Raw genomic sequence first — 54,464 nt, forward strand, 5'->3', positions numbered from 1 at the left:
GCTGTGTTTGGGCACGTCAGAGGCGCTTTCGAGCTGCACGCTCCTGGTCCTTCCCGTGGTTGACGACCGTTGTGCGACGACGTAACGTCGCGGTCGTCCCACTGGTTCAGCTGCGGGACCTGGGCGTTGAACCGGCGCACGTGCTCGTCGAGCAGGTTGTAGGCGAACTGGCCCCGGTACTCCGCCAGGGTCTCGGCGACCTTGGTCTTCTCCGGCGTGACCAGGTTGCGCCAGGTGCGGCCGTCGGGCAGCAGCACGGTCTCGCTGAGCGGGCCGTCGGAGTAGACGGTGTCGCCGCTGCACAGGAAGAAGTCCGGGCGCAGCGCGGCCATCCGGGAGTAGATGGTCATGCCGCCCAGGTCGGGGTTGATGCCCCAGCCCTGGCCGACGATGTCGCCGGACCACAGGAAGTTGACGTCCTGGCGGCCGCGCGGGGCGGTGCGGAAGGAGCCGAGCACCGGCTCGCTGGCCGCGCGGCCGTCGAGCTCGCAGGCGGTCACCCGGACGTGGTAGTCGCGGCCCGCGGTGAGTCCGGCGACCCGGAGCTCGCCGGTGCCGTCGGTGGCCGGGGTGAGCGCCGGGCCCCAGAACTGGCGGGCGTGCCGGAAGCTCTCGTCCCTGGCGACCTCGACGCGCAGCCGGGACGGGCGGTCGGCGCGGGCCCAGACCACCGCGGAGTCCCCGTCGACCTCGCCGAACTGGATGCCGTGGCTGAGTCGGGGGCGGGCGCTGGGCACGAGCGGGGCAGCGGAGACGGTGGTGGGCAGCAGCAGGCCGGTGGCGATCGCCCCGGCGCCCGCCGCGCCGTAACGCAGCAGGGAGCGTCGGTTCAGTCCTGGGGTTTCGGGCACTCCCGGGTTGTAGTCGCCGAGTGCGGCCAGTGGTCAACGGACAGGCGGACACCAGGTGAACCTGTCCTCCGACCGAATGAAGCCGCGCAACCCGATTGGGCTCTTTTCCGTCTAGAGATGTGACGGGCTTGTCGGGGGCCCGGCGAGAAGGGGTTGCGCATGGAGAAACACATGACCGCCCTCCGTTTCCTGGTGGCCGCCGGCTGGTCCGGCACCCCACTGGGCGATGCACGCGATCCGGACGCCCTGCTGTACGTGCGCAGGCTCGGTGTCATCGCGGACGCGGTGCTGGTCCTCGGGCCCGAGGAGGCCGAGGCGAAACGGATGATCGACGGCCGGGTGACCTGGCAGGTCAGCGGTTCGGTCGCCGAGGTCGTCGACGCGGTACTGGAGCTGCCGCATCTACTAGTCGCCGGCTGACTGTGCAAGCCGGGGCTCCCTGGAACCGGGCACTTGTCCACAACCGGGGAGTTGTCCACAGCCAGCCACGCTCCCCATGGTCCCACTCCAGTTGACTGTGTCATGGTCCTGGAGTGGGACCCCCGGCTCAGCTCTGAGCCGCCGCGGCAGCCAGGCTGCGGGCCAGTTCCCGCCGGAGCCAGAGGAGGTACGCCCAGATCAACGCGAAGATGACCCCGAGCACGCCGAGGGTGAACACGACGAAGCCGCCCGCGATCATCGCTGCCTGAAGCGCCACCGCGACCCACACTCCCCAGGGGAAGCGGATCAGCCCGGCGCACAGCAGCATCGCCACTGCCAGGCAGGTGACCAGGACCCCGCCGGTGGTGCCGATGCCGCCGCCAAGCTTGGCGATCACCGGTAGCGCCAGGGCCACCACGATCGCCTCCATGATCAGGGTGCCCATCATGATGCCGCGGAGGGCCTTGGCCGGGTTCTTCATCGGCTTGGGTGCGCCGTGGCTCATGGCCGAACCTTCCTGCTCACGCTGGGGCCTTTCCGAGCAGCGCGCGGGTCTCGCCCGCGGTGACCACGGAGCCGGTGACCACGACGCCGCCGCCGTAGACCGGCTCGTCCGGGTTGTCGGTCTCCTCGGCCAGGCGGATCGCGGCCTCCAGCGCGTCGGGCAGGTGCGCCTCGACCAAGATCCGGTCCTCGCCGAAGATCGGCATGGCCAGGGCGGCCAGGTCGTCGACGTCCATGGCCCTCGGCGAGGAGTTCTGGGTCAGCACGATCTCGTGTGCGACGGGCTCGAGCTCGGTGAGGATGCCGGTGGCGTCCTTGTCGCCCATGACGCTGACCACCGCGACCAGCTTGCGGAAGCCGAACTCGGCCTCCAGCGCGGCGGCCAGTGCCTTGGCCCCGTGCGGGTTGTGCGCGGCGTCGACCAGCACGGTCGGCGCGGTGCGCAGGCGTTCCAGCCTGCCGGGTGAGGCGACGGTGGCGAAGGCCTCGCGGATGGTCTCGATGTTGAGCTGGCGGTCCGGGCCCGCGCCGAAGAACGCCTCGACCGCGGCCAGGGCGAGCGCGGCGTTGTCGGCCTGGTGCGCGCCGTGCAGGGGCAGGAAGACGTCCTCGTAGACGCCGCCCAGTCCCTGCAGGCGCAGCAGCTGGCCGCCGACGGCGACCTCGCGCTGGAGCACGCCGAACTCCGCGCCCTGGCGGGCGATGACGGCGTCGGCCTCGGCCACCTGCCGGAGCACCTCGGTGGCGGCCTCGGGCTGCTGTTCGGCCATCACCACGGTGGCGCCGGGCTTGATGATCCCGGCCTTCTCCTTGGCGATGCCGGCCAGGTCGCCGCCGAGGTAGTCGACGTGGTCGATGGCGATCGGGCAGATCACCGCGACCCGGCCGTCGGCGACGTTGGTGGCGTCCCAGCTGCCGCCGAGGCCGACCTCGACCACGGCCACGTCCACCGGGGCGTCGGCGAAGGCGGCGAAGGCCATGCCGGTGAGCACCTCGAACTTGCTCATCGGCACCGGCTGGCGGCCGTCGACCAGGGACACGTACGGCTCGACGTCCCGGTAGACCTCGACGTAGCGGTCGGGGCCGATCGGGGCGCCGTCCACGCTGATCCGCTCGGTGGCGAGCTGGAGGTGCGGGCTGGTGTAGCGGCCGGTACGCAGACCGATCCTGGTGAACAGGGCGTCGATCATGCGTGAGGTCGAGGTCTTGGCGTTGGTGCCCGCGATGTGCACGACCGGGTAAGAGCGCTGGGGGTCGCCGAGCAGTTCGGTCAGCAGGCGGATCCGGTCCAGCGAGGGCTCGATCTTCGTTTCCGGCCAGCGGGTGTCCAGCTCCGCCTCGACCGCGCGTAGTGCGGCCAGCGCCTGCACCGCCTCGGTCTGACTGTCTGTCACGTCGTCCGAGTCTACGTACCCGCCAATCAGGCCAGCGGCAGGCCCGGCGAGCTGACCACGGTCCGGTCGGCGCGCACCGCGAACACCGAGCAGCCCGGCTGCTCGGCCGCCCAGCCGATGCCCTCCTCGCCGAGGGCGAAGGCGGCGGTGGCGGTGGTGTCCGCGGTGGTGAGGTCGGCGGCGAGCACCGTCACACTCAGCAGCGGGCGGCGCGGCGGCAGGCCGGTGCGGCCGTCCACGATGTGCGCGCCGCGTTCGTAGGCGGCCGAGGTGGCCACCGCGGCGTCGCCGAGGGCGAGCACGCCGCAGAGCTGGTCGGCCTGGTCGGGGTGCCGGATGCCGACCCGCCAGCGCCGGCCGGGGGCGGGTTCGCCCGCGGTGACCACGTCGCCACCGGCGTTGAGGCAGAAGTCACGGGCCCCGCACCGGCGCAGCAGCCCGGCGGCGCGGTGCACGGCCCAGCCCTTGACCACCGCGCACGGGTCCAGCTCGCGGCCGGGCAGCCAGGCGCGGAAGGCGCCGCCGGTGCGGTGCTGGTAGTTCGCGCACACCTGGAGCACGTACCGCAGGTCCAGGCTCAGCTGGTCCTCGGCCAGCTCACCGCGGCCGAACCGGCTGACCTCGCTGTCCGGCCGGAACGGGCTGAACCGGGCGTCCACCTCGCGCAGCCAGTCGAACACCCGCCGCACCGGTTCCTCGCCAAGCCGCTCGTCCCGCAGGTCCACCGACACCGGCAGGCCCATCACCTGCTCCACCCTGCGCACCGAGCCGGCCACCCTCATCAGCGCCCCTTCGCGTCGATCGCGGCCTGCAGCGACCGCGCGTAGGCCTGGCTGGTCTGGGTGGCGCCGGAGACGGTGTCGATGTCGGCGCTCTGCGCGGTCAGCGCGGACTGCCGCAGCCGGGGCAGCGCGCCCTGGGTGCGGGTGCTGGTGGGCGCGCGCAGCGTGCGGACCTCGGTGATCCGGTCGCCGGTGAAGGTGACCTGGACCTGCACCGAGCCGTAGCTGGTGGCCTCGGTCGAGCCGGTGGCGCTGGTGGTGGCGGACTGGCCGGAGCCGTCGGGCGTGCTGGTCGCGCCGGGCGGCGGGGTGCCGGAGCCCGCCGCACCCGGGTCCGCGGCGCCCGGGTCTGTGGCGCCGGGATCAGGGGTGCCGGGGTCGGCGAGCACGGCGGTGCTCTCGTGCGGGGTGGCCTCGAAGCGCCACAGCGGGATGAGCCCGACGACGGTCAGCAGCAGGGCGGGGACTACCCGGCGCATGGGGAGGGTTCCTCTCAGGAGTGGGGTGGGTCAGCTGGCGAGGCTGAAGCGCTCCGCGTGCACCTGGTCGCGGGGCAGGCCGAGCTCGCGCAGGCCGCGCAGCACCGCGTCGGTCATCGGCGGCGGGCCGCAGACGAACACGTCCCGGGAGCCGATGTCGGGCACCAGGGCGGCCAGGTTGGCCGCGCCGAGCAGCGGGCCGTGCTCGGTCTCCGCGTCGTGGGGACCGGTGAGCAGGTGCAGGATCGCGCCGCGGGCCTGGGCCAGCTCGGCCAGCTCCCGGTACAGCACCGCGTCGCCCTGGGCGCGGACCCGGTACAGCACCACCACGTGGCCGGTCATGTCCTCCAGCAGCGCGCGCACCGGGGTGACACCGACCCCGCCGGCGACCAGCACCGCGTGCGGGGTGCGCTGGTGCAGCGTGGTGAACGCGCCGTATGGCCCCTCGGCGAAGACCCTGGTGCCGGGCTGGATGTGCCGCAGGCCCGCGCTGCCGGGGCCGAGGGCCTTGGCGGTCAGGCGCAGCGTGCGGCCGTCCGGCGCGGCGGAGAGCGAGAACGGGTTCGCCTGCCACCAGCGGTCCTTGGTCAGGAAGCGCCACAGGAAGAACTGGCCGGCGCGGGCGGGCAGGCGGTGCAGGTCGCGGCCGGTGATGTAGACCGAGACCACGTTGTCCGACTCGGGCACCACCGCGGTCACCCGGAACTGGTGCCGCAGGTTGCGCCACAGCGGCAGCAGCAGCCTGCCCAGCACCACCGCGCCGAGCGCGGCACCCCACAGCGCCCACCAGTAGCCGCGGGCGAAGGCCGAACCGGCGAAGGTGCGCCCGGCCGCGATCTGGTGGCCGAAGGCCAGCACCACCGCGAGGTAGGTGTAGAGGTGGATGAAGTGCCAGGTCTCGTAGGCCAGCCTGCGCCGGGCCGCGCGCACCGACACCGCGCCGACCATGATGATCAGCAGCAGCGCCACGATCGCGCGCAGCACACCGTCCACAGTGGTCGCCAGCTCGGCGAACTGGGTGACCACCGGCAGGTTCTCCGCCTGCGCGTAGCCGTAGGTGATGAACACCGCGTGCGCCAGCAGTGTCCACAACAGACCGAAGCCGGTCCACCGGTGCCAGGAGGTCAGCCGGTCCATGCCGATCCGCCGGTCCAGCCAGGGCAGCCTGGCCACCAGCAGCAGCTGGAAAGCCATGATCAGCGCGGCGTAGAGGCCGGTGAGGCGGCCGATGAGGATCAGCGCGTTGTCGTCGAACCCGGCGTTGGCGAACAACACCGCGACCACGGCCGCGTTCGCCGCCAGCAGCAGGTACAGACCGGTGCGGGCGAGGACCCTTGGCCGCACGGTCGGCGCCTGCGGGGCGGGCGCGGGGGCTTCAAGCGTTGTCACGGGTCTGCTCCTGCTTCGGCTCGGCTGGGGGTCGGCTTCGGTTGCGAGCCTGGTCGGCGAAGCTGTGTCCACGCTGTCCCGAAGCTGTCGACTTGCTGTCTCGTGACCGTGCGGGCCGGTCACGGCCTCGCCGCGGGGCCCGGACTGACGCACCATGGGCGGGTGAGCAACGACAACCAGGTCCGTCTGCTGGTGGTGGACGACGAGCCGCACATCGCCGACCTCGTGGCCACGGTGGCCCGCTACGAGGGCTGGCGGGCGGCGACGGCGGGCACCGGCGCGGAGGCGTTGCGGCAGGCGGCCGCGTTCAGCCCGGACATCGTGGTGCTCGACCTGATGCTGCCCGACCTGGACGGGTTCACCGTGCTGGACCGGTTGCGGGAAAGCGGTTCACTGGTCCCGGTGGTCTTCCTCACCGCCAAGGACGGCACCGCGGACCGGATCGTCGGCCTCACCCGCGGCGGCGACGACTACCTGGTCAAGCCCTTCTCGGTGGAGGAGCTGATGGCCAGGCTGCGCGCGGTGCTCCGGCGCAGCACCGCCCAGGCCTGGACGCCGCAGGCGCGCTCGGTGCTCCAGGTCGCCGACCTGACCCTGGACGAGGACACCAGGGAGGTCCGCAGGGCGGGCAAGCTGGCCACCCTGACCCCCACCGAGTACGAGCTGCTGCGCTACCTGATGCGCCGCTCCCCCGCGGTGCTGACCAAGGCGCAGATCCTGGACCACGTCTGGGAGTACGACTTCGGCGGCCGCTCCAACGTGGTCGAGCTGGTCATCTCGCACCTGCGCCGCAAGGTCGACAACGGCCACGAGCCGCTGATCCACACCATGCGCGGCGTCGGCTACGCCCTGCGCCAGGCCGTCCAGTGAGCCTGTGGGGCCGCTGGCGGACGGCCTGGCGGCGCACCCGGCTGGGCACCAGGCTGTCCCTGGCGCTGGGCGCGCTGTCGCTGGTGGTCTTCGCCGTGGTGGGCACCGTGATGGTGACCAGCATGGAGGAGTACCTGGCCGGCAAGCTGGACGAGCAGATGAAGAAGAGCCAGGTCGAGCAGACCGCGGCCTGGCGGGAGAAGGGCGCGCCGCAGCCGCCGTGGTCCTGGCAGTCGGTGCTCTTCGACATGCGCGGCGGCAAGCCGCAGCCGGTCTCGGCCACCAACGGCACCACCCAGCAGGACATCGACAAGCTGGCCAAGGTCGCCGAGGAGGTGCACGGCCAGGACGAGGACATCTACAAAACCCTGAACCTGTACGGGAAACAGGGCTCCTACCGGGTGCGCGCCTGCACCATCACCAACACCCAGGTGCTGGTCAGCGCGGCGCCGAGGGACGACCTGGACAACACAATCAACTGGTTCATCACCGTGTGCGTGGCCATGTTCCTGGTGGCGCTGCTGGTGCTGGTGGTCTCCGGCCGCCTGGTGCTGCGCAGGGGCCTGCGCCCGCTGGCGCAGATGGCGGGCACCGCGCACGACATCCGCTCGCACGACCTCACCGACTCCGCCCAGCTCCCGGTGCGCGCCACTGGCGATGGCGGGGGCGGGGTGGAGGTGGAGGAGCTGCGCAGCGCGTTCAACCTGATGCTGGAGCACATCGACTCCTCGCTGGCCGCCCGCACCGCCGCCGAGCAGCGGCTGCGCCGGTTCGTCGCGGACGCCTCGCACGAGCTGCGCACCCCGCTGACCTCCATCCGCGGCTACGCCGACCTGTTCAAGTACGCCGCGGCCAACGAGCCCGCCGAGCGCGACCGGCACCTGGCCCGCATCCGCGAGGAGGCGGCCAGGATGACGCTCCTGCTGGACGACCTGCTGCTGCTGGCCCGCCTGGACGCCGCCGAGGTCGAGGAACCCCTGCGCCCGGAGGACATCGACCTGGTCGCACTGGCCAACGCCGCCGCCGACGCCTACCGCGCCGCCCGCCCCGGCCACCCGCTGACCGTGGTGCTGGCCCAGGACCACCTGGCCCTGCGCGCCGACCCGATGCGCCTGCGCCAGGTACTGGACAACCTGCTGACCAACGCCGCCGTGCACACCCCGCCCGGCACCGAGGTCGAGCTCGCGGTCTGGACCGCCGACGGGAACGCCCTGGTCCGGATCACCGACAACGGCCCCGGCATCCCGCCCGCCGACCAGGAACGCATCTTCGACCGCTTCTACCGGGTGGACGACTCCCGCTCCCGCGACAAGGGCGGCAGCGGCCTCGGCCTGGCCGTGGTCCGGTCCCTGGTGACCGCGCACGGTGGCACGGTCGAGCTGACCAGCGAACCGGGCCGCACCAGCTTCCTGCTCCGTTTCCCGCTGAGCCGCACACCCAATTCCGAACACTGAGCGAACTCGAACGGATACCGTCGGCTACTGTAAGCTCTACTGTCAACTTGCAAGTTAACAGTAGAGAGTAGGGTTTCGAGTTCGTGGACACGCGGGACCTGACCTCGGCAATCGCCCGGCTGCGCCGGCTCGGTGGCGAGCCGGCCGAGGTCGAGGTGAAGTCAGCGGCGGGCGGCCTGCCCAAGAGTCTCCTGCCCACCCTGTCCGCGTTCGCCAACACCAACGGCGGGCTGGTCGTCCTCGGCCTCGACGAGCAGCGGAACTTCGCACCGGTCCCGCTGGCCACGCCGGCCAAGCTGCGCGACGACCTGGTCTCCCAAGCCTGTACCGACCTGGAACCGGCGCTGCGCCCCGCCACCGACATCCTCGAGTTCGAGGGCCACCTGCTGGTCGTCGCCGAGATCAGCCCGCTGCCCTCGGCGGTCCGCCCGTGCTACATCAGCGCGAAGGGCATCAGCACCGGCTCCTACGTCCGGGTCGGCGACGGTGACCGCCGGATGACCCAGGCGGAGATCGGCCTGGCCTTCGCCAACCGGGAACAGCCCGTGTTCGACCGGGAACCGGTCAGTCAGGCAACGCTCGACGACCTGGACCGCACCGAGTTGCTGCGCACCATCGAGCGGGTCAAACAGACCTCTCGTGCGTTCGCCGACACTGACGAACTGAGCACCCTGGAGCGGTTGCGAGTACTCGTTCGCGACGATCGGGACGCGCTCGTCCCCTCCCTGGGCGGCCTGCTGACCTTCGGCCGGTACCCGCAGCAGTTCTTCCCGCAGCTGACCGTCTCGGTGGTGGCCCACCCGGACCAGGAGCCCACCGAGGCTGGGCCGCGGTTCGCCGACAACCCGGTCATCCGGGGCGCCATCCCGGATCTGGTCGCCGACGTCATCTCAGTGATCGCCAGGAACACCCGCACCCGAGGTTTCATCACCTCTGGCGGACGCCGGGAACAACGTGACTACCCGCTCACCGCCGTCCGGGAGGCGGTGGTCAACGCGCTGCTGCACCGGGACTACAGCCCCATCACCCGCGGCACCCAGGTGCAGCTCGACCTGCACCCCGACCGCCTGGAGGTCCGCAGCCCCGGTGGCCTGTACGGGCCGGTGGTCCTGGGCGACCTGGGTCTGGAGGGGGTTTCCTCTTCCCGCAACGGGTTCCTCGCCTCGCTGCTGACGGATGTGTTCCTGCCGGGCAGTGATCGGCTGGTCGCGGAGAACCGCGCCTCGGGGATTCCGGCCATGATCCGCGAGCTGCGGCACTCCGGCATGGACGCGCCGGTGTTCCGCAACTTCCCCAACCGGTTCGAGGTCGAGTTCAGGCGCGCGACGCAGCCTCGCCGGAGCACCGACGGCGGCGGCAGGGCGAGGAGCGCCGTCGCGGCCGCCCTCCGCGAGCTCGGCTCGGCGCGGAGCAGCGACCTGGTCAAGGCCACCGGGTTCTCCCGGCCCACGGTGGCCGACAAGCTCAACGAGCTGATCGGCACGGGTCAGGTGGAGGTGCGTGGCTCGCTCAAGAGCCCGCGGCGCACCTACTACTGGCTCGAGGCCCCCGGCGCGCGCGGCGTGGCCGGCCCCAGATCTGAGAGCTGATATCCGTCGGGATAGGCCTTCATCTGTCCGCCAGGCGTGAACGAGCTGGTGCTGCGCGGTTTCAGGAACCGCTGCACGACCGCGCGCAGCCGGAAGCCCAGCTTGACTGCGGTGCGCAGCGCCCACGGCGTTCGCGGCACGCCCAGTGCCCGGCGCAGGGGTTCGTCGTCGATGACGTCGAGCAGGGCCAGGCCGAGCAGGCGGCCGAGGGGGCGGGCCCGGGGTGGGAAGCGGTCGGCGATGAGCTGCTGGGAGGCGCGCAGCAGGCGGGTGTTGGCCGGGGTGTGTGCGAAGTGCTCGCGTTCGTAGGTGTCGAACCAGTGCTCGTACTTCGCCCAGCTGTCCGGGATGTCCCTGATGCCCATGCGGGCGCCCAGCTCGCGGTAGAAGTGGTAGGCGGCGATGCGTTCGGCCTCGACCGGGCGGCGCCAGCCGTAGCGGTCCAGCCAGCGGAACGGCACGAACATGAAGGTGCCCAGCACGTACAGGTAGTCGTCGTTGCTGATGGTCCACGGGCGGTGCGCGCCGTTGGTGACCCGCAGCGCGGTGCGGGCGCGGGGGTGGTCGAAGCCGTGCTCGACCATCTCGAAGATCAGCAGGCCGGTGTCCTCGGCGCGTTTGACCGGGTCGTGCTCGATGTGGCCGGTGTGCGCGAGCAGGCCGGAGATCGAGGGCACCGCGTAGGTGCGGTAGAAGGCCAGCTGCAGGGCGATGCTGACGTCGAAGGTGAACTCGTACAGCGCGGTCAGCCGGTAGATCTCGGCGTAGTCGCGTTCGGGGTCCAACTCCTGGATGCGCGCCAGGTGCACGAGTCGTCGTTTCATCGTCCGGCCTTCTCCCGTGCGCTGGTGGTCTCGGCGAGCACCTGCCGGACCACGGGGTCCCTGCCGAACGCGCGGGTGATCGCGCGCCACCGGTCCACCAGGTCGGCCAGGTCCTCCGCGCCCGCGGCGCTGCCCAGGGGATTGTCCGTCACGTCCGGCAGGCCCAGTTCTCGGCGGCGCAGCGCGACCGCGTACCCGGCGGCCGCGGTCAGCGCGGGCAGGGCTTCCTCGGGCAGGCCCCGCGCCCGGCCCAGTTCCCCGGCGCGGGCCAGGACCTCGGGCGGGATGGCCGAGCGGAGCTGTTTGCCGCCGTCCTCCAGCTCGATCAGCCTGCGGTAGAGCCTGCGCCGGCCGTGCCGCAGGTCGCGCAGGTCGGCCCAGCGGGACCGCGGCGGGTCCAGGGTGATCTCCGGCAGCACCGCGGCGAAGCGCGCCCACAGCGGGTAGAGCGCGTGGTGCGCGCGCAGGAACCGCCACCAGGCCGCGGTCGCGCCGGTCAGCCGGACCAGCGGCGCGCAGTGCCTGCGCAGCCACCTGGCCACCGTCTCGCCCAGCGCGCACGCGGTCACGCCCAGGGTGGCCAGCGCGCAGGCCGCGGGCATCAGCCAGCCCTCCACCGAGTCCGCGGTCCAGGCCGGGGTGACGCGGAGCAGCACCATGAGCTGGAAGGCCAGCTTGTGCGCGCAGAAGGCCAGCGTGAACACGTGCGCCAGGACTTGCAGCCGCAGCCCGATGAACAGCCACCACAGGTCCCTGGCCTTGGTGGACCACTGCCAGGCCAGCCGCATCAGGTTCAGCGCCGCCCAGCCCAGGTACAGGCTGAAGGTGGCGAAGGCCAGCGCGGCCACCGGGTCGCCGGGTCCACCGGCCTCGTTGCGACCGGCCGGGCCGTGCAGGAAGTCGCGGGCACGCGGGGCCTCGGCGAAGAGCAGCAACATCACCGAGGTGACCACGAGCAGCACCAGCGCCTGCCGCGCGGCCCGGCGAGCGGCCTCGGCGGGTTCCTCGATGGAGTACAGGAAGAACACCTGGATCAGGTACGCGGTGCCCAGCACCAGCACGTGCTGCACCGGCCAGGCCAGGTTGAAGCCGACCTGGTTGATCACCGGGTAGACCACCGGCAGCTGCACCGACAGCGCGAGGGCCAGCGCCAGGCAGCCCAGCAGCAGCGCGCGCACCGCGGGGTTGCCCGCGCGGCCGATCAGCTGGCGCAGCCTGGTCAGCACGGTGGCCAGGGTGGCCAGCACCACGGCCAGCACGAGTAGCCCGGTCGCGCTCACTGCTGGCCTGGCCCCAGGCCCTGCGCCAGCCGGTCGATCACCTGCGCCTCGTGCGGCGGCAGCCGCTTGGCCCTGCGGCCCAGCACCCGGCCGCCCTCGGCGTCGAGCAGCCGGGCGGAGAACTGGGTGGCGAAGCTCTCCGCCTCCCGCTCCTGGATGTCCTGGAACCCGGCCCGGCACAGCGCCTTGCCCAGCAGTTCCGCCCGCCGGGCCTCGTTGAAGTGCGGGAACAGCAGCCGCAGCATCGGCAGCCTGGGCTGGCCGCTGTCGCCGATGCTGCGGTGCTCCAGCACCAGGTGGCCGATCTCGTGCAGGATCGTGTTCTGCTGGTGCAGCGCCGAGGTGGTGTCGTCGTAGAAGACGTAGTCGGCGTCGAAGGCCGAGACCAGCAGCCCGTCGAACGGCGCGACCCGCCCGCCCAGCACCTGGCTCAGCGGCATCAGCTCGATCGGATGGCCGCGCGCCGCACCCAGGTCCCGGCAGAACGCGCCGACCTCGAACGGGCGGGGCGGCGCCACCGAGGAGAACACCTGGTCCAGGACGCGTTCCACCCTGGCATGTGCTTCGGTCATGCGCTCGCCCCCTCACCCGTTCATGGCGCGGGTGGCCAGCTAATCAGGCCGACGGCAGGGAAGCCAACCGCGCGGTGATCCGTTCGATCTCGGCTTCGGCCGCCGCCTTGCGCTCGGTGATCTTCTCCACCACCGCGGCGGGCGCCTTGTCGGTGAACGCCGGGTTGTTCAGCTTGGCCACGCAGCCCGCGAGCTCCTTCTCGTTCACCGCGAGGTCCTTGGCCAGCCGCTTGCGCTCAGCCGCGACATCGATGGTGCCGGAGGTGTCCAGCTCGATGGTGACCGTGCCGGTGGGCAGGTTCAGCTCGAAGTCGGCCGAGGCGGTGAAGCCCTCACCCGGCTCGTCCAGCTTCACCAGCGCGCGGACCGAGGCGGTCAGCGCGGTCAACCCGGCGGCGTCCATCCCGGAGAGCCGGGTGGCCACCCGCTGACCGGGCTTGATGCCCTGGTCCGAGCGGAACCGGCGGATCTCGGTGACCAACTGCTGGACGGCCGCGATCCGTTCCGCGGCAACGGGGTCAGCCGTCGCGCCGGAGACCGTCGGCCATGCCGCGACGACCAGCGACTCCGCACCGGTGAGCGCGGTCCACAGCGTCTCGGTGAGGTACGGGGAGACCGGGTGCAGCAGGCGCAGCACCACGTCGAGGACGTGGCCGAGCACCGCGCGGGTGGCCGCCGCCCGGTCGTCGCCCAGCTGGACCTTGGCCAGCTCCAGGTACCAGTCGCAGAACTCGTCCCAGACGAAGTGGTAGAGCGCCTCGGTGGACTTGGCGAACTGGTAGTCGTCCAGCAGACCGTCCACTTCGGACACCAGCGAGTCCAGCCGGTCCAGGATCCACCGGTCGGCGTCGGTGAGCGACTCCCGCGCGGGCACCGGCTCGGCGACCGTGGCGCCGTTCATCATGGCGAACCTGGTGGCGTTCCACAGCTTCGTGCCGAAGTTGCGGGAACCGGCGACCCACTCCTCGCTGATCGGCACGTCGGTGCCGGGGTTGGCGCCGCGGGCCATGGTGAAGCGCAGCGCGTCGGTGCCGAAGCGGTCCATCCAGTCCAGCGGGTCGACCACGTTGCCGATGGTCTTGGACATCTTCTTGCCGTACTGGTCCCGGACCATGCCGTGCAGCGCGATGGTGTGGAACGGCGGCACGCCGTCCATCGCGTACAGGCCGAACATCATCATCCGGATGACCCAGAAGAACAGGATGTCGTAGCCGGTGACCAGGACGCTGGTCGGATAGAACTTGGCCAGGTCGTCGGTTTTCTCCGGCCAGCCCAGCGTGGAGAACGGCCACAGCCCCGAGGAGAACCAGGTGTCCAGCACGTCTTCGTCCTGGCGCCAGCCCTCGCCCGCCGGCGGCTGCTCGTCGGGGCCGAGGCAGATCTGCTCGCCGTCAGGGCCGTACCAGACCGGGATCCGGTGGCCCCACCACAGCTGGCGGGAGATGCACCAGTCGTGCAAGTTGTCGACCCAGTCGAAGTAGCGCGTGGCCATCTCCGGCGGGTTGATCGCGACCTTGCCCTCGCGGACCGCGTCGCCCGCGGCCTTGGCCAGCGGGCCGACCTTGACGAACCACTGGAGCGACAGCCGCGGCTCGATCGGCTCCTTGGACCGCGAGCTGTGCCCGACGCTGTGCAGGTACGGCCGCTTCTCCGCGACGATCCGGCCCTGCGCGCGCAGCGCCTCGCGGATGGCCACCCGCGCCTCGAACCGGTCCATGCCGTCGAACTCGGTGCCGCTGTTCGCGATCCGGCCCTGCTCGTCCATGATCGTCGGCATCGGCAGCTGGTGCCGCTTGCCGATCTCGAAGTCGTTCGGGTCGTGCGCGGGGGTCACCTTGACCGCGCCGGTGCCGAACTCCGGGTCGACGTGCTCATCGGCCACGACCGGGATCTTGCGCCCGGTCAGCGGCAGCTCGATCAGCGTGCCGATGAGGTGCTGGTACCGCTCGTCGGCCGGGTGCACCGCGACCGCGGTGTCGCCCAGCATGGTCTCCACCCGGGTGGTGGCGACCACGATCGAGGCGTCCCCGTCGCCGTAGCGCATGGAGACGAGCTCGCCCTCGACCTCATCGTGGTCGACTTCGGCGTCGGAGAGCACCGAGCGCAGCACGGGCGACCAGTTGACCAGCCGCTCGGCCCGGTAGATCAGGCCCTCGTCGTAGAGCTTCTTGAAGATGGTCAGGACCGCGCGGTTGGACTTCTCGTCCATGGTGAAGCGGTCCCTGGTCCAGTCCACGCTGTCGCCGAGGCGGCGCATCTGGGCCAGGATCTTGCCGCCGTACTCGGCCTTCCACTCCCAGGTGCGCTCGATGAAGGCCTCTCGGCCCAGCTCACGGCGGCTGGTGCCCTCGGCCGCGAGCTGCTTCTCCACCAGCGCGTGCACCGCGATGGAGGCGTGGTCCATGCCCGGCAGCCACAGCGTCTCGAAGCCCTGCATCCGCTTGCGCCGGATGATCAGGTCGATCAGCGTGTGCTCGAAGGCGTGCCCGATGTGCAGGCTGCCGGTGACGTTGGGCGGCGGGATGACGATGGTGAACGGGGGCTTGTCACTGCCCGCGTCGGGGGTGAAGTAGCCGCGCTCGACCCAGCGCTGGTACAGCTCGCCCTCTACCTCCGCCGGGGAGAACTGGGCGGGGAGATCGGTACGGGCCTGCTGCGGAAGGGTCTCGGTCACAGTCGTAGATTCTACGGGGGCTGCGGAAACGGGATTCCCGCTGGTCGCACCGAGCCCCACCAGCGACAAGCCTCGCTGGTGACAGCCGGGCGCTGCTAACCTCGGCACGTTTTCACTCGATCGGGGGGTGACATGGGCGAGGACCCTCAGGTTCGCGCGACAAAGCGCCGTGCCTTCTGGCGTCGCAACGGCGGCCGTTTCCTGGGATTCGGCCTGGTCATCGCCCTGGGCGCGACCGGAGTCGTGCTGCAGCGCGCGGGCCTGCTGACCGGCCTGACCCCCGACGCCAGCGGCTCCTCCGCCACCAGCACCCCCAGGGTCAACCTGACCACCCCGTTCCTGGGCACCGAGGCCGGGCCGTGGCCCGACGGCGCGGCCGGGATCACCGTGCCGGAGACCGGCCCGCTCGGGAAGTACAGCGCGGCCCAGGTGAGGGCCTTCGGCGAGCGGGTGCGCCAGGTGCTGATCACCGGCAGGCTGGACCGCAGGGTGATCGTGGAGGGCCAGACCGAGCACGTGTTCAAGCTGCTCGCGCCCGAGGCGCAGGAGCAGTACGACGAGCACCGGGAGAAGGAGAAGCTGCCCGTCGACGGCGGCTCGTACCTGTACACCCGGATCGCGCCCGGGTACAAGCTGCTCAAGGTCGAGCCCAAGGTGAAGGGCGAGATGAAGCTGTTCGTGGACGGCAAGGGCAAGTTGACGGCCGGCACGAACTACGTCTTCGCCTTCGCGTTCGAGCCCGAACAGGCGGAGAAGATCAGCGATCCGCACGAGATCATCGCGATCCAGCGGCGCGCGGGCGAGTGGACGCTGGAGGACAACCCGCAGATCCGCAAGAGCCAGCACGGGCTGTGGTGGGGCGAGAAGTTCGACGGCTACGACTACCTGATGAGCTGCGCGGAGTCGGAGAAGGAGCTGCTGGCTCCTACTTACCGGGAGAAGCAGAAGCCGGGTGGGCCGACGGCCAAGCATGATCGGAAGCACTACTTCGACCCGAACAGCCCGTTGGACGATGAGGACGGGTGCAAGTAGCCGGGCTCGGGTGACGAGCAGCTCGGTTAGGATGCCCGGAAAGCGCATTCCGCTGGTAGTCGCAAGGAGATGCCGTGATCGTTCCTGGGCTGGTCTCGGTGACCTTCCGGCAGCTGGGTGTGCCCGAGGTGGTGCGGCTGGTCGAAGAAGCCGGGTTGTCGGCGATCGAGTGGGGTGGCGACATCCACGTCCCGGCCGGTGATCTTGTCGCCGCCGAGGCCACCCGCAAGCTGACCGCTCAGGCCGGGCTGGCCGTGGCCGCCTACGGCTCCTACTACCGGGCCGGGCACAGCGATCCCGCCGAGCTGGCGCCGGTGGTGCGCACCGCGGCCGTGCTGGGCGCGCCGCTGATCCGGGTGTGGGCCGGGAAGCTCGGGTCCGCAGAAGCCAGTCCGGATGAGCGGGCGGCGACCGTGCACGCGTTGCGGCGCGCGGCCGAGGCAGCCGCGGAGGTGGGCATCCGGATCGCGGTGGAGTACCACCGGAACACGCTGACCGACACGCTGGCCTCGGCGACCGCGTTGTTCGCCGAGGTGGACCAGGCTGAGGTGGTGCCGTACTGGCAGCCGGCCGGTGGGCAGGACCTGGACTCCGCGCTGACCGAGGTGCGGGCGCTGCTGCCGGAGCTGGTGACCGCGCACGTGTTCAGCTGGGGTCCAGGTGGTGGGAAGGACCGGCTGCCGCTGGCCGATCGGGAAGACCTGTGGCGACCGGTGCTCGCCGAGCTCGCCGCGGACGGGCGGGACCGGTTCGCGCTGGTAGAGTTCGTGCCGGACGATTCTCCGGCGAGCTTCCGGCGGGACGCGGCGGTGCTGCGGGAATGGCTTGCTACTCCGGACGGGTGAAGTGTGGGCTACGCCCGATTGGTGGTTTGCGGGCACCCGAGCGCAGGATGGTGCCATGGCGCGTGAGGCACCCGAACACGATGTCGACGAGACCGAGCTGTCGGTCTCCCGGCCCAAGCAGTGGGCCGCCGGGATCCCCGGGGTCCTGGTCTCGCTGCGGCACGGCGTCGAGCAGATGGGCGCGCTGCGCTCGGCCCGCACCCTGCGGCTGCTGAACCAGCGCGAAGGCTACGACTGTCCCGGCTGCGCCTGGCCGGAAGCCCAGGGGCACCGCAAGGTGGCCGAGTTCTGCGAGAACGGCGCCAAGGCGGTGGCCGAGGAGGCGACCAAGCGCACCGTGGGCCGGGAGTTCTTCGCCGCGCACCCGGTCCGCGAGCTGGCGGCCAAGACCGACTACTGGCTGGGCCAGCAGGGCAGGCTGACCGAGCCGATGGTGCTGCGGCCCGGCGGCACCCACTACGAGCCGATCTCCTGGGACAGCGCCTTCGAGCTGCTGGCCGAGGAGCTGCGCGGGCTGCCCTCGCCGGATGACGCGATCTTCTACACCTCCGGCCGCACCAGCAACGAGGCCGCGTTCCTGTGGCAGCTGTTCGCGCGCAGCCTGGGCACGAACAACCTGCCGGACTGCTCCAACATGTGCCACGAGTCCTCCGGCGCGGCGCTGAAGGAGACCATCGGCATCGGCAAGGGCTCGGTCAGCCTGGCCGACCTGGAGTCCGCGGACCTGATCGTGGTGGTGGGCCAGAACCCGGGCACCAACCACCCGCGCATGCTGTCCTCGCTGGAGCAGGCCAAGCAGCGCGGCGCGAAGATCGTCGCGGTGAACCCGTTGCCCGAGGCCGGGCTGATGCGGTTCAAGAACCCGCAGAACGTGCGCGGCCTGATCGGGCGGGGCACCCCGCTGGCCGACCTGTTCCTGCAGATCCGCCTCGGCGGCGACCTGGCGCTGTTCCAGGCCGTCGGGCACCTGCTGCTGCTGGCCGAGCGGGCCGCGCCGGGCACCGTGGTGGACTGGGACTTCGTGCAGCGGCACACGCACGGTTTCGAGGCCTACGCCGAGCACCTGCAGCAGCTGGACTGGTCCGAGGTGGACCGGGCGACCGGCTTGTCCCGCAAGGAGATCGCCCGGTTCAGCCGGATGCTGATGGACTCCGAGCGCACGGTGATCTGCTGGGCGATGGGGCTCACCCAGCACAAGCACTCGGTGCCCACCATCCAGGAGGTCATGAACGTCCTGCTGACCAGGGGCATGATCGGCAAGCCGGGCGCGGGCGTGTGCCCGGTGCGCGGGCACTCCAACGTGCAAGGCGACCGCACCATGGGCGTGTGGGAGAAGATGCCGGAGGAGTTCCTGGCCGCGCTGGAGCACGAGTTCCACATCACCGTGCCGCGCAGGCACGGCTTCGACACGGTGGAGTCGTTGCGCGCCATGCGGGACGGGCACGCCAGGGTGTTCCTGGCCATGGGCGGCAACTTCGCCGCGGCCACCCCGGACAGCGAGGTCAGCGAGGCCGCGCTGCGCAACTGCTCGCTGACCGTGCAGGTCTCCACCAAGTTGAACCGCTCGCACGTGGTGCACGGCCGCACCGCGCTGATCTTCCCGACCCTGGGCCGCACCGACCGCGATCCGCAGGCCGGCAAGGACCAGTTCGTCACGGTCGAGGACTCGATGTCGGTGGTGCACCGCTCCCGCGGGCGGCTCAAGCCGTCCTCTCCGGCGCTGCTCTCCGAGGTGGCGATCATCTGCCGGGCCGCGCGGGCGACCCTTGGCGACGGGCACCCGGTGCCGTGGGCGCAGTTCGAGCGCGACTACGACAAGATCAGGGACCGGATCGCCCGCGTGGTACCGGGTTTCGCCGACTTCAACCGCAGGGTCCGCCAGCCGGACGGCTTCGTGCTGCCGCACCCGCCGAGGGACTCCCGCACCTTCGAGACCAGCACCGGCCGGGCCAACCTGACGGTGAACACCTTCGAGGCCCCCGAACTGCCCGCAGGCCGCCTGCTGTTGCAGACCGTGCGCAGCCACGACCAGTACAACACCACCATCTACGGCCTGGACGACCGCTACCGGGGCGTGCAGGACGGTCGCAGGGTGGTGTTCGTGAACCCGGAGGACCTGGCCGAGCTGGAGATCCCGGACGGCACGATCGTGGACCTGATCAGCGAGTGGGCGGAGGACCCGCAGAAGATCAAGGAACGCAGGGCCGAGCGGTTCCGGGTGATCGCCTACCCGACCGCGCGCGGCTGCGCGGCGGCCTACTTCCCCGAGGCCAACGCCCTGGTGCCGCTGGATGCCACGGCGCGGGTGTCCAACACGCCGATGTCCAAGTCGATCGTGGTCCGGCTGGAGCCGCGCCGGGCCTAGCGGGTCAGCGGTGTGTGGCCAGTTCCCTGGCCGCGGCCACCCCGCCGTCCTGGACCCGGCGCAGGCCCTCGGCCACCGCGTCGGCGTCCGCGCGCACCGACTCCAGCAGCGCGGCCGAGTCAGTCAGCGCGTCCGCCACCAGCGCGGTGAAGGCCAGCGCGCCACCGGGATCCAGGTGCAGCACCGGCAGCACCAGGCTCACCCGGTGGCTGAGGTCGACGAAGCGCTGGTGCAGTTCCTCGTGCTCGCGCCTGGCCTGGGCGAACCGCTCGGCGTGCCCGGACAGCAGCGCGGAGATCGCGGCCAGGACCTCCGCGTCCTCACCGAGCTTGCGGCCCTGGGTGGTGATCACCGCGGCCGCCTCGGCCGCCGCTTCCCCTTGCCAGGGCACGGTTTGCGCGTACTCGGCGAGCAGCTCGGCCCCGGTGTCGCGCAGTTCGGTGGCGGCCGGCCGGTAGGCCGCGGCCAGGTCGGCAAGGCGGGCCGCGTCGCCGGTGAGCGGGCCGAGCCGGGCCATGCCCATCCGGATGGTGTCCTCGATGGTGCCCAGGGTGATCGTCTCGGCCAGGTTGGCCAGCATGGTGGCCCGCTCGGCCAGGTCGTGGCGGTCGCCCCGGCTCACTGCGGGACCTGCCAGAAGCCTTGCGCGTCATCGGCGGTGGCGTACCCGGCCAGGGTGTCCCTGGCCTGGTTGACCAGGGCGTCGATGGCGTTGATCCGGCCGCGCAGGTTGTCGAAGAGGTGCTGCTGGAAGGCCAGGTGCGCCGCGCCGGCCTCGGTGGTCGCGAAGGTCGCGCCGTCCCTGGTGCCGGTGTCCCAGCTCTTGCGGGTGGCCTCGATGTCCTTGACCGCCAAGGACAACCGCCGGGCCAGCGCGCGCAGCTCCTCGTGGTCGAGGCCGTATCCGTTCATAGCCGGGCCAGGCTATCGGGTTCGGCCGCGGCGTGGGGCTCAATCCGGCAGGTGCAGCACCGCGAACTCCGCGCCCCACGGGTCGGCCAGCACGGCCATCCGCCCGTAGGCGGTGTCGCTGGGCTGCTCCACTACCGAGCCGCCGAGCTCGGTGGCCCTGGCCGCGGTGGCGTCCACATCGGACGTTCCGAAGTAGACCAGCCAGTGCGGCCGCTCTTCCTCCCGGTGCACCGGCTCGGCGCTGGCCACCTGCCGCTCGCCCAGCTGGAACACCGGGTACTCCGGCGCGCCCCGCACCTCGCTGAAGGTGTAGTCGAAGACGTTGGCGTAGAAGGACTTCGCCGTGGCCACATCAGTGGTGCGCAGCTCGTTCCAGACCAGCGCGCCCGGCTCGTTGACCAGCCCCGCGCCCCGGTGCTTGTCCGGCTGCCAGAACCCGATCAGCGCGCCGGTGGGATCGGCGGCCAGCGCCATCGAGCCGAAGTCACCGATCGGCATCGGCTCCACCACCACGGTGCCCCCGGCCGCACGTACCCGCTCAACGGTCCCGGCCAGGTCCTCGGTGTGCAGGTAGGTGCCCCACATCGGGGGCGCGTCCGGCTGGGCCGGACCGAGGCCCGCGATCACGTGACCGTCCAGCAGCGCGTTGGTGTAGTGGGCGAAGCGCTCCTCGCCGACCTCGTAAGCCCAGCCGAACAGGCCGGTGTAGAACCGCCTGGCCCCGTCCGTGTCCGGCGTGGACACATCGACCCAGCTGGGCACGCCCGTGGTGTACTCGTGCTGTTGCGGCATCGCGTTTCCCTTCGTGCGGTGTCCTCAGCCAGTGAACAGCTGAGTCACCTTCCGCACCAGTTCGAAAAGCCCGTAGGCGAACGGCAGCCCGACCCACAGCCAGGCGAAGACCAGGACCGGCCGGTACTTCGGGTTCATCAGACCGCCTCCGCCTTGCTCGCCGCGGCCTCGCCGGCCGGCGGCCGCTGGGGTTCGTGGAACCTCGGGTGCACCGGGCGGACCAGCTCGTTGGCGATGAAGCCGACCACCAGCAGGCCGATCACGATGTAGAGCGAGGTGGTGTAGAGCGCGGGCCCCGACTTGCCGGCCGCCTTCTGCGCGTCCGCGATGGCGTTGATGATCAGCGGCCCGAGCACCCCGGCCAGCGACCAAGCAGTGAGCAGGCGGCCGTGGATGGCGCCGACCTGGTAGGTGCCGAACAGGTCCTTGAGGTAGGCCGGGATGGTGGCGAACCCGCCGCCGTAGAAGGACAGGATCACCATGGCGCACACCACGAACAGCGGCGTGGACACATCACCGGCCAGCGCGATGGTCAGGTAGAGCAGCCCGCCGACACCCAGGTAGAGGCGGTAGATGTTCTTGCGCCCCACCAGGTCCGAGGTGGAGGACCAGACGAACCGGCCGGCCATGTTGGTCAGCGACAGCAGCGCGACGAACCCGGCCGCCGCGCCGGCGCTGACCGGCAGCGCGGAGTCGGCGAAGAAGTCCCTGATCATCGGCGCGGCCTTCTCCAGGATGCCGATGCCCGCGGTCACGTTGAAGCACAGCACCACCCACAGGCACCAGAACTGCGGGGTGCGGATGGCGTTGTTGGCCGACACCTGGGCAGTGGTGATCATGCGGCCCGCCGCGGCCGCCTTCGGCTGCCAGCCCTTCGGTTTCCAGTCCGGCGCGGGCACCCGGACCAGCAGCACGCCAACGGACATGAACACCGCGTAGACCAGGCCGTGCGTGATGAAGGTCTGCGCGATGCCGGTGACGTCCTTGCCGAAGCCGTCCAGCATGGCCGCCGACCAGGGCGAGGCGATCAGCGCGCCGCCGCCGAAACCCATGATGGCGATCCCGGTGGCCATGCCCGGCCGGTCCGGGAACCACTTGATCAGGGTGGACACCGGGGAGATGTAACCGATGCCGAGCCCGATCCCGCCGATGCCGCCGTAACCCAGCACCACCAGCCAGTACTGCCGGGTGGCCACGCCCAGCGCGGCGATCAGGAAGCCGGAGGAGAAGCACACCGTGGAGACGAACATGGCCCAGCGCGGCCCGTTGCGCTCCACCAGGGTGCCGCCGAAGGCCGCGGACAGGCCGAGCATCACGATGCCGAGCTGGAAGGGCAGCGCGCTCGCGGTGCCGGAGAGCGACAGCGCGCCCTCCAGCGGCGACTTGAACACGCTCCACGCGTAGGCCTGCCCGATCGCCAGGTGCACCGACAACGCGGCGGGCGGGATCAGCCAGCGGCTCCAGCCAGGTGGCGCGACCACCCGGGAGCGGTCCAGGAAACCGAGGGCCACAGCACACCTCCAGGCATATGGTTGAAGTGGCAACCTGGTGCGCAACCTAGGCTGTGCGTACCAGGTTGTACAGGGTCGGGAGGTCCTCGGATGGGACGGGTCACGGCACGTCGCCCGGTACTGCGGATCTCCCCCAAGGGGGTCGTCCGCAGACCCGACTCGCTCGCGGTGGAGGAGCCACTGGAACTGCGGGTCAACGGCCGCGCGCTGGCGGTCACCATGCGCACCCCCGGCCACGATGTCGAGCTGGCACACGGGTTCCTGCTCACCGAGGGCGTGCTCGGCGCGGCCGCGGACGTGCGCACCGCGCGCTACTGCTCGGGCACCGACGACGAGGGCCGCAACACCTACAACGTGCTCGACGTGGCGCTGGCCGAGGGCGTCGCGCCACCGGAGACCGGGGTGGAGCGCAACTTCTACACCACCTCCTCCTGCGGCGTGTGCGGCAAGGCGGCCCTGGACGCGGTCAAGCTGAAGACCCGCTTCTCCCCCGCCGCCGACCCGGCCCGGATCACCCCCGCGGTGCTCAGCGGGCTGCCGGAGGCGTTGCGCGCCGCGCAGCGGGTCTTCGACGCCACCGGTGGCCTGCACGCCGCCGGACTGGCCACAGTGGACGGTGAACTGCTGGCCGTGCGGGAGGACGTCGGCCGGCACAACGCGGTGGACAAGGTGCTCGGCTGGGCGCTGCTGGAAGGCAGGGTCCCGCTGGCCGGGCACGTGCTGGTGGTCTCCGGCCGGGCCTCCTTCGAGCTGGTGCAGAAGGCCGCGATGGCCGGGGTGCCGGTGCTGGCCGCGGTGTCCGCGCCCTCCTCGCTGGCCGCGGAGCTGGCCGCCGAGCAGGGCATCACCCTGGTCGGCTTCCTGCGCGGGCAGTCGATGAACGTCTACTCCGGCACCGAGCGGATCGTGCTGGACGACTGACCCACACTGGGACCCGTGCAGCCACTTGAGGGAACCACCGTGCTCGCCGTGGAGCAGGCCGTCGCCGTGCCCTACGCCACCCGCCTGCTCGCCGACCTGGGCGCCAGGGTGATCAAGGTAGAGCGGCCGGGCGGCGGCGACTTCGCCCGCGGCTACGACACCGCCTGCGGCACGGTGTCCAGCTACTTCGCCTGGGTCAACCTCGGCAAGGAGTCGATCACCCTCGACCTCAAGCACCCGGACGGCCGGGCCGTGCTGGACCGGCTGATCGAGCGCGCCGACGTGGTGCTGTGCAACCTCTCCCCCGCCGCCGCGGGCCGCCTCGGCCTGACCGCGGACGCCCTGCGCGCCGAGCGGCCCGGCCTGATCGTCGGCGAGCTGTCCGGCTACGGCGAGCAGGGGCCCTACGCCGGGCGCAAGGCCTACGACGCGCTGATCCAGTCCGAGGCCGGGCTGATCGAGCTCACCGGCGAGGGCGAGGTCACCGGCCGGGCCGGGATCTCGGTGGCCGACATCGCCGCCGGGGTCCAGCTGCACGCCGCGGTGCTGGCCGCGCTGCTGCGCAAGGGCCGCACCGGCGAGGGGGCCACGCTGCGGCTGACCCTGCTGGAGGCGCTGGCGGAGTGGATGCACCAGCCGATGCTCTACGCCACCGGCACCGGGACCGTCCCGCCGCGCACCGGCGCGCACCACGCGAGCATCGCGCCGTACGGGCCGTTCCGCTGCGGCGACGGGCAGAGCGTGCACCTGGCGGTGCAGAACGACGGCCAGTGGCGGCGGCTGTGCGCGGTCACCGGTCAGCCGGAGCTGGCCGAGGACCCGCGCTTCACCACGGTGGCCGGCCGGGTGGCCGCCCGGCCCGAGCTGCACGCGGAGCTGCAACCCGCCTTCGACCGCACCAGCGCCGCCGAGCTGCTGGCCGCCCTGGACGACGCCGACGTGCCCGCCGCCCGCACCCGCACCGTGCTGGACCTCGCCGAGCATCCCCAACTGGAAGTTCGGGACCGCTGGGCGGAAGTGCCGGTTCCGGACAACGGCACGGTCCGGATGCTCCGCCCGCCGGTGGACGACTCCGGCTCGGCCTGGACCCCGGTCGCGGTCCCTGACCTGGGCGAACACAACGATCTGGTGCTGAACTGGCTCGGCTATCACCCGGAAGAGATCAACAACCTCCGGCAGACCGGGGTTATCTAGTCACATTCAGTGACAGTGTGTCCTGAATCACCCCCACCTGTGGCGAACCAATCGGTCAAAGATGACGTCTGCCATGTAACACAAACGGAGCAGTCAACGGTTTCTCTCTGTGAGGGGGTGTGCAGGGGATGCACGAACGTCAAGGCAGGGGGCTCGTCTCCCGGCGCACGGTGCTGTGGGGAGCACTGGCCGGGGCTGCCGCGGTCGCCGGAGTCGGCGCCACGCTGAGTCACCAAGATCAGCTGGGTCAGGTCGACCCGAGTGTGCTGCGCACGCTGGGCACCGCCGGTTCGGCGGGCACCACCAAGCCGGGCAGCAACGGCACGGTGCGGGTGGAGCGGGTCTTCTCCCCGCACCGCAACCGCGAGGTCGACCTGGTGACCATCTCGCCGCAGGCCGACCGGACCGGGCTGCCGGTGTGCCTGCTGCTGCACGGCCGCTTCGGCACCGCCCGCAACGCCGCACCGGCCGCGCTGCCCTCCGCACTGGCGAGCGCGGTGGCCAGGGGCACGGTGCCGCCGTTCGCCTTCGTCGCGGTCGACGGCGGCGGCAACAACTACTGGCACGCCCAGCCCGGCGACAACCCGATGGCCATGCTGCTGGAGGACCTGCCCCGCTGGCTGGCCGAACGCGGCCTCGGCGGCGACGGCCACCCGTTCGCGGTGGCCGGTATCTCCATGGGCGGCTTCGGCTCGCTGCTCTACACCCGCCGCCGCCAGGAGCGCGGCCGCCCGGTGCGCGCGGCCGCGGCCATCTCCCCCGCGCTGATCACCAACTGGGCGGAGATGAACAAGCGCAAGGCGTTCCGGGACAGCGTCGAGTGGGAGTCGATGAACCCGTTGCGGCACATCGACAAGCTCGGCTCGGCCAGGGTCGGCCTGTGGTGCGGCACCGAGGACAGCTTCATCGAGGGCACCCGCCAGTTCATCCGCCAGGCCCGGCCGCTGGTCGGCGCCACCGGTCCGGGCCGCCACGACGGCAGCTACTTCGACCGGGTCAGCCCGGACATGATCCGCTTCATCGGCCGCCACCTGCCCCCGGTCTGACCTGCTGAGCCCGCTGGTAGAGCGCCCGCGCCTGGTCGCCGAGGTAGGGGCTGTAGTTGTGCAGGACCTCGTCGCCGCCGAACTGGAAGCCGCCGACCAGGCCGACGACCTCACCGCGCGCGGTGAGCCACGGCCCGCCGCTGGTTCCGGTCAGGTAGCCGCGGCAGTCGAACCCGCGCTGGGTCCTGCTGAACTCGGCGGTCCAGTTCCGGCAGGTCACCGGCCGCTCCTCGCGCACCGGATAGCCGAGCACCTCGACCACCTGCTCCCGCCGCGAGTCCAGCAGCAGCCGCTGCGCGCCGGTCCGGTCCTCGATGCCCTCGTCGACGACCAGCACGGCCACGTCGTGGTCCGGATCGGCCCGCTCCCGCCACTGCGGGCTGACCACCACCTCGCGCACCGGCCAGGTGCCGTGGGGCCGCAGGCCGTCCCGGTAGCCGGGCACGAAGGCCACCCGCTGGCGCGGCGGCCCGGTCTCGTTCTCGAACATGCAGTGCGCGGCGGTGAGCAGCAGGTTCCGGTGCCTGCTGGCGATCACCGTCGCGGTGCAGAAGTGCGGCCCGGCCCCGCTGTCCAGGAACAGCGCGCCGACAGTGGGCCGCCCGTCGCCGGCCACCGCGGCCGGCGGTTTGGGCGGCCGGGGCGGATAGCCGTGATCACCACCCGCCGTGCCCACGCTGGCAGGCACCACGAGCAACGCCAGCACCGCCCCGGCCAGCGGCCACCGCACCAGCCCGCCCCGCGGCCCCGGCCCGCCCAAGCCGCCCCGCCGCCCCGGCCCGCCCGAACCGCCCCGCCGCGTCATCCCGCGCGCACCGCCTTCGCCGCGTCAACCAGTCCGTACCCGTAGAAACTCGTCCGCCCCTGCCCATCCATCGTGCACCGCGCGTCCCCTTCCGGACAGGCCATCGGCTGCACCCCGGTCCGCAGCAACAGCTCCGTCAGCCCCCTGGGCCCCACCTGGCCGTACTTGCTCGCCAGCAGCGCCAGCACCCCGGTCACCTTGGGCGCGGCCGCCGAGGTGCCGCCAAAGGACCCGTAACCGCCCTCTGGCGTGGTGGACAGCGGCATCGCCGGGCCCTCACCGGCCGGGGGCACCTGAGCCCGGTCACCACCGGGCGCGGTCACCCGCACCACCCCTGCGCCCCAGTCGCTGTAGCCGGACAGCTTGCGCTGGTAGCCGATCGCGGACACGGTGACCACCTCGGGCAGCTGGTTGGGCAGCATCCGGCAGTTCTTGTCGATGGTGTTGCCCGGCGGGCGCAGCGGGTCGGTCTTGGGATCGGTCAGGTCGGCGGCGAAGTTGCCCGCCGAGGACACGTGCAGCACCCCGCTGCGCGTCGCGTGCCGCACCGCCCTGGTGATCGCCTCGATGGCCACCTTCTCCCCTGCCCGGTCCGAGCACAGGAAGGCCCACGGCCCGCTGGACCAGCTGCCGTTGGTCAGGGTGAACCGGTGCCTGGCCGCCCACATGAACCCGCACACCACGCCCTCGGGGTCCATGTACCCGTCCGGCCGCATCAGCTGCACCGAGGCGATCCGCACCCCCGGCGCCACCCCGGTGATGCCCTTGCCGTCCGCGGCCGAGGCGATCACCCCGGCCACCCCGGTGCCGTGCCCGTGCTTGGGCCCCCAGGCCGCCGGGCCGGTGTCCGGCCTGCCGGTCTCGCAGCCCGCGGACAGCGCCGGGTCCAGCGCGTGCGCCAGTTCCGGGTGCCTGCCGTCCACCCCGGTGTCCAGCACGCCGACCACCACGTCCCGGCGGCCGGTGGTCACGGTGTGCGCCAGCTCAGTGCGCAGCATCCGCATGTCCCACTGCTCGCCGGTGCGGTCCGGCTCCCCGGCCGCGGCCAGCGCACTGGCCGCGGCGACCGGACCGCGGGCCTTGGCCGCGCTGAACGCCCGGTCCACCCCGATCCGCCCGTCGAACCCGGCGTCCGCACTGGTCACGGCCACACCGATCTCCGGGTAGTACTGCACGGGCGTGCCGCAGTGCGCGGTCAGCTGCCGCTGCACACTGGCGTTGGGCGTGTGCGGGGCGAACAGCACGGTGTAGGTGAAGTCCGGGGGCGCGCAGTCCGCGGGCGCGGCCAGGGCCGGGGTCCCCGGCACGAGCAGCGCCAGCGCGGTCAGGACGGGCACAGAGCGAAGGATCACCCGATCGTTCTACTACGAGCGCGCCCCCGCCGGGCTGTTCCCACCCAGGCTCGGCACCTGTCCCAGCGTCCAAGCCAGCACTTCCGGCCAAGCCCCGAACCCGGCGTCCTCGTTGAGGTGCTCCCCGCCAGGCACCAGGTCCAGCTCCACCCCGAGCCCCCTGGCCAGCCCCATCGCCTCCAGCCGGGAGCAGTACGGATCGCCCTGCCCCGCCACCAGCCGGGTGATGCTCGCCGCCCGCCGCAGCGCCCGCGAGTCCACCGGAGCCGGATGCAGCCCGCGCACCTCCGGATGCCGCCACCCCGGCCCCGGCGGCGCCACCAGCAGCACCCGGTGCGCCCGCCGGTCGCGCCCGTCCACCCCGGCCGCGTGGTGCAGCCACAGGTTCGCGCCCAGCCCGTGCGCGAGCACCACCAGGTCAGCCGAGGGCGGCGCGGCGGCCAGGCTCGCCCGCAGCACCGGCAGCCACTCGCCCAGCTCCGCCCCCGGCAGCTCCGGCGCGTCCACGGCCACTCCCAGCCCGCGCAGCTGCCCGGCGAGCCAGCTCAGCCAGTGCCCACGCCCAGCACCCCGCCACCCGGGCAGTAGGACCACATGCAGCGCTCGCATGATCCACAAATACCGCGCGAAGCCCCCTGCCGGGCTGTCTCGACGAGCAAGACAACCTGATCAGGGGGCTTCGTGAAGAGTGTGCTTCCGCTCAGGCCGACTTGTCTCGGCGCTCGCGGCGGCTGGGCTGGCGGGAGACGATCGTCGGGTTCACGTTCTCCCGGACGGTCTGCTCGGTGATGACCACCTTGGCCACGTCGGTGCGGCTGGGGATGTCGTACATCACCGGCAGCAGCACCTCCTCCATGATCGCGCGCAGCCCACGGGCGCCGGTGCCACGCAGCACCGACTGGTCGGCGATGGCCTCCAGCGCGGTCTTGGTGAACTCCAGCTCCACGCCGTCCATCTCGAACAGCTTCTGGTACTGCTTGACCAGCGCGTTCTTCGGCTCGGAGAGGATCTTGACCAGGCTCGGCTTGTCCAGGTTCATCACGCTGGCCACGATCGGCAGCCGGCCGATGAACTCCGGGATCAGCCCGAACTTGATCAGGTCCTCCGGCATGACCTCGCCGAAGACGTCAGTGGTCTCGATCTCGGCCTTGGACCGGATCTCGGCGCCGAAGCCGACCCCGCGCTTGCCGGTCCGCTCGTGCACGATCTTCTCCAGGCCCGCGAAGGCCCCGGCCACGATGAACAGCACGTTCGTGGTGTCGATCTGGATGAACTCCTGGTGCGGGTGCTTGCGCCCGCCCTGCGGCGGTACGCTCGCGGTGGTGCCCTCCAGGATCTTCAGTAGCGCCTGCTGCACGCCCTCGCCGGAGACGTCCCTGGTGATCGAGGGGTTCTCGCTCTTGCGAGCGATCTTGTCCACCTCGTCGATGTAGATGATGCCGGTCTCGGCCCGCTTGACGTCGTAGTCCGCGGCCTGGATCAGCTTCAGGAGAATATTCTCGACGTCCTCGCCGACGTACCCGGCCTCGGTCAGCGCGGTGGCGTCCGCGATGGCGAACGGCACGTTCAGCAGCTTCGCCAGGGTCTGCGCGAGGTAGGTCTTGCCGCACCCGGTGGGACCGAGCATCAGGATGTTGGACTTGGCGATCTCGATGCCGTCGTCCCGGCCATCCCGGCCCCGGTCACCAGCCTGAATGCGCTTGTAGTGGTTGTAGACCGCCACCGACAGCGTGCGCTTGGCCTCGTCCTGCCCGATCACGTACTGATCGAGGAACTCGTGGATCTCCAGCGGTTTGGGCAGCTCGTCAAGCTTGACGTCGCCCGCTTCCGCCAGTTCCTCCTCGATGATCTCGTTGCAGAGGTCGATGCACTCATCGCAGATGTACACGCCGGGGCCGGCGATGAGCTTCTTGACCTGCTTCTGGCTCTTGCCGCAGAAAGAGCACTTGAGCAGGTCTCCGCCGTCACCGATACGTGCCATGGCCGCTGACCTCTGTCCCCTCTGGCGCGCCCTGCCGACGCGCCTGGCCGTGTTCGCTGTTGACGGTACCCGCACTACCCCGGCAAGCGGGAGGTCGACAAGCTCTCTGAAGCATCCAGACCTGTCACTGAATACTTCCGAGTGCCCCAGCCTCCCCCGAGCACGCCGAGCACCGCCAGTCCTAGCGGGTGCTCGGCGTGTCGCGGATCACGGGTACCGCTTGGCTCCTTGTCAGGACTGGGCCGCGGACAGCTTCCGGTACGGCAGCACGGTGTCCACGATGCCGTATTCCTTCGCCTCTTCCGCGGTCAGGATCTTGTCGCGGTCGATGTCCTGGCGGACCTGCTCCGGCGTCTTGTCAGTGTGCCGGGCCAGCGTGGACTCCAGCTGGCGGCGGATCCGCTCGATCTCCCGCGCCTGGATCTCCAGGTCCGACACCTGACCGTACACGCCCTCGGTGGAGGGCTGGTGGATCATGATCCGGGCGTTCGGCAGCGCGCCGCGCTTACCTGGAGTGCCCGCCGCCAGCAGCACCGCCGCCGCCGAGGCCGCCTGGCCGAGGCAGAAGGTGGCGATGTCCGGCCGGACGTACTGCATGGTGTCGTAGATGGCCATCAGCGAGGTGAAGGACCCGCCGGGCGAGTTGATGTACATGGTGATGTCGCGGTCCGGGTCGTCGGACTCCAGGAACAGCAACTGGGCCATGACGTCGTTCGCCGAGGCGTCGTCGATCTGCACCCCGAGGAAGATGACCCGCTCCTCGAAGAGCTTGTTGTAGGGGTTGGACTCCTTGACCCCGTAGCTGGTGCGTTCCACGAAGGACGGCAGCACGTAACGGGACTGAGGGCGGTAAAGCTCGCTCATCTTGAGTTACTCCTCGTACTCGTGCTGGCGCTCAGCCGCGCGGCAGCTGGCTGGCGGAGCTGGCCACGTGGTCGATGAAGCCGTACTCCTTGGCCTCCTCCGCGGTGAACCAGCGGTCGCGGTCGGAGTCGGCGATGATCTTCTCGACCGGCTGTCCGGTCTGCGTGGCGATCAGCTCGGCCATCTCGCGCTTGTGCTTGATCAGCATCTCGGCCTGGATCGCGATGTCCGCGGCGGTGCCGCCCAGACCGGCCGAGGGCTGGTGCATCATGATCCGCGCGTGCGGCAGCGCGGAGCGCTTGCCCCTGGCGCCCGCGGAGAGCAGGAACTGACCCATCGAGGCGGCCAGGCCCATGGCCACGGTGGCCACGTCGGGCCTGATCAGCTCCATGGTGTCGTAGATGGCCATGCCCGCGGTGACCGAGCCGCCGGGGGAGTTGATGTAGAGGTAGATGTCCCGCTCGTCGTCCTCGGCCGCGAGCAGCAGCAGCTGAGCGCAGATCTGGTTCGCGATGGTCTCCTCGACCTGGGAGCCCAGGACGATGATGCGCTCACGGAGCAGCCGCTCGTACACCGAGTCGTTGAGGTTCAGCCCTGCGCTGCCCGCGCGCATCTGGGGCGCCGGGACGGTCGGGTACTGCGTCACGTGTGCCTGCCTTTAGGTCTGGAGGATCTCTACAAACGACCCTAACGAACGCGGGCGGTGTCGTACTCCCGACACCGCCCGCGTTCGCTAACAGCGTGTTCCGGAATTAATTCGGCAACCCGCGTTGATGATCACTCAGCGGAGGCTTCGGCCTTCTCGGCCTCGTCCTTCTTGTTCACGTTGCCGAACAGCTCGTCCAGGTCGACCTTGTTGCCGGAGGCGTCGGTCACCGTGGCCTGGGCCACCACACCGGCCAGCGCCTTGCCGCGGCGCACGTCGGCGTAGATCGCGCCGAGCTGGCCGGACTGCTGGGCCCGCTGCACGTACTCGTCCGGGCTGATGCCGAAGCTCTGCGCCTGGTAGACGATGCGCTCGGTCAGCTCGTTGTCCGAGACGGTGGTCTGCTCGGCGTCGGCGATGGCGTCCAGCACCAGCTGGGTCTTGACCGTGCGCTCGGACTCGGCGCGGGTCTCCGCGTCGAACTCCTCGACGGTCTTGCCCTGGGTGGACAGCCACTCGGCGAAGCGGGCCTCGTCGTGCTCGAAGCGGTGCACCGCGTCGTGCTTGCGCACCTCGACCTCGGCGTCCACCGCGGCCTCGGGCATCGGCACCTCGGTGGCCTCAAGGAGGGCCTCCAGGACCTTGTCCCGAGCCTCCATGCCCTGCTGCATGGCCTTGACCCTGGCGAGCCGGGTCCGCAGGTCGTCCTTCAGCTCGTCCAGGGTGTCGAACTCGCTGGCCAGCTGGGCGAACTCGTCGTCCAGCTCGGGCAGCTGCCGCTCCTTGACGGTCTGCACGGTGACGTTGACCGAGGCCTCGCGGCCGGCGTGCTCACCGGCCACCAGGGTGGTGGTGAACGACTTGGTCTCCCCGGCCGACGCGCCCACCAGGGCCTCGTCGATGCCCTCGACGAGCTGGCCGGAGCCGATCTCGTAGGACAGGCCGTTGGTGCGGGCGTCCTCGACCTCGTTGCCGTCCACCGTGGCGGACAGGTCGACCGAGACGAAGTCGCCGGTCGCGGCCGGGCGCTCGACGCCGACCAGGCTGCCGAAGCGAGCGCGCAGCTCGTCCAGCTGGCTGGTCACGTCCTCCTCGGTGACCTCGACGTCCTCAACGGAGACCGTCAGCTCGCCGAAGGCGGGCACGGTGATCTCCGGACGGATGTCGACCTCGGCGGTGAACTCCAGGCTCTGCCCGTCCTCGATCTTGGTGACCTCGATCTCGGGGCGGCCCAGCGTCTTGACCTCGCCGGCGTTGACGGCTTCCAGGTACTTCGCCGGAATGGCCTCGTTGACGACCTCGTCCAGGACAACGCCACGGCCGAGGCGGTTCTCCAGCACCCGCGCGGGCGCCTTGCCCGGCCGGAAGCCGGGGATCCGAACCTGCTTGGCCAGCTTGCGGTATGCCCGGTCGAAGCTCGCCTTGAGCTCGTCGAACGGCACCTCGACGTTGATCCGGACGCGCGTCGGGCTCAGCTGCTCGACGGTGCTCTTCACGTATTCTCCTCGTGCGAACAAAAACAGGCGCGTGCCAACACCCGCACGCCAGCGGCGCCGGGTCCTCCGGCGAGTCTAAGCGCACCCGCCGAGTACTTCGGTCGCGGGTGCGCCAACGCCCCGTGAACTGGCCGCGCAGCGTGATCGAGCGCTGACCCCGCGTCGCCGGAACCGTTGTGCCCGACCCCCCGCTTGCCTACGCTCGGTTCCGGATCATCCCGCCGCCGGTCCGTTCAGGGAGAGGGCGAGTCGATGACGAGATCCCGTTGGCGGCAAGAACTTCCGGCGCTGCTCGCCGGGCTGCTCCTGGTGGCGGCGTGCGGCGGCCAACCAGACCAGTCCCCGAACGCGCACGGCGCGCACGGCGTCCCGACCAGCGCCGCAGGTGGCCCGCGCGCCGGTTCGGCCGCCCTCGGCGAGGCGATGCCCTCGATGACCGCGCTGATCGACTGGATGAAGCAGAAGACCGGCGCCTGCGCCGATGCCAAAACTGTCAGCAAGGCGGAGCTGCCCGGCTACCTCGGCGAGGTGCGCGCACTGCGGTACGAGCCGTTCATCGCCGAGTGGGCCACTTGCGCGGTGCCGGAACACGCCAAGATCGGCCTGGTGCTGCTCAAACCTGACAAGATCAAGTCCATGCAGGAGTTCTGGCTGCGCGGTCTGCGCGAGGGCGCCATCACGGAAAACCCGGACTTCGGCTTCGGCAACGGCTTCGCGGTCACCTCAGCCGAGTTCGGCTCGGAGAAGCTCGGCCTCCGCCACCTGTGGTGTAAACCGATGGCGGGCGTGCAAGCGGACACCTTCCCCGCCGACGCCGAAGGCTGCGTCTTCGCCGCCCTGCCCGGCCACCACTGAGCCCTGTCCCCCCATGCCGCCGCCCCTGCGCATCCTGATCGCCGACGACCATCCCCTGTTCCGCATCGGCCTGCGCGACCTGCTCCGCGGCGACGGCCACGAGATAGTCGGCCTGGCCGCCGACGGCTTCGAAGCGGTCCGCCTGGCCGCCGAGACAGCCCCCCACCTGGTCCTGATGGACCTGGCCATGCCGATCATGGACGGCTACGAGGCCACCACCAAGATCCTGGCCAGAGACCCCAGCATCAGGGTCGTGGTCCTCACCGTCTCCGAAGACCAAGAGGCCATCCTCAAGTCCATCAAGGCAGGCGCCACCGGCTACCTGCTCAAAGGCGCGGGCCCCACAGAACTCAGAGCAGCCATCGACCAGGCCTGCACCGGCGAACCCCTCACCGCCCCAGCCCCACCCCACGAGCTGACAGACCGAGAACACGAACTACTACGCCTACTGGCAAAACGCCTGGACACAGCCACAATCGCCGAACACTTGCTGGTCAGCCCCAAAACAGTCCGCAACACCATCAGCAGACTCCAGAACAAGCTGGGCCTACCAGACCGACACGCCCTGATCCGCTACGGCGTACAACTAGGCCTGGACGACTGACCACACACGCAACCAGGCTGGTTCAGCACCAACCGCACCGTGGGGGTCCGGGGGCTCGGCCCCCGGTGTGACCATGGAGCCGAGGTGGCCTGCGCGTTCCGCAGGCACACCTCGGCCCGAGGTGGAATCGGGATGACAGGATTTGAACCTGCGACCCTCCGCTCCCAAAGCGGATGCGCTACCAAGCTGCGCCACATCCCGGGGTACCGCGTGCAGACCATACCGTGCGACCCGCTACCCTTACACCGGAGCCCAGGCAACCGGGCTCCAACGCGGGCGTAGCTCAATGGTAGAGCCCTAGTCTTCCAAACTAGCTACGCGGGTTCGATTCCCGTCGCCCGCTCCACGCCGCACGCCCCGTGGTCGCGCTTTGCGCTTCCCCGGGGCGTTTCGCCATTTCAGCGGGGGCCGAGCCCCCGCGCCCCCACGCCGGCGGGCTTTGCCCCCGGACCCCCTTCTGGGCTCGCTTCGCGTCGCTACCTGACAGTGGTTAGGTTTGATGGTAGGTTACCTAACTGATGTCAGGTAACGGTGGACGTAAGCGTCTTAGTCCTGCTGAGCGGCGGGGGGTGATCCTTCGGGCTGCTGGTGGGGTGTTTGCGGCTCGGGGGTATGCGGGGGCCTCTATGCGGGAGGTGGCTGCGGCTTCGGGGGTTACTACGCCGGTGTTGTATGACCACTTCGCGGCCAAGGACGCGTTGTACCGGGCCGTGATTGAGGAGCATGCGGCTGGGCTGAACCTTGCTTGGGGGGCTCCGCCTGCCTCGTTGTCGCCAGAGGGGTTGGTGCGGCACACGTTGTCGCTGATCTTTGGGTGGATCGAGCGCAATGAGGTGGGGTGGCGGTTGTTGTTCGGCGAACCGCCCGCTGATCCGGCTGTCGCGCCTGCCCACCAGCGTGGTCAGGACGACGCGTCGGCGGCGCTGACCGCGCTGCTGCACCGGATTCCCCACCTCGACCTGCCGTCGGGACTGTCCCGCGACCAGGGCGCGACTGCCCTCGCCGAGGCGACCAAGTGGACGGTGAACGCGATGGCGTCCTGGTGGCTGCGGAATCCGGAGGTGACCCGGTCGCAGATCGAGGCGCTGACCGCGGACCTGATCTGGCGCGGACTGCACGGACTGACCACTACCGAGGGGAACCACGATGAGCACGACAACTGAGCGCTACCGCACCGCGGGCGAGGCCGGGGACCTGGCGGGAGTGCTGGCGACACTGGCCGAGGACGTAGTGCTGCACTCGCCGCTGACCACCCGGGTGCGGTTCGAGGGCAAGGCCGAGGTGCGCGCGGTGCTGACCGTGGCCCTGCGGGAGCTGAAGGGTCTGCGCTACCGGGCGGACGTGGGAGATTCGCGGACGCGGGTGTTGGTGCACACGGCGACCGTGGGCGGGCAGGAGCTGGAGGAGACGGCTCGGGTCGAGCTGAACGCGGAGGGGCTGATCTCCTCGATCACGCTGTCGGTGCGGCCACTGCCAGGGCTGACGGCGTTGATGGCGGCGTTCGCGGGACCGATCGCGCGCGAACTGGGCAAGCCGCGCTGGGTGGTACTGGCACTGACCATGGCCAGCAAGCCACTGGCGCTGCTGACCAGGGTCGGAGACCGGCAGCTAGTGCCACTGGCGACCCCGGACCGGCCTAGCTGATGGCACGGTTGCGGAAGTAGTTCCGGTGCCAAGCCAGGTATTCCACCTCGATGTTGTGCCCGGCGACCGTCACCAGCTTGCCCATTTCTTCGCCGGTGATCTCGTCAACGATTGTCAGGTCATCCTCAATAAGGACGGCACCGCGATCAAAGAGGGCGTGATGGTTCGGACACAGACAGAGGGTGTTCTCAGGTACGTCCGGGCCATCAAACGGGATACCCAGCGGCTTGATGTGTGCCGTCTCCGCATAATAAGAATTCGGCACTTCTAGCCGCAGGCTGCAGATCTGACATCTACTGTCATGCTTCTTCTTGACCCACTTGACCACCTTGATGGATCGATCGATCTTGTTGCTGAACTGCGGCTTACGCCCTGGCTTGACCGCACCAGCCGGCGCAGCCTTCTCCGCCTTGACTACCGCCTCAGCCAGCGGAACCTCGATACCAGAGAGGGCGTACTTGACCATCTTGTAGCGCCACACAAGGAAGCCGGACTTGCCCTTTTCGGACCAGTACGCCGCCACGCGATAGAGGCCGTCGTATCGATATCCCGACTCCGGAGAAAATCGAGGATCCCCCTTGTAGCCGCGAATAACCCGAACGGGCTCCCCTTGCTCATAGCTGATCGCCAATGCCTTGTTGCCAAGAGTTAGCGTCTGATCTGCAATTTGCTTCTTTTCCTCGTTGCCACCTTGACCTGTGTAGATGATGACGTCACCTAGGTCATCGTCATCCTCGTATCCACCATTGACGACGATGGACTGGGCGCATTCATTTTGCCTGCCGCAGATGCCAGCCTGGCGTTGGCGATGCACGTGGGCGTAGAAGGCCGCGTCCCGATCGACGAAGTGGGTACCTACCGGCGCCCAAGGCACCTCACCAAAGCGGTCGAAGGTGAGGTCGCCCAACTGCACGGCGGCCAGCAGTGCCTCGGGGTCTTCGCCGGGAAAGTAGCGGTCGATGATCTTGCCAGCGAAGGCGTTTCGCCGGCCGTGGTCTGTGGCCAGAGTGCGGTACACCGGCTCGGTCAGACCGCCAGAAGGCTTGTTGCGCGTCAGCCACCTTGCCACGCCGGAACTGTGCGCCGCTGGCACCGCCTCGCTGTGTCCGTCCAGCTCCCAGAACGCGGTGTGTGCTAGCGCAACAAAGGGATACTCCGGACTCGCCTTCGCGCCGGGGCGACCGAACTTATCGAGCAACTCGGTGAGCTCCGCTCGGACCGACTGCCACGGGGTCATCCGCGCCGCGCCGCGTGCTGCTCGGCCGGCCGCCCACAACAACAACAGCGGCTGATGGCGCGCAGGTTGTCCGGATGCGGTGTTGACCCGCAACCTGTCCAGCAGTCCAACAATGTCCAACCCCGCCACGGCCAGCCCTCCCTGCTGTCGCACGTGGCGAAGACACTACCGAGAAGTGCCGAGCAGAGCGGAAAAATTCAGCCCAAGCGGGAAAGAAGCGGATCAGGCGGCGGCTGGGGGCTTCTCGTAGCGGTCGACGTACTCCTGGCCCGACAGTTCCATGATCTGGTACATGATCTCGTCGGTCACCGAGCGCAGGATCGGCAGGGACTCGTTCATCCCGTCGTACCGGTTGAACTCCAGCGGCTTGCCGAAGTGGATGGTCACCGGGCGGATGCGGGGGATCTTCTTGCCGACGGGCTGGAGGCGGTCGGTGCCGATCAGGCCGACCGGGATGACCGGGGCGCCGCTGGTGAGGGCCAGGCGGGCGACGCCGACGTGGCCGCGGTGCAGCTGGCCGTCGCGGGAGCGGGTGCCCTCGGGGTAGATGCCGAAGGCGCCGCCTGCCTGCAGGACCTCCAGGGCGGTGTCCAGGGCCTGGCCGGCGGCTCGGCCCTTGCCGCGTTCGACCGGGATCTGGCCGAGGGCGGTGAAGACCCAGCGCATGATGGCGCCCTTGACGCCCTTGCCGGTGAAGTACTCGGCCTTGGCCAGGAAGGCGACCTGGCGGGGGACGACCAGGGGGAGCATCAGGCTGTCGGCGAAGGACAGGTGGTTCGCGGCCAGGATGAACGCGCCCTTCTTGGGCAGGTTGTCCAGCCCGATCACCGTGGGGCGCCACACCAACCGGACCAGCCGACCCAGTAGCCGCTTGAGCAACCTGTACAGCACCGAACCTCCTCGACACGCCTGCCCACTGAGCCTACGTCCTCAGGTGACAGGCGTTTGACGGCCCGGTGACGACTACGCGGCGGTGCGCAGGCGGTCGCGCACCGCCATCAGGGCGAAGCCGAGCAGGTTCTCCCCCGGCCACTGCGCCGGGTCACCCGCCCTCGGGTCGTCGGCGGCCAGGCCGATGCCCCAGACCGGGTCCAGCGGGCTGGCCTCGACCAGGACCCGGTCGCCGGTGGCGAGCAGGTAGGCGCCGAGGTCGGGGTGCTGGGTGAACTTGAGCAGGTTGCCCGCGACCACGATGTCGAACCGGCGGGCGGCCCAGGTCGCCGAGTCGAAGGAGCGGACCTGGCGGCCTAGGGTCTTGGCCTCGCCAGGGTTGTCGGCGGCCAGGATCTTGGCCGCGGTGTCCTGGTCCTCGAACAGCAGCGCCTTGTGGAACATCATGTAGTGCTCTGCGCTGCGCAGCAGCAGGCCGTCGTCGTCCAGCTCGACGGGCCACCACTGGCTCAGGCACCCCTGGCCGGCGCTCCCGTCGGGCTCGGGCCGGTGGCCCCAGAACAGCAGCAGCTCGGGCCGGTCCGGCCGGGCCAGCAGATCGGCCTTGGTCATGGCGGAGATCCTGCCACCGGTTCACGCCTCTGCCCCACAGACATCCGCCCCTGGCCGGGGCAGACTCCGCCTGGTGCAGCTGATCCGACACCTGGAGCGCCACCTCGGCCCGCCGGAACGCGAGTGGGACACCGACGACACCGGCGCTCCGATGCCGTTCCGGATCGCCCAGTTCGGCCCGGACCGGCCCTTCGGCGGGGTGCGCACGCACGCCACCATCGGCCTGTCCGCGCACCGGCTGGACCTGCCCGGCGGCTGGGTGTGGCAGGAGCTGGTCATGCACACCAGGGACGGGCAGCTGCAGGAGTTCGTGCCCGCGCTGCTGGACCAGGTCGGGGCCGAACTGCTCGGTTCCAGGCACGGGCTGGCGCGGGGGCAGGTGATCGGGCCGAGGGGGCAGATCTTCCCGGTCGGTGAGCTGACCGCGTTCTACGCGGCGTTACCGGTCTATCTGCCGGACGAGTTCCGGACGGTCACGGTGGGCGAGCGGCCGGTGCAGCTGACCTGGCTGATCCCGATCACCAGCAGCGAGGCCAAGTTCGCGCATCGTGTCGGCTGGGCACAGTTGGAGCAGGCATTCGAGAACGAGGACCCGGATCTGACCGATTTCCACCGGCGCGGCGTTTCGGCGGCTCGCCAGTTCGAATAGCGGGAATGGGGAAAGCCGCGCTGGTGTCCCGCTAACGAGGAGGAACACCAGCACGGCGTCCTGCTATCTAGCCACCTGTGGTGACGTCCACTCCTTCGAGCTAGCAGTTCTCGGGGATTTGTTCGGTTTTCCGTGCGGGTCGCGGGCCGCACAGGCCGTTAGTTAACCGGGAATTCCGGCGGCTGTCGCTTCCCGAACGAGTGAGACCTCAAACACTCCTCGTAGTCGGCCAATACCGACCGCGACGGTGACAAGCAGTGACATCGATCTTGCCACCATCTGGTCGCCACACCCTTCTCGGGTGATAGCTGAGAGTCACGAGTTATTCCACTGAACGGGTGGTCACGCGAAGCCCGGTCGGGCAGGGTGGCACCTCGCACGAGGCGGAAACTCACCTGGTTGGCGCAGCGCGATCAGGTGACGGCGGCGACCGCGGACCGGAGCGCGGCCACCGCGGCCGGGTCGCCCTCGACGGTCAGCTCGGCCGGGTCACCCTCGGTGGTCAACCCGGCCGCCCCGCCCCGGCCCCACAGCCACCGGTCCAGCGCATCCGCCGGGCCGCGCAGCACCGCGTCCGGCTCGGCGCCGTCGCAGAAGTCGACCACCACGGGGTTCAGTCCAACCGTCCACTCCCGGCCCGGAACCTCAAGCCGCACAACGTGTTCACCGCTGACGGCCGGGGGCTGGTGGGCGCCCAGCCACAGCGTGAGCACCTCGTCCACCCCGTCCGCGGCCAGCTCGGCGGGGACCGGGGTGACCGCGCCCAGCGCGGACTCCGCATCCACCCGGTGGATCACCGCCTCGTGCGCCATCCGCCGGAGCCAGAACCCCAGCGTGCGGTCCCACGGGCACCAGGTCGGGCACGGCCGGTCGGCCTGGCCGGGGTCGAGCAGCTCCAGCAGGGTGACCGAGGCGGTGGCGAAGGCGTCCGGCGCGGCCGCCGGGACCGGTCTCGGCGGATGTCTGCGGCCGGTCCGGATCCAGTCCGCGACCAGCCCGAACACCGAGGCCAGGTGCGCGGTGAGCGCGTCGGTCGTCCAGCCTGGACAGGCAGGCACCAGCGCGGACGGTCCGGCCGAGGTCACGGCGGCCTGGAACTCAGCCACCGCGGTGCTCAGTGCCGCGTGCAGTGCTTCGGGGCGCATCAGCCCACCCTGCCCAAATCCGTTCGCGCCCGTCCACAACCTGCGGTAGCAACACGGGCATGACCTCAACGCTGACGGTCCGCCCGCTCACCACCTCGACCCTGTCCGAGCACCTCGACATCTGCCGCACCGCCTTCTACGGCGAGCCCGACGACCCCGCCCGTGAGGCCCAGCTCCGGATGTGGGACCCGGCCCGCTTCCGGGGCGCCTTCGACGGCGCGGAGCTGATCGGCGGCGGCGGCATCTGGCCGAGGCGGATGACGCTGCCGGGCACCGGCGCGCACTCCTTCGCCGGGGTCACCATGGTCGCGGTCGCGCCTGGGCAGCGCAGGCGGGGCGCGCTCACCGGGGTGATGCGCTCGCTGCTGCACGACCTGCACGCCGAGGGCGGCGACCCGTTCGCCGCGCTGTGGGCCTCCGAGGGCGGCATCTACGGCCGGTACGGCTACGGCATCGCGGTGGAACGCCTGGAGATCGAGATCGACAAGGGCGCCCGGTTCCTGCCCACTGTGGACACCGGGACCGACCGGGTGCGCGAGGTGTCCAGGGAGGTCGCCGAACCGCTCATGCGCGAGCTGCACGCCAAGGTGGCCGCGCAGACGCCGGGCTGGCTGGAGCGGGACGCCGACGCCTGGCACTACCGGCTGCTCGACGGGACGCAGCAGCGCAACGGCCGCCAGGCCTTCCGGTTCGCGGTGCACCCCGAGGGCTACGCGCTGTTCCGGATGCACCAGCGCCAGGTGCTGGCGGTGGAGGTGCACGAACTGGTCACCACCGGCCCGGTCGGCTACGCCGCGCTCTGGCGGCACCTGCTCGACGCGGACCTGGCCGGCCTGGCCGACTACTGGTGCGCCCCGCTGGACGACCCGCTGCCGCACCTGCTGGCCGATCCGCGCGCGGCCAGGCTCGGGCGCCGCGACGCGCTGTGGGTGCGGCTGGTCGACGTGGACCGCGCGCTGCCGCTGCGGCGCTACGCCGGGCCGCTGGAGACCGTGCTGGAGCTGACCGACGAGTTCTGCCCGTGGAACGCTGGCCGCCGGCGGCTGCGGATCGGCGCGGACGGCCACGCCGAGGTGACGCGCACCGAGGACGAGCCGGAGCTGGCGCTGAGCACGACCGAGCTGGGCTCGGCCTTCCTCGGCGGGGTGCGGCTGACCGCGCTGGCGGCCGCGGGACGGGTGCGCGAGCTGCGGCCGGGCGCACTGGCCCCGCTGAGCCGGGCGTTCCTGACAGATCCGGCGCCGCACACCGTCGAGATCTTCTGAGTGCCCTGGCTCACCCGACGGTGGGGAACGGCCCGGGCGGGTAGCCCGTTGGAGAGGGTGACCGCGGGAGCCACCCGCGGCGCCCTGCTATCGGGAGGCACCCTTGAGTACGGCAATCGTGCTGTTGCTGCTCGCCGTGGTCATCGTTGGCGCGGTGCTGTACGCGTCCCGGCAGAAAGCCGCGCGGGCACAGCAGCAGCTCAACGACGAGAAGGCCGACGCGCGCCGCTGGATCGAGCGGCTGGGCGGCCAGGTGCTGAACCTGGTCGGCACCAACGAGGCGGCCCGGCAGGCGCTGGCCGACGCCTCCGGCAGCTACACCGCGGCGGGCTCGCAGATCGAGCAGGCCACCTCGGCGGCGCAGGCCCAGCTGGCCAAGCAGACCGCGATGGAGGGCCTGTACTACGTGCGGGCGGCCAGGGTCGCGATGGACATGGACCCCGGTCCCGCCCTGCCCGACCTCAACGGGCAGCGCAGCGCGGGCACGGTGTCGGAGGACCGCGAGGTCACCGTGGAGGGCCACCAGTACGCGGTGGCGCGCACGCCCAGCTCGCACACCCCGCACTACTTCCCCGGCGGCATGGTGGCCGGCAGGCCACTGCCGCAGGGCTGGTACAGCGAGCCGATCTGGAAGCCCGCCAGGGCCACCGGTTCCTGGGGCTCGGGCGCGGGCATGCTCTTCGGTGCGATGTTCGCCGGGATGGCGGGCGTGGCGATCGCCAGCATGGCCGGTGACCTCATCGGCGGCATCGGCGAGGGCCTCGGCGACATGGGCGACAGCCTGGCCGACGGTTTCGGCGACTTCGGCGGCATGGACTTCGGCGGTGGCGACGACTGGTGATCAGTCCGGCTGGCAGCCGGGGCACCAGTAGAGGTTCCTGCTGACCAGCTCCGCCATCGCCACCGGGGTCCCGCACAGCAGGCAGGGCAGTCCGGCGCGGCGGTAGACGTAGACCTCGCCGCCGTGCCGGTCCATCCGGGGCGGCCGGCCGGTCGCTTCGGGCAGGTGCTCGGGACGCACCGTGTCGATCCGGTTCGCCCGGACCCCGTAGTTCATCAGCTCGACCAGGTCGGCCCAGATCGCCTCCCACTCGGCGCGGGCGAGGTCGCGCCCCGCGCGCAGCGGCGGGATCTGGTGCCGGAACAGCACTTCGGCGCGGTAGACGTTGCCGACACCGGCGAGCACCGACTGGTCCATGAGCAGTGCGGCGATCGAGGTCCGTGACTTGCTGATCTTCGCCCAGGCGCGGTCCGGATCGGCGTCCGCGCGCAGCGGGTCCGGGCCGAGCCGGGCGCGCAGGGCATGCAGTCCTTGTTCCCCGAGCAGTCGGCAGGCGTTCGGGCCGCGCAGGTCGGTCCAGTGCTCCGGACCGACCAGGCGCATCCGCACCTGGCCCTGCGGCGGCTCCACCGGCAGCTCGCGCTCGCTGAAGCTGCCGTACAGCCCCAGGTGCACGTGCACGGTGACATCGCCGTAGTGGTGGAACAGGTGCTTGCCGTGCGCCTCGGCCGACTCGAACACCCGCCCGTCCACCACGGCCGCCTCGGTGGCGAACCGGCCCTGCGGACTGGACACCGCCACCCGGCGCCCGGCGAAGTGCCGGTGGTGCAGCTGGGCGAAGCGGTGCACGGTGTTGCCTTCCGGCACGATCACTCCTCGTCGGCTACTTCGGCCACCAGGCGATCACGGACTGGATCGCGTAAGCCAGCAGGCAGTAGCCACACACTACGAACCCGCGCAGCGCCGCCGAGGCCCGGTCCGCGGTCTCCCGGTGCTTCAGCCCCAGCCACACCCCGGCCACCGCCGCCACCAGCACCAGGACCACCGCGGCCAGCATCATCTGCAACCCCACGCCGAGCACGCAGTCCGGCTGCCCGCACGGCGGGTCGCCCGGCCCGGCCAGCCACGGCACCAGTGCCGCCTCGCCGAAGTAGAGGGCCAGCACGCCCAGGAGCGTGCCGAAGGTCGCGACCACCGGGGTGGCCAGCCAGGCAGATCGACTCACCCGGCTGGCTTACCCAACTCAGGCGCTCGGCAAAGCAGGCGGCTCGCCGGTGCGCTCGTACTCGCTGAGCAGACCGATCCGGCGGGCGTGCCGCGGCTCGGCGGAGAACTCGGCGGCCAGGAACGCCTCCACGATCGCGGTGGCCTCCTCCGTGCTGTGCATCCGCGCACCCACCCCGGCGACCAGGGCGTTGTTGTGCTGGCGGGACAGCTGGGCGGTCTGCACGCTCCAGGTCAGCGCGGCACGGCAGCCGGGGACCTTGTTCGCGGCGATCTGCTCGCCGTTGCCGGAGCCGCCGACCACCACGCCGAGGCTGCCCTCGTCGGCGACCACCCGGCGGGCGGCCTCGACGCAGAACGGCGGGTAGTCGTCCTCGGCGTCGTAGGTGTGGGGGCCGACGTCGACCACCTCGTGACCCTGCTCGGTCAGGTGGGCGACGAGGTGGTTCTTCAGCTCGAAGCCTGCGTGGTCGGAACCAAGGTAAACGCGCACGGGCACGCAGTCTGCCAGCTCCGATATTCGCCTGACCTGGGCGGTCGGCTTTGCGAGGCTGGTCACATGACGGTCTTCGGGCAGGACGGCTTCCGGGTGCGGCTGGAGTGGGGCGGCGAGGGCGTGGCGATGCTGGCGCCGCGGTGCGCGGTGCTGGTCGTGGTGGACGTGCTGGTGTTCACCACCACGGTGGACGTGGTGGTCGGCAGGGGCGCGCGGGTGCTGCCCTTCGCCAGCGCCGACGAGGGCGCGCAGCGGGCGGCGGAGGCGCGCGGCGCGGTGATCGCCGGGCTGGGCCTGCACACCAGCCCGACCGGCTCGGTGGCCACCAAGGAGAAGTGGTCGCTGCGGCCCTCCTCGCTGACCGGGGTGCCCGAGGGCACGCTGCTCGGCCTGTCCTCGCCCAACGGCGGCACGCTGTGCGCACGGGCGGCCGCGACCGGCGCCACCGTGCTGGCCGGGTGCCTGCGCAACGCGAGCGCGGTGGCGGCCAAGGCCCTGGAGCTGGCCGGGGACCGGCCGATCGGGATCATCGCCGGCGGCGAGCGCTGGCGGATCGACCCGGCCCGGCCGCTGCGGCCCTCGCTGGAGGACTACCTGGGCGCGGGGGCGATCGCGCACGGGTTGCGGCACGGGCGCTCCGGCGAGGCCGAGCTGGCCGCGACCGCGTTCGCCGCGGTGGCCGACCGGGTGCCGGAGCTGCTGGCAGACTCCGTGTCCGGACGGGAGCTCACCGAGGCCGGGCTGGCCGCGGACGTCGAGCTGGCCGGCGCGGTGGACAGCAGCACGGCGGCACCGGTACTGGTGGACGGGATCTTCGGCGCCTAGGGAAGGACGTGCGGTGGACGGTCGCTGGGTCGAGGTCGCCGAGGGTGTGCTGGTCCGCAGGCACACCGAGCTGGACCTCAACACCGGGCTGGTGCTCGGCGAACAGGGCTGCCTGGTGATCGACACCCGTGGGGACGGGGTGCAGGGCGCGGAGCTGGCCGCCGCGGTCCGCGAGGTCACCCCGCTGCCCTGGCGGGTGGTGCTCACGCACGCGCACTTCGACCACAGCTTCGGCGCCTCGGCCTTCGCACCCTGCGAGATCTGGGCGCACCAGCGCTGCGGTCCGGCGCTGGCGGCGGGCGCCGAGGCGGACAAGAAGGCCTGGAGCGAGTACTACCGCGAGCAGGGCCGCCCCGAGGTGGCCGAGGCGATCCTGGCCGCCGAGCCGGTGCCGCCGACCCACCCGGTGGCCGAGCGGACCGAGCTGGACCTGGGCGGGCGGGTCGTGGAGCTGTTGCCCACTGAGCACGGGCACACCGACCACGACCTGCTGGTCTGGCTGCCCGAGGTGTCGGTGGTCTTCACCGGCGACCTGGTCGAGCAGGGCGCGCCACCGGCGTTCAAGGGGTCCTGGCCGCTGGCCTGGCCGGCCGCGGTGGAGCAGGTGCTGGCGCTCAAGCCCTCGGTGGTGGTGCCGGGGCACGGTGAGCCGGTGGACCGGGCCTTCGTGCGGGAGCAGCTGGCCGAGCTGAGCCGGGTGGCCGAGCTGTGTGCCGAGGTCAGCGCGGGGCGGCTGGATCGCGCTGCGGCACTGCGTCGCTCCCCGTACCCTGAAGACTTCACCGCAGATGCACTCCAAAGTGTTACCAATCACTCTGGCCACGCCTAGCAGCACCGAATACTTGTGACACTGAGCCATTGGTCTGTTGCGTAAAGTCCGACAGCACCTACTCAATCGGGCGTCACCTCGCCTGGCTCGGTGAGCTGAACTATGCTCCGTGTGACAAGTGTCAAGTCAGCGTCGTAGGTGACTCCCTGTGATTGCCTGCCACGTGGCGAGGAGGTGCTCGTGCACCAAGAGCCGCAGCCGACCACGACTGCGCATCGGCCGGTGTACAACGGCTCCCCCGCTCTGCCCGAGCCCAGCCGTGAGCTGGCCGAAGTGCTGCAGAAGGGCCCGTTTTCCAGAGCCCTGCACCTCGCGATCGAGGCAAGCGGACTGAGCCTGGACCGGATCCAGTACCGGCTCGCCCAGCGTGGGGTGAAGGTCAGCCTGACCACGCTGAGCTACTGGCGACACGGGCGCAGCCGCCCGGAGCGCCCGGACTCGCTGCGCGGGGTGCACATCCTCGAAGAGGTGCTGCGCCTGCCGGCGAACTCACTGATGAGCCTGCTCGGCCCGCGCCGACCGCGCGGCCGCTGGCTCTCGCACACCCCTGGCAGCCTGGACACCGAGCGCCTGTGGGAGTCCCCCGACGGCCTGACCAAGCTGCTGGAGCGGCTGGAGGTGCCCTCCACCGCGCAGCTGACCCGGCTGAGCGTGCACGACACCTACCTGCTCGGCGCGGACCGCTCGGAGAAGAGCCTGCGGGTGCGGGAGGTGGTGCGCGCCGAGGTCGACAAGGTCTCCCGGCACTTCCTCTACTACCGGGGCGACGACCCGGACCGCCCGGCGCCGCTGATCACCTCGACCCGATACTGCCGGCTGGGCCGGGTGCGCTTCGACCCGGACAGCAACTTCATGGTGGCCGAGCTGGTGCTCGACCGGGTGCTCTCCGCGGGGGACACCACGATCATGGAGTTCGAGCTGGAGTGCCAGTCGACCACTCCCGCGCACTTCTACGACCGGCGTTTCCGGACCCCGGCCCGGGACTACGTGCTCCAGGTGCACTTCGACCCGGCGATGGTCCCGGCGCGCTGCTTCCGCTACCACCGCCAGCTGGCCAACGCGCCCGAGCAGGACGTGCAGGAGCTGTGGGTGGGCGCCTCCAACACCGCGCACTTCGTCTCGCTGGACGTCTCGCCCGGCATCTACGGCGTGCGCTGGGACTGGGACTAGCCGCTCAGGTCTTCTCCAGACAAACCGCGGGCCCGCATCCCATCGGATGCGGGCCCGCGGTGCGTCGTGAACGGATCAGATCGCGCTGACCCGATCCGCCTGAGGACCCTTGGGGCCCTGAACGACCTCGAACTCCACGGCCTGGTTCTCCTCCAGGGACCGGTAACCGGAGCCCTGGATGGCCGAGAAGTGCACGAACACGTCAGGTCCGCCGCCGTCCTGGGCGATGAAGCCAAAGCCCTTTTCCGCGTTGAACCACTTGACCTTGCCGGTTGCCATAAAACTCCTCGTCAATGCGAGCGGTACCACCAATGGCAGTGGTCCCGTCTCACCCCCGCGCCGCCCACAAGCAGGCCTCGTGGACAGAGCGAGCGGCCATGACGCTACAGGGTGATGCCGTCCGGAAACAGATGGGAGGCGACAGTCGGCTACGCCCAGTTCACTTCCAGGGCGTTCGCGCGCTTGTCTTCCACAGCCTCAAAACAGCCGCGAAACGGCACCGAGCAGGCACTCCGCCGCCCCAGTCGACCACCGGCGGCCGGAGCGGCTCAGCACTCGATGACGTTGACGGCCAGGCCGCCGCGCGCGGTCTCCTTGTACTTGACCTTCATGTCGGCGCCGGTCTCCCGCATGGTCTTGATCGCCTTGTCCAGCGAGACGAAGTGCGTGCCGTCGCCACGCAGCGCCATCCGGGAGGCGGTGATGGCCTTGATCGAGGCGACCGCGTTGCGCTCGATGCACGGGATCTGCACCAGGCCGCCGATCGGGTCGCAGGTCAGGCCCAGGTTGTGCTCCAGGGCGATCTCCGCGGCGTTCTCCACCTGCTCCGGGGTGCCGCCCAGCACCTCGGTGAGGCCCGCGGCGGCCATCGAACAGGCCGAGCCGACCTCGCCCTGGCAGCCGACCTCGGCGCCGGAGATAGAGGCGTTCTCCTTGAACAGCTGGCCGATCGCGCCCGCGGTCAGCAGGAAACGGACCACGCCGTCGTCGTTGGCGCCCGGCACGAACCGGGCGTAGTAGTGCAGCACCGCGGGCACGATCCCGGCCGCGCCGTTGGTGGGCGCGGTGACCACCCGGCCGCCAGCCGCGTTCTCCTCGTTGACCGCCAGCGCGAACAGGGTCACCCAGTCCATCACCCGCAGCGGGTCGGTGGTGTAGTGCTCGTTGGACAGGGTCTGGAACAGCCCGGCCGCGCGGCGCTGCACCTTCAGCCCGCCGGGCAGGGTGCCCTCGCGCGCGCAGCCGCTGCGCACGCAGTCCTGGATGACCTGCCAGATGTGCAGCAGGCCGTCCCGCACCTCGGCCTCGGTGCGCCAGGACAGCTCGTTGGCCAGCATCACGCCGCTGATCGGCAGGCCGGTCTCGATGGTGCGCTCCAGCAGTTCCACGCCGTTGCGGAACGGGTGCCGGACCGGGGTGTCGTCGACCTTGATCCGGTCGGCGCCGGCGGCGGTCTCGTCCACCACAAAACCGCCGCCGACCGAGTAGTAGGTCCGGCTGCGCAGCTCCTGCCCCGAGGCGTCCAGCGCGGCGAAGGTCATGCCGTTGGGGTGGTAGGGCAACGACTTGCGCCGGTGCATGACCAGGTCGGTCCGCTCCTCGAAGGCAATCTCGTGGCTGCCCAGCAGCCGGAGCCTGCGCTGCTCGCGGATGGCGGCCACCCTCGGCTCGACCGAGGAGGTGTCCACCGTCTCCGGGTCCGCGCCCTCCAGGCCGAGCAGCACGGCCTTGTCGCTGCCGTGCCCGTGGCCGGTGGCGCCCAGCGAGCCGAACAGCTCCGAGCGCACGGTCACCGTGTCGGCCAGCAGCCCATCCGCCTTCAGGCCGTTGGCGAACGTGCATGCGGCCCGCATCGGCCCCACGGTGTGGGAGCTCGACGGCCCGATACCGATCTTGAACAGCTCAAAGACGCTAATCGCCAACTCGTCCACGCTCCGTTGAGTGGGGAGGGGGCGGCGGCCCCATCCGGTCACCTACGAGTGTGACACGAGCGGATGAGTGGTCCGGTTAACGCTGGATGGCCTTCAATTCGGTGAACTCCTCCAGTCCGTGCAGTCCCATCTCCCTGCCGTTGCCGGACTGCTTGTAGCCGCCGAAGGGCGCCACCGGGTTGAACGCGCCGCCGTTGATGTCCACCTGCCCGGTGCGCATCCGCCTGGCCACGGCCAGCGCGCGGTCGGCGTCGGCGGAGTAGACCGAACCGGCGAGGCCGTAGATGGAGTCGTTGGCGATGGCCACCGCGTCGTCCTCGTCGGTGTAGGGCAGCACCGCCAGCACCGGCCCGAAGATCTCCTCCTGGGCGATGACCATGTCGTTGCGCACGTTGGCGAACACGGTCGGCTGGACGTAGTAGCCGACCGGGGTGTGCGCCGGGGTCTCCGCGCCGCCCACGGCCAGCGTGGCGCCCTCGGCGATGCCCTGCCGGATGTAGCCCTGGACCCGCTCCTGCTGGGCCTTGGTGACCATCGGGCCGATCCTGGTGGCCGGGTCGGTCGGGTCGCCCGGCACGTACTTGGCCGCGGCTTCGGCGAGCAGCCCCACGAACTCGTCATGCAGCCGCGCCGGAATCAGCGCCCTGGTGCGCGCGGTGCAGGTCTGCCCGCTGTTGATGAAGCAGTGCGCGATGGCCTGCTTCGCCGCACCGGCCAGGTCCGCGTCGTCCAGGATGATGTTGGCGGACTTGCCGCCCAGCTCGAGTGAGACCCGTTTCACAGTCTCGGCCCCGACCGCGGAGATCCGCCGCCCGGCCGCGGTCGAGCCGGTGAAGGAGATCATGTCCACCAGCGGGTGCGCGACGATCGCCTCCCCCACCGTCGGCCCGTACCCGTGCACCAGGTGGAAAACCCCGTCCGGCACACCGGCCTCGCGCACGATCTCGGCGAAGACCTCCGCGGTGAGCGGAGTCACCTCACTCGGCTTGAGCACCACGGTGCACCCGGCGACCAGCGCGGGCACCACCTTCGCCACGACCTGGTGCAGCGGGTAGTTCCACGGCGTGATCGCGCCCACCACGCCGATCGGCTCGCGCAGCACCAGCGAGTTGCCGATCTCCTCGCTGAAGTCGTAACCCTTGTCGATCAGTTCCACGATCCCGGTCGCCACCGACACCGGCAAGCTGGCCTGCACCCTGGTAGAGAAGCTGATCGGCGACCCCATCTCCGCGGTGATCAGCTTCGCCAGCTCGTCCCGCCGCGCGGCCACTCCCGCGGAGATCCGGCGCCCGAGCTCGGCCCGCTCGGCCAGCGGGGTCGCCGCCCAGGCGGGGAAGGCCGCGTGGGCCGCGCGCACGGCGGCGTCGACGTCGGCGGCGGTGCCGGCCGGGACGGAGCCGATGACCTGTTCGGTGGCTGGGTTGATCACTTCGATGAGTTCGTTCGCCATGGGGTCAGGGTGTCATGGAGCGGGGCAGGGGCTGGGGGCACTGGGTGTCCACAAAGGACTGGCAGAGGTGGGGTTGGGCGCGGTTTGGGGGTGGTTGGGCTGGGTGGCCAGGTTCGGCCAGGTGGCGGCTCGGTGCGGGTGCGCCTGGCGGGATCGGCAAGACGACCGGTCACATTGAGGCCTGGCGGGGTGGGCGACGGCGGCGGCAGCAGCGGCGGCTTTAAGACGACCGGTCATATTCAGCTCGCGTTCAAGACGACCGGTCATATTCATCGAGGGAGGCGTCCGGATCACCGGCCAGGACCAGACAGCCCAGGACCAGCCCGCCAGGACCAGACAGGACTGAATATGACCGGTCGTCTTGAAGCCAGCCATCACGCCGCCGCCCGGACCCGCTCGGACCCGCTCGGACCCCAACCCCAACCCCAGCCCCGGCTCCGGCTCCGGCCCGCCCCCGCCCCAACCTCGGCCCGGCCCCGGCCCCGGCCCCGGCCCCGGCCCCGGCCCCAACCTCGACCGGCCCCGGCCCCGGCCCTGGCCCTGGCCCAGCCGCAAACGCGAAGGACCGCCCTCCGGCAACGCGCCAGAAAGCGGTCCCCCGCTCAGCCTCAGGAAAAGTCCGGGTCCTCGGTCCGAGTCCGCTTCAGCTCGAAGAAGTGCGGATACCCAGCCAGCAGCCGAGCCCCGTCGAACACCTTCCCCGCGTCCTCGCCCCTCGGGATCTTCGACAGCACCGGCCCGAAGAACGCGACCCCGTCCACGTGGATGGTCGGCGTGCCGACCTCCATGCCCACCGGGTCCATGCCGGCGTGGTGGCTGGCCTTCAGCGCCTCGTCGTGGTCGGTCGAGTGGGCCGCCTCGGCGAGCTCCGCGGGCAGGCCCAGCTCGGCCAGGGCTTCCTTGATCACGCCGGTCAGGTCGTCGCCGCGGCCCTCGTTGTGGATGCGGGTGCCCAGCGCGGTGTACAGCGGGCGGAGGATGTCCTCGCCGTGGGACTTGGCGGCGGCGATGGCCACCCGGACCGGGCCCCAGCCCTTGTCCAACAGCTCCTGGTACTCCGGGGGCAGGTCGCGGCCGGCGTTCAGCACGGACAGGCTCATCACCCGGAAGTGCAAGTCGATGTCGCGGACCTGCTCGACCTCCAGGATCCACCGCGAGCTGATCCACGCCCACGGGCAGAGCGGGTCGAAGTAGAAGTCGACGCGCGGGGTCTCAGCGCTCATGACGCCTCTTTCGGTTTATGGCTGTTGACGAGCCTCGGGCAGCACGTCCTGCCTGCTACCAACCTCGCGCGGGGGCGAACTCTTCCCGGGAGCGGGAAACCGTTTCGACGTTCGTGGTTTGATGCCTGACGTCGTGCATCCCCGATAGCAAGAACACGAGGTGACCCGTGGCCGCACCGAACCTCACGGTCGAGCAGGCACAGCAGCGTGCCGCCCTCCTGGAGGTGGAGTCCTACGCGATCGAGCTGGACCTCACCGACGGAGCGGGCGGGCCGGGCGAGAACACGTTCCGCTCGACCAGCACGGTGCGGTTCGCCAGCCGTGAGACCGGCGCCCAGACCTTCGTCGACCTGGTGGCCGCCGGGGTGCGCAGGGCCGTGCTCAACGGCGTCGAGCTGGACGTCTCCGCCTTCCGCGAGGAGGACGGGATCACGCTGCCGAACCTGGCCGAGCGCAACGAGCTCGTCATCGAGGCCGACTGCCGGTTCATGAACACCGGTGAGGGCGTGCACCGCTTCGTCGACCCGGTGGACGACGGGGTGTACCTCTACACCCAGTTCGAGACCGCGGACGCCAAGCGCATGTTCGCCTGCTTCGACCAGCCGGACCTCAAGTCGGTCTACCAGCTCACCGTGCTGGCCCCCGCCGGCTGGAAGGTGCTGTCCAACAGCGCCACCGCGTCGACCGAGCAGGTCGACAGTGCCGTGCGGCACGTGTTCGAGACCACCAAGCCGATGTCGACCTACCTGGTCGCGCTGGTCGCCGGTCCGTACGCGGAGTGGCGCGACGCGTACACCGACAGCGAGGGTGAGATCCCGCTCGGGCTGTACGTGCGCGCCTCGCTGGCCGAGTTCGCCGACCACGAGCGGCTGTTCACCGAGACCAAGCAGGGCTTCGAGTTCTTCAACAACGCCTTCGGGGTGCGCTACCCGTTCGGCAAGTACGACCAGTGCTTCGTGCCGGAGTTCAACGCGGGCGCGATGGAGAACGCGGGCTGCGTGACCTTCCGCGAGGAGTACATCTTCCGCTCCAGGGTCACCCGCTACGACTACGAGCGCCGGTGCGAGACGCTGCTGCACGAGATGGCGCACATGTGGTTCGGCGACCTGGTCACCATGCGCTGGTGGGACGACCTGTGGCTGAACGAGTCCTTCGCCACCTGGGCCAGTGTGCTCGCGCAGGCCTCGGCCACCGAGTACAAGCACGCCTGGACCTCCTTCGCCAACATCGAGAAGTCCTGGGCCTACCGCCAGGACCAGCTGCCCTCCACCCACCCGGTCGCCTGCGAGATGCCCGACCTGGAGGCCGTGGAGGTCAACTTCGACGGCATCACCTACGCCAAGGGCGCCAGCGTGCTCAAGCAGCTGGTGGCCTACGTGGGCCTGGACAACTTCCTGGCCGGGCTGCGGGTGTACTTCGACAAGCACGCCTGGGACAACGCCACCCTGGCCGACCTGCTGGTCGCGCTGGAGCAGGCCTCCGGCCGGGACCTGTCCTGGTGGAGCGCGCAGTGGCTGCAGACCACCGGGCTGAACTCGCTGCGCGCCCGGTTCGAGGTGGGCGCCGACGGCAGGTTCACCAGGTTCGCGGTGCTGCAGGGCGGCGCCCGGCCCGGCGCCGGTGAGCTGCGCACGCACCGGCTGGCCATCGGCATCTACGACGAGGACGCCGACGGCAAGCTGTCGCGGGTGCACCGGGTCGAGGTGGACGTGGACGGCGAGCGCACCGACGTGCCCGAGCTGGTCGGCGTGCACCGCGGCAAGCTGGTGCTGGTCAACGACGACGACCTCACCTACTGCACGATGCGGCTGGACCCGGACTCGCTGGTCACCCTGATCGACCGGATCGCGCACATCACCGAGCCGCTGCCGCGCACGCTGTGCTGGTCGGCGGCCTGGGAGATGACCCGCGAGGCCGAGCTGAAGGCCCGCGACTTCGTCACCCTGGTGCTCGGCGGCGTGCACGCCGAGACCGAGGTCGGCGTGGTGCAGCGGCTGCTCGCGCAGGCCCAGACCGCGCTGTCCTCCTACGCCGACCCGGCGTGGCGGCCGGAGGGCTGGTCCCGCTTCTCCACCCGCATCCTGGACCTGGCGACCACCGCGGAGCCGGGCTCGGACCACCAGCTGGCCTTCGCCAACGCGCTGACCTCCTCGGTGCTCGGCGAGGTCGAGCTGGCCGTGCTGCAGGGCTGGTACGACGGCACCAACGTGCTGGACGGCCTGACCGTGGACGCGGACCTGCGCTGGCGGATCCTGCGTGCCCTGGTGGCACACGCCCGCGCCGACGAGACCGACATCGCGGCCGAGCTGGCGCGGGACGCCACCGCGACCGGCAAGCGGCAGGCGGAGCTGGCCACCGCGCTGATCCCGACCGAGGAGAACAAGGCGGAGACCTGGCGCCGGGCCGTGCACGACGACGAGCTGTCCAACTCCACCAACGAGTCGCTGATCAACGGCTTCTCCCACCCCGGGCAGAAGGAGCTGCTGGCCGGCTACACCGGCCGCTACTTCGCCGAGGTGTCCGAGGTGTGGCAGCGCCGCGGCAGCGACCGGGCGATGCCGGTGGTGGTCGGACTGTTCCCGTCCTGGGCGGTGGAGGAGGCCACGGTCAAGGCCGCGGACGCCTGGATCGCCTCCGGCGAGCACCCGCCGGCCCTGCTCCGCCTGGTGAACGAGGGCCGCGCGGGCATCGTGCGGGCGCTGGCCGCCCGTGAGTTCGACCGCTCCTGACGCCTGAACGCCAAAAGCGGCGGCGCGCGCGAGCATACCGTGGGGTAGCCCCCCCGGTCG

The 54,464-nt window shown here is 70.8% G+C and carries 54 protein-coding genes and 2 tRNA genes; 22 read left to right on the plus strand and 34 right to left on the minus strand.

The features are described from left to right. The coding region (locus ACWDY5_RS34995) for an alkaline phosphatase D family protein (protein WP_449726423.1) at window positions 1-851 on the minus strand (851 nt) is incomplete at its 3' end. A 171-nt stretch (window positions 852-1,022) separates the two neighbouring features. On the opposite strand from ACWDY5_RS34995, the gene ACWDY5_RS35000 reads away from it, so the two are divergent. Further along, window positions 1,023-1,271, plus strand: coding sequence for a hypothetical protein (locus tag ACWDY5_RS35000; protein WP_252486043.1), 249 nt, complete (start codon window positions 1,023-1,025; stop codon window positions 1,269-1,271). Window positions 1,272-1,398: 127 nt separating this feature from the next. On the opposite strand, the gene ACWDY5_RS35005 is transcribed toward ACWDY5_RS35000, so the two are convergent. The 5 genes from ACWDY5_RS35005 to ACWDY5_RS35025 are packed head-to-tail and all read right to left on the minus strand — an operon-like array spanning window position 1,399 to window position 5,819. Continuing rightward, window positions 1,399-1,776, minus strand: coding sequence for a DUF4233 domain-containing protein (locus ACWDY5_RS35005; RefSeq protein WP_449726424.1), 378 nt, complete (start codon window positions 1,774-1,776; stop codon window positions 1,399-1,401). 16 nt (window positions 1,777-1,792) lie between these two features. After that, entirely contained in the window at window positions 1,793-3,169 is a 1,377-nt protein-coding gene (folC, locus tag ACWDY5_RS35010) for a bifunctional tetrahydrofolate synthase/dihydrofolate synthase (RefSeq protein ID WP_449726425.1), read from the minus strand. 26 nt (window positions 3,170-3,195) lie between these two features. Further along, window positions 3,196-3,951, minus strand: a complete 756-nt coding sequence (locus ACWDY5_RS35015) for an FAD:protein FMN transferase (protein ID WP_449726426.1) — start codon at window positions 3,949-3,951, stop codon at window positions 3,196-3,198. After that, entirely contained in the window at window positions 3,951-4,430 is a 480-nt protein-coding gene (locus tag ACWDY5_RS35020; RefSeq protein WP_449726427.1) for an FMN-binding protein, read from the minus strand. Before ACWDY5_RS35020 ends, ACWDY5_RS35015 begins: the two co-directional genes overlap by 1 nt. Window positions 4,431-4,460: 30 nt before the next feature. After that, window positions 4,461-5,819: a ferredoxin reductase family protein gene (locus ACWDY5_RS35025; protein ID WP_449726428.1), complete on the minus strand. Its 1,359-nt coding sequence runs from the start codon at window positions 5,817-5,819 to the stop codon at window positions 4,461-4,463. 162 nt (window positions 5,820-5,981) lie between these two features. Here ACWDY5_RS35025 and ACWDY5_RS35030 point away from each other — a divergent pair, with 162 nt between their 5' ends. From ACWDY5_RS35030 to ACWDY5_RS35040, 3 genes are all read left to right on the plus strand, one after another. Further along, window positions 5,982-6,689, plus strand: coding sequence for a response regulator transcription factor (locus ACWDY5_RS35030; protein WP_252486049.1), 708 nt, complete (start codon window positions 5,982-5,984; stop codon window positions 6,687-6,689). After that, entirely contained in the window at window positions 6,686-8,143 is a 1,458-nt protein-coding gene (locus ACWDY5_RS35035; RefSeq protein WP_449726429.1) for a sensor histidine kinase, read from the plus strand. Before ACWDY5_RS35030 ends, ACWDY5_RS35035 begins: the two co-directional genes overlap by 4 nt. 83 nt (window positions 8,144-8,226) lie before the next feature. Continuing rightward, entirely contained in the window at window positions 8,227-9,732 is a 1,506-nt protein-coding gene (locus tag ACWDY5_RS35040; protein ID WP_449726430.1) for an ATP-binding protein, read from the plus strand. Here ACWDY5_RS35040 and ACWDY5_RS35045 read toward each other — a convergent pair. From ACWDY5_RS35045 to ACWDY5_RS35060, 4 genes are read right to left on the minus strand one after another with little or no spacing between them, the layout of a single operon-like run. Beyond that, window positions 9,675-10,556 carry an oxygenase MpaB family protein gene (locus ACWDY5_RS35045; protein WP_449726431.1) on the minus strand — a complete coding sequence of 294 codons (882 nt, stop codon included), beginning with the start codon at window positions 10,554-10,556 and terminating at the stop codon, window positions 9,675-9,677. The genes ACWDY5_RS35040 and ACWDY5_RS35045 overlap by 58 nt on opposite strands. Continuing rightward, window positions 10,553-11,836: an MAB_1171c family putative transporter gene (locus ACWDY5_RS35050; RefSeq protein WP_449726432.1), complete on the minus strand. Its 1,284-nt coding sequence runs from the start codon at window positions 11,834-11,836 to the stop codon at window positions 10,553-10,555. Before ACWDY5_RS35050 ends, ACWDY5_RS35045 begins: the two co-directional genes overlap by 4 nt. Then, window positions 11,833-12,408, minus strand: coding sequence for a hypothetical protein (locus ACWDY5_RS35055; protein ID WP_449726433.1), 576 nt, complete (start codon window positions 12,406-12,408; stop codon window positions 11,833-11,835). The genes ACWDY5_RS35050 and ACWDY5_RS35055 overlap by 4 nt, the downstream gene beginning before the upstream one ends. 43 nt (window positions 12,409-12,451) lie before the next feature. Then, a complete protein-coding gene (locus tag ACWDY5_RS35060) occupies window positions 12,452-15,082 on the minus strand; it encodes a valine--tRNA ligase (protein ID WP_449726434.1) in 2,631 nt (876 codons plus the stop codon). 132 nt (window positions 15,083-15,214) lie between these two features. Here ACWDY5_RS35060 and ACWDY5_RS35065 point away from each other — a divergent pair, with 132 nt between their 5' ends. From ACWDY5_RS35065 to ACWDY5_RS35075, 3 genes are all read left to right on the plus strand, one after another. Beyond that, window positions 15,215-16,114 carry a hypothetical protein gene (locus tag ACWDY5_RS35065; protein ID WP_449726435.1) on the plus strand — a complete coding sequence of 300 codons (900 nt, stop codon included), beginning with the start codon at window positions 15,215-15,217 and terminating at the stop codon, window positions 16,112-16,114. Window positions 16,115-16,188: 74 nt separating this feature from the next. Continuing rightward, complete coding sequence (locus ACWDY5_RS35070) at window positions 16,189-16,959, plus strand: sugar phosphate isomerase/epimerase family protein (protein WP_449726436.1); 771 nt, start codon at window positions 16,189-16,191, stop codon at window positions 16,957-16,959. Between the two features lie 55 nt (window positions 16,960-17,014). Beyond that, window positions 17,015-19,324: an FdhF/YdeP family oxidoreductase gene (locus tag ACWDY5_RS35075; protein ID WP_449726437.1), complete on the plus strand. Its 2,310-nt coding sequence runs from the start codon at window positions 17,015-17,017 to the stop codon at window positions 19,322-19,324. 4 nt (window positions 19,325-19,328) lie between these two features. On the opposite strand, the gene ACWDY5_RS35080 is transcribed toward ACWDY5_RS35075, so the two are convergent. From ACWDY5_RS35080 to ACWDY5_RS35100, 5 genes are read right to left on the minus strand one after another with little or no spacing between them, the layout of a single operon-like run. After that, the gene (locus tag ACWDY5_RS35080) at window positions 19,329-19,946 is read right to left on the minus strand and encodes a hypothetical protein (protein ID WP_449726438.1); all 618 of its coding nucleotides are present in this window, start codon (window positions 19,944-19,946) and stop codon (window positions 19,329-19,331) included. Next, window positions 19,943-20,236 carry a hypothetical protein gene (locus ACWDY5_RS35085; RefSeq protein WP_449726439.1) on the minus strand — a complete coding sequence of 98 codons (294 nt, stop codon included), beginning with the start codon at window positions 20,234-20,236 and terminating at the stop codon, window positions 19,943-19,945. The genes ACWDY5_RS35080 and ACWDY5_RS35085 overlap by 4 nt, the downstream gene beginning before the upstream one ends. Before the next feature lie 39 nt (window positions 20,237-20,275). Further along, window positions 20,276-21,028 carry a VOC family protein gene (locus tag ACWDY5_RS35090; protein WP_449726440.1) on the minus strand — a complete coding sequence of 251 codons (753 nt, stop codon included), beginning with the start codon at window positions 21,026-21,028 and terminating at the stop codon, window positions 20,276-20,278. A 24-nt stretch (window positions 21,029-21,052) separates the two neighbouring features. Next, window positions 21,053-21,166: an MFS transporter small subunit gene (locus ACWDY5_RS35095; RefSeq protein ID WP_449726441.1), complete on the minus strand. Its 114-nt coding sequence runs from the start codon at window positions 21,164-21,166 to the stop codon at window positions 21,053-21,055. Further along, the gene (locus tag ACWDY5_RS35100) at window positions 21,166-22,539 is read right to left on the minus strand and encodes an OFA family MFS transporter (RefSeq protein ID WP_449726442.1); all 1,374 of its coding nucleotides are present in this window, start codon (window positions 22,537-22,539) and stop codon (window positions 21,166-21,168) included. The genes ACWDY5_RS35095 and ACWDY5_RS35100 overlap by 1 nt, the downstream gene beginning before the upstream one ends. A 90-nt stretch (window positions 22,540-22,629) precedes the next feature. On the opposite strand from ACWDY5_RS35100, the gene fdhD reads away from it, so the two are divergent. From fdhD to ACWDY5_RS35115, 3 genes are all read left to right on the plus strand, one after another. Then, window positions 22,630-23,460 (plus strand): formate dehydrogenase accessory sulfurtransferase FdhD, encoded by an 831-nt coding sequence (gene fdhD / locus ACWDY5_RS35105; RefSeq protein WP_283663519.1) that lies wholly within the window; start codon window positions 22,630-22,632, stop codon window positions 23,458-23,460. A gap of 15 nt (window positions 23,461-23,475) precedes the next feature. After that, window positions 23,476-24,654, plus strand: a complete 1,179-nt coding sequence (locus ACWDY5_RS35110; protein WP_449726443.1) for a CaiB/BaiF CoA transferase family protein — start codon at window positions 23,476-23,478, stop codon at window positions 24,652-24,654. 128 nt (window positions 24,655-24,782) lie between these two features. Then, entirely contained in the window at window positions 24,783-25,700 is a 918-nt protein-coding gene (locus tag ACWDY5_RS35115; RefSeq protein ID WP_449726444.1) for an alpha/beta hydrolase, read from the plus strand. On the opposite strand, the gene ACWDY5_RS35120 is transcribed toward ACWDY5_RS35115, so the two are convergent. From ACWDY5_RS35120 to tig, 7 genes are all read right to left on the minus strand, one after another. Beyond that, window positions 25,672-26,505 carry a trypsin-like serine peptidase gene (locus tag ACWDY5_RS35120; RefSeq protein ID WP_449726445.1) on the minus strand — a complete coding sequence of 278 codons (834 nt, stop codon included), beginning with the start codon at window positions 26,503-26,505 and terminating at the stop codon, window positions 25,672-25,674. The two genes, ACWDY5_RS35115 and ACWDY5_RS35120, sit on opposite strands and share 29 nt — an antisense overlap. Continuing rightward, a complete protein-coding gene (locus ACWDY5_RS35125) occupies window positions 26,502-27,842 on the minus strand; it encodes a S8 family peptidase (protein ID WP_449726446.1) in 1,341 nt (446 codons plus the stop codon). The genes ACWDY5_RS35120 and ACWDY5_RS35125 overlap by 4 nt, the downstream gene beginning before the upstream one ends. A gap of 27 nt (window positions 27,843-27,869) precedes the next feature. Further along, complete coding sequence (locus ACWDY5_RS35130) at window positions 27,870-28,466, minus strand: RBBP9/YdeN family alpha/beta hydrolase (protein ID WP_449726447.1); 597 nt, start codon at window positions 28,464-28,466, stop codon at window positions 27,870-27,872. Between the two features lie 91 nt (window positions 28,467-28,557). After that, a complete protein-coding gene (gene clpX, locus ACWDY5_RS35135) occupies window positions 28,558-29,838 on the minus strand; it encodes an ATP-dependent Clp protease ATP-binding subunit ClpX (protein ID WP_252486570.1) in 1,281 nt (426 codons plus the stop codon). A 231-nt stretch (window positions 29,839-30,069) separates the two neighbouring features. Further along, window positions 30,070-30,702 carry an ATP-dependent Clp protease proteolytic subunit gene (locus tag ACWDY5_RS35140; protein WP_252486569.1) on the minus strand — a complete coding sequence of 211 codons (633 nt, stop codon included), beginning with the start codon at window positions 30,700-30,702 and terminating at the stop codon, window positions 30,070-30,072. A 31-nt stretch (window positions 30,703-30,733) separates the two neighbouring features. Then, on the minus strand, window positions 30,734-31,315 hold the full coding sequence (locus tag ACWDY5_RS35145; RefSeq protein WP_283666110.1) for an ATP-dependent Clp protease proteolytic subunit: 582 nt from the start codon (window positions 31,313-31,315) through the stop codon (window positions 30,734-30,736). A gap of 164 nt (window positions 31,316-31,479) precedes the next feature. Next, window positions 31,480-32,844, minus strand: coding sequence for a trigger factor (gene tig / locus ACWDY5_RS35150; RefSeq protein ID WP_449726448.1), 1,365 nt, complete (start codon window positions 32,842-32,844; stop codon window positions 31,480-31,482). A gap of 252 nt (window positions 32,845-33,096) precedes the next feature. On the opposite strand from tig, the gene ACWDY5_RS35155 reads away from it, so the two are divergent. Then, on the plus strand, window positions 33,097-33,699 hold the full coding sequence (locus ACWDY5_RS35155) for a hypothetical protein (RefSeq protein ID WP_449726449.1): 603 nt from the start codon (window positions 33,097-33,099) through the stop codon (window positions 33,697-33,699). Window positions 33,700-33,712: 13 nt separating this feature from the next. Further along, window positions 33,713-34,303, plus strand: a complete 591-nt coding sequence (locus ACWDY5_RS35160) for a response regulator (RefSeq protein WP_449726450.1) — start codon at window positions 33,713-33,715, stop codon at window positions 34,301-34,303. A gap of 127 nt (window positions 34,304-34,430) precedes the next feature. Here ACWDY5_RS35160 and ACWDY5_RS35165 read toward each other — a convergent pair. Beyond that, window positions 34,431-34,504, minus strand: a tRNA-Pro gene (locus tag ACWDY5_RS35165). A 71-nt stretch (window positions 34,505-34,575) separates the two neighbouring features. On the opposite strand from ACWDY5_RS35165, the gene ACWDY5_RS35170 reads away from it, so the two are divergent. The 3 genes from ACWDY5_RS35170 to ACWDY5_RS35180 all read left to right on the plus strand — a co-directional run bounded on the left by ACWDY5_RS35170 (window position 34,576) and on the right by ACWDY5_RS35180 (window position 35,947). Continuing rightward, window positions 34,576-34,649, plus strand: a tRNA-Gly gene (locus tag ACWDY5_RS35170). 172 nt (window positions 34,650-34,821) lie between these two features. Beyond that, entirely contained in the window at window positions 34,822-35,466 is a 645-nt protein-coding gene (locus ACWDY5_RS35175) for a TetR/AcrR family transcriptional regulator (protein ID WP_449726451.1), read from the plus strand. Continuing rightward, window positions 35,450-35,947, plus strand: a complete 498-nt coding sequence (locus ACWDY5_RS35180) for a nuclear transport factor 2 family protein (RefSeq protein ID WP_449726452.1) — start codon at window positions 35,450-35,452, stop codon at window positions 35,945-35,947. Before ACWDY5_RS35175 ends, ACWDY5_RS35180 begins: the two co-directional genes overlap by 17 nt. Here ACWDY5_RS35180 and ACWDY5_RS35185 read toward each other — a convergent pair. The 3 genes from ACWDY5_RS35185 to ACWDY5_RS35195 form a co-directional block, all read right to left on the minus strand. After that, window positions 35,940-37,313: a YDG/SRA domain-containing protein gene (locus ACWDY5_RS35185; protein ID WP_449726453.1), complete on the minus strand. Its 1,374-nt coding sequence runs from the start codon at window positions 37,311-37,313 to the stop codon at window positions 35,940-35,942. The genes ACWDY5_RS35180 and ACWDY5_RS35185 overlap by 8 nt on opposite strands. A gap of 93 nt (window positions 37,314-37,406) precedes the next feature. Beyond that, entirely contained in the window at window positions 37,407-38,075 is a 669-nt protein-coding gene (locus tag ACWDY5_RS35190) for a lysophospholipid acyltransferase family protein (RefSeq protein WP_252486564.1), read from the minus strand. Between the two features lie 72 nt (window positions 38,076-38,147). Then, window positions 38,148-38,687: an NADAR family protein gene (locus ACWDY5_RS35195; protein ID WP_449726454.1), complete on the minus strand. Its 540-nt coding sequence runs from the start codon at window positions 38,685-38,687 to the stop codon at window positions 38,148-38,150. A 73-nt stretch (window positions 38,688-38,760) separates the two neighbouring features. Here ACWDY5_RS35195 and ACWDY5_RS35200 point away from each other — a divergent pair, with 73 nt between their 5' ends. Further along, entirely contained in the window at window positions 38,761-39,336 is a 576-nt protein-coding gene (locus ACWDY5_RS35200; protein ID WP_449726455.1) for a suppressor of fused domain protein, read from the plus strand. A gap of 413 nt (window positions 39,337-39,749) precedes the next feature. On the opposite strand, the gene ACWDY5_RS35205 is transcribed toward ACWDY5_RS35200, so the two are convergent. Then, the gene (locus tag ACWDY5_RS35205; RefSeq protein WP_449726456.1) at window positions 39,750-40,481 is read right to left on the minus strand and encodes a maleylpyruvate isomerase family mycothiol-dependent enzyme; all 732 of its coding nucleotides are present in this window, start codon (window positions 40,479-40,481) and stop codon (window positions 39,750-39,752) included. A gap of 59 nt (window positions 40,482-40,540) precedes the next feature. On the opposite strand from ACWDY5_RS35205, the gene ACWDY5_RS35210 reads away from it, so the two are divergent. Together ACWDY5_RS35210 and ACWDY5_RS35215 are read left to right on the plus strand one after the other, a co-directional pair. Further along, on the plus strand, window positions 40,541-41,746 hold the full coding sequence (locus tag ACWDY5_RS35210; RefSeq protein WP_449726457.1) for a GNAT family N-acetyltransferase: 1,206 nt from the start codon (window positions 40,541-40,543) through the stop codon (window positions 41,744-41,746). Window positions 41,747-41,849: 103 nt separating this feature from the next. Continuing rightward, entirely contained in the window at window positions 41,850-42,587 is a 738-nt protein-coding gene (locus ACWDY5_RS35215; RefSeq protein ID WP_449726458.1) for a hypothetical protein, read from the plus strand. On the opposite strand, the gene ACWDY5_RS35220 is transcribed toward ACWDY5_RS35215, so the two are convergent. The 3 genes from ACWDY5_RS35220 to ACWDY5_RS35230 are packed head-to-tail and all read right to left on the minus strand — an operon-like array spanning window position 42,588 to window position 44,244. After that, a complete protein-coding gene (locus ACWDY5_RS35220) occupies window positions 42,588-43,394 on the minus strand; it encodes an Fpg/Nei family DNA glycosylase (protein WP_449726459.1) in 807 nt (268 codons plus the stop codon). 16 nt (window positions 43,395-43,410) lie between these two features. After that, window positions 43,411-43,752: a hypothetical protein gene (locus ACWDY5_RS35225; protein WP_449726460.1), complete on the minus strand. Its 342-nt coding sequence runs from the start codon at window positions 43,750-43,752 to the stop codon at window positions 43,411-43,413. 18 nt (window positions 43,753-43,770) lie between these two features. Continuing rightward, window positions 43,771-44,244 (minus strand): ribose-5-phosphate isomerase, encoded by a 474-nt coding sequence (locus ACWDY5_RS35230; RefSeq protein WP_449726461.1) that lies wholly within the window; start codon window positions 44,242-44,244, stop codon window positions 43,771-43,773. 66 nt (window positions 44,245-44,310) lie between these two features. Between ACWDY5_RS35230 and ACWDY5_RS35235 the strand changes: the two genes are divergently transcribed. The 3 genes from ACWDY5_RS35235 (at window position 44,311) to ACWDY5_RS35245 (ending at window position 47,071) form a co-directional block, all read left to right on the plus strand. Beyond that, window positions 44,311-45,072, plus strand: a complete 762-nt coding sequence (locus tag ACWDY5_RS35235; protein ID WP_449726462.1) for a 2-phosphosulfolactate phosphatase — start codon at window positions 44,311-44,313, stop codon at window positions 45,070-45,072. 13 nt (window positions 45,073-45,085) lie between these two features. After that, entirely contained in the window at window positions 45,086-45,901 is an 816-nt protein-coding gene (locus ACWDY5_RS35240) for an MBL fold metallo-hydrolase (protein ID WP_449726463.1), read from the plus strand. Window positions 45,902-46,081: 180 nt separating this feature from the next. Then, complete coding sequence (locus ACWDY5_RS35245) at window positions 46,082-47,071, plus strand: hypothetical protein (RefSeq protein WP_283663499.1); 990 nt, start codon at window positions 46,082-46,084, stop codon at window positions 47,069-47,071. 75 nt (window positions 47,072-47,146) lie between these two features. Here ACWDY5_RS35245 and ACWDY5_RS35250 read toward each other — a convergent pair whose 3' ends face one another. The 4 genes from ACWDY5_RS35250 to ACWDY5_RS35265 all read right to left on the minus strand — a co-directional run bounded on the left by ACWDY5_RS35250 (window position 47,147) and on the right by ACWDY5_RS35265 (window position 51,675). Further along, the gene (locus tag ACWDY5_RS35250) at window positions 47,147-47,350 is read right to left on the minus strand and encodes a cold-shock protein (protein ID WP_185002108.1); all 204 of its coding nucleotides are present in this window, start codon (window positions 47,348-47,350) and stop codon (window positions 47,147-47,149) included. A gap of 269 nt (window positions 47,351-47,619) precedes the next feature. Next, entirely contained in the window at window positions 47,620-48,993 is a 1,374-nt protein-coding gene (locus ACWDY5_RS35255) for an L-serine ammonia-lyase (protein WP_449726464.1), read from the minus strand. An 85-nt stretch (window positions 48,994-49,078) separates the two neighbouring features. Continuing rightward, a complete protein-coding gene (locus ACWDY5_RS35260; protein ID WP_449726465.1) occupies window positions 49,079-50,452 on the minus strand; it encodes an aldehyde dehydrogenase family protein in 1,374 nt (457 codons plus the stop codon). Window positions 50,453-51,060: 608 nt separating this feature from the next. Further along, window positions 51,061-51,675 (minus strand): mycothiol-dependent nitroreductase Rv2466c family protein, encoded by a 615-nt coding sequence (locus ACWDY5_RS35265; protein WP_449726466.1) that lies wholly within the window; start codon window positions 51,673-51,675, stop codon window positions 51,061-51,063. 167 nt (window positions 51,676-51,842) lie between these two features. Between ACWDY5_RS35265 and pepN the strand changes: the two genes are divergently transcribed. Next, on the plus strand, window positions 51,843-54,404 hold the full coding sequence (gene pepN / locus ACWDY5_RS35270; RefSeq protein WP_449726467.1) for an aminopeptidase N: 2,562 nt from the start codon (window positions 51,843-51,845) through the stop codon (window positions 54,402-54,404). The last annotated feature ends 60 nt before the right edge of the window (window positions 54,405-54,464 follow it).

The sequence above is a fragment of the Crossiella sp. NPDC003009 genome, assembly GCF_053591555.1.

Coding starts and splice junctions, on each gene's coding strand:
- ACWDY5_RS35000 (WP_252486043.1), top strand. CDS start 1,023: ATGACCGCCCTCCGTTTCCTGGTGGCCGCCGGCTGGTCCGGCACCCCA.
- ACWDY5_RS35005 (WP_449726424.1), bottom strand. CDS start 1,776: ATGAGCCACGGCGCACCCAAGCCGATGAAGAACCCGGCCAAGGCCCTC.
- ACWDY5_RS35015 (WP_449726426.1), bottom strand. CDS start 3,951: ATGAGGGTGGCCGGCTCGGTGCGCAGGGTGGAGCAGGTGATGGGCCTG.
- ACWDY5_RS35020 (WP_449726427.1), bottom strand. CDS start 4,430: ATGCGCCGGGTAGTCCCCGCCCTGCTGCTGACCGTCGTCGGGCTCATC.
- ACWDY5_RS35045 (WP_449726431.1), bottom strand. CDS start 10,556: ATGAAACGACGACTCGTGCACCTGGCGCGCATCCAGGAGTTGGACCCC.
- ACWDY5_RS35055 (WP_449726433.1), bottom strand. CDS start 12,408: ATGACCGAAGCACATGCCAGGGTGGAACGCGTCCTGGACCAGGTGTTC.
- ACWDY5_RS35065 (WP_449726435.1), top strand. CDS start 15,215: ATGGGCGAGGACCCTCAGGTTCGCGCGACAAAGCGCCGTGCCTTCTGG.
- ACWDY5_RS35075 (WP_449726437.1), top strand. CDS start 17,015: ATGGCGCGTGAGGCACCCGAACACGATGTCGACGAGACCGAGCTGTCG.
- ACWDY5_RS35085 (WP_449726439.1), bottom strand. CDS start 20,236: ATGAACGGATACGGCCTCGACCACGAGGAGCTGCGCGCGCTGGCCCGG.
- ACWDY5_RS35090 (WP_449726440.1), bottom strand. CDS start 21,028: ATGCCGCAACAGCACGAGTACACCACGGGCGTGCCCAGCTGGGTCGAT.
- ACWDY5_RS35095 (WP_449726441.1), bottom strand. CDS start 21,166: ATGAACCCGAAGTACCGGCCGGTCCTGGTCTTCGCCTGGCTGTGGGTC.
- fdhD (WP_283663519.1), top strand. CDS start 22,630: ATGGGACGGGTCACGGCACGTCGCCCGGTACTGCGGATCTCCCCCAAG.
- ACWDY5_RS35115 (WP_449726444.1), top strand. CDS start 24,783: ATGCACGAACGTCAAGGCAGGGGGCTCGTCTCCCGGCGCACGGTGCTG.
- ACWDY5_RS35120 (WP_449726445.1), bottom strand. CDS start 26,505: ATGACGCGGCGGGGCGGTTCGGGCGGGCCGGGGCGGCGGGGCGGCTTG.
- ACWDY5_RS35130 (WP_449726447.1), bottom strand. CDS start 28,466: ATGCGAGCGCTGCATGTGGTCCTACTGCCCGGGTGGCGGGGTGCTGGG.
- clpX (WP_252486570.1), bottom strand. CDS start 29,838: ATGGCACGTATCGGTGACGGCGGAGACCTGCTCAAGTGCTCTTTCTGC.
- ACWDY5_RS35140 (WP_252486569.1), bottom strand. CDS start 30,702: ATGAGCGAGCTTTACCGCCCTCAGTCCCGTTACGTGCTGCCGTCCTTC.
- ACWDY5_RS35145 (WP_283666110.1), bottom strand. CDS start 31,315: ATGCGCGCGGGCAGCGCAGGGCTGAACCTCAACGACTCGGTGTACGAG.
- ACWDY5_RS35155 (WP_449726449.1), top strand. CDS start 33,097: ATGACGAGATCCCGTTGGCGGCAAGAACTTCCGGCGCTGCTCGCCGGG.
- ACWDY5_RS35160 (WP_449726450.1), top strand. CDS start 33,713: ATGCCGCCGCCCCTGCGCATCCTGATCGCCGACGACCATCCCCTGTTC.
- ACWDY5_RS35175 (WP_449726451.1), top strand. CDS start 34,822: ATGTCAGGTAACGGTGGACGTAAGCGTCTTAGTCCTGCTGAGCGGCGG.
- ACWDY5_RS35180 (WP_449726452.1), top strand. CDS start 35,450: ATGAGCACGACAACTGAGCGCTACCGCACCGCGGGCGAGGCCGGGGAC.
- ACWDY5_RS35195 (WP_449726454.1), bottom strand. CDS start 38,687: ATGACCAAGGCCGATCTGCTGGCCCGGCCGGACCGGCCCGAGCTGCTG.
- ACWDY5_RS35205 (WP_449726456.1), bottom strand. CDS start 40,481: ATGCGCCCCGAAGCACTGCACGCGGCACTGAGCACCGCGGTGGCTGAG.
- ACWDY5_RS35210 (WP_449726457.1), top strand. CDS start 40,541: ATGACCTCAACGCTGACGGTCCGCCCGCTCACCACCTCGACCCTGTCC.
- ACWDY5_RS35235 (WP_449726462.1), top strand. CDS start 44,311: ATGACGGTCTTCGGGCAGGACGGCTTCCGGGTGCGGCTGGAGTGGGGC.
- ACWDY5_RS35250 (WP_185002108.1), bottom strand. CDS start 47,350: ATGGCAACCGGCAAGGTCAAGTGGTTCAACGCGGAAAAGGGCTTTGGC.
- ACWDY5_RS35260 (WP_449726465.1), bottom strand. CDS start 50,452: ATGGCGAACGAACTCATCGAAGTGATCAACCCAGCCACCGAACAGGTC.
- ACWDY5_RS35265 (WP_449726466.1), bottom strand. CDS start 51,675: ATGAGCGCTGAGACCCCGCGCGTCGACTTCTACTTCGACCCGCTCTGC.